Source organism: Pseudomonas sp. JL2, from assembly GCF_031570495.1.
Classification (GTDB): domain Bacteria; phylum Pseudomonadota; class Gammaproteobacteria; order Pseudomonadales; family Pseudomonadaceae; genus Aquipseudomonas; species Aquipseudomonas rhizophila.
The window spans coordinates 1-56,413 of the sequence record NZ_JAKUDH010000026.1 but is presented as its reverse complement, the minus strand read 5'-3'; the positions used below and the strand labels follow the sequence as shown (position 1 = coordinate 56,413).

Genomic DNA, 56,413 nt, shown 5'->3' with positions numbered 1-56,413 from the left:
GAAAAAGGCGCGCAATACCTCGATGCCCCCGTGTCCGGTGGTGAAGTCGGCGCCAAGGCCGCCACACTGAGCATCATGGTCGGCGGCGACAGCGGCGCTTTCGAGCGCGCCCTGCCGCTGTTCCAGGCCATGGGCAAGAACATCACCCTGGTGGGTGGCAACGGCGACGGCCAGACCGCGAAAGTGGCGAACCAGATCATCGTCGCGTTGAACATCCAGGCCGTGGCCGAAGCCCTGCTGTTCGCCGCGAAAAACGGCGCCGATCCGGCCAAGGTTCGCGAAGCGTTGATGGGCGGTTTTGCCTCTTCGAAGATCCTGGAAGTACACGGCGAGCGCATGATCAAGGGCACCTTCGATCCGGGCTTCCGCATCAGCCTGCACCAGAAGGACCTGAACCTGGCCCTGCAAGGCGCCAAGGAGCTGAACATCAACCTGCCCAACACCGCCAACGCCCAGCAAGTGTTCAGCACCTGCGCGGCCATCGGCGGCAGCAACTGGGATCACTCGGCGTTGATCAAGGGATTGGAGCACATGGCGAATTTCTCGATTCGCGACAAGTAAACCTGCACTAACCCTTGTGGGAGCGAGCCTGCTCGCGATAGCGGTCTTACATTCAACACATAAAGTGACTGGATTAACGCCATCGCGAGCAGGCTCGCTCCCACAGGGAATCGAGTCGCTTCATCCAATAATAAAAATCGGGAGTCCGCCATGTCGGTCGATCCGCAACAATTGCTGCGTGAGCTGTTTGCCACAGCCATCGATGCGGCCCATCCGCAGCATGTCCTTGAACAGTATCTGCCCAGCGATCGCAGCGGCCGGGTGATCGTCATCGGCGCCGGCAAGGCCGCCGCGGCGATGGCGCAGGTGGTCGAGCGCTGCTGGCAGGGCGACGTCACCGGTTTGGTGGTGACCCGCTACGGCCATGGCGCGCCTTGCCAGAAGATCGAAGTAGTGGAAGCCGCTCACCCGGTGCCTGATGCGGCGGGCCTGGCGGTGGCCCAACGGGTGCTGGAGCTGGTCAGCAACCTCAACGAAGACGACCGGGTGATTTTCCTGCTGTCCGGCGGCGGCTCGGCGTTGCTGGCGCTGCCGGCAGCTGGCATCACCCTGGCCGACAAGCAATCGATCAACAAGGCTTTGCTCAAGTCCGGTGCCACCATCGGCGAGATGAATTGCGTGCGCAAACATCTCTCGGCTATCAAGGGCGGGCGCCTGGGCAAGGCCTGCTGGCCGGCGACGGTCTACACCTACGCGATTTCCGATGTGCCCGGCGACCTCGCCACGGTCATCGCCTCCGGCCCCACCGTGGCCGACCCCAGTACGTCGGCCGAAGCCTTGGCGATCCTCAAGCGCTACAACATTGAAGTACCGGCCTCGGTGCGCAACTGGTTGCAAAGCCCGGAATCGGAAACCGTCAAACCCGGCGACCCGCGCCTGGCCCGCAGTCACTTCCAATTGATCGCCCGCCCCCAGCAATCACTGGAAGCGGCGGCGGTGAAAGCCCGCCAGGCCGGTTTCAGCCCGTTGATCCTCGGCGACCTGGAAGGCGAATCCCGGGAAGTGGCCAAAGTCCACGCCGGTATCGCCCGGCAAATCGCCCTGCACGGCCAGCCTCTGGCGGCGCCATGCGTGATCCTCTCCGGCGGCGAAACCACGGTCACCGTGCACGGCAATGGCCGGGGCGGACGCAACGCAGAATTCCTGCTCAGCCTGACCGACAGCCTCAAGGGCCATCCCGGCATCTACGCACTGGCCGGTGACACGGACGGCATCGACGGTTCCGAAGACAACGCCGGCGCCATCATGACCCCAGACAGCTATCGCCGAGCCGCCGAACTGGGCCTGAGCGCCAGCGACGAGCTGGACAATAACAATGGCTACGGCTACTTCGCCGCGCTGGAGGCGTTGATCGTTACCGAGCCGACGCGCACCAACGTCAACGACTTTCGCGCCATCCTGATTCTTGAGAACCCCAAACATGACGCCTGATAAAAAGGTCAAGATTCTCGCGACCCTTGGCCCCGCAACCCGTGGGATCGATGACATCCGTGAACTGGTGCAGGCCGGCGTGAATATTTTCCGCCTGAACTTCAGCCACGGCGAGCATGCCGACCACGCCCAGCGCTACCAGTGGATTCGTGACGTCGAGCAGCAGCTCAACTACCCACTGGGCATTCTGATGGACTTGCAGGGCCCGAAACTTCGCGTGGGCACATTCGCCGACGGCAAAGTGCTGCTGCAACGCGGCCAGGCCCTGCGCCTGGATCTGGACGCCACGCCCGGCGATGAACAGCGGGTCAACCTGCCCCACCCACAGATCATCGCGGCCCTGGAGCCGGGCATGGACCTGCTGCTGGACGACGGCAAGCTGCGCCTGCGTGTGACCACCAAACACGCCGATGCCATCGACACCCAAGTGCTCAACGGCGGCGAACTGTCGGACCGCAAAGGCGTGAATGTGCCCCAGGCCGTGCTCGACATGAGCCCGCTGACCGCCAAGGACCGTCGCGACTTGAGCTTTGGCCTGGAGCTGGGCGTGGACTGGGTGGCGCTGTCGTTCGTGCAGCGCCCCGAGGACATCCGCGAGGCGCGTGCGTTGATTGGCGACAAGGCATTCCTGATGGCCAAGATCGAGAAACCGTCGGCGGTGACCCAGCTTCGGGAGATCGCCGAACTGAGCGACGCGATCATGGTTGCCCGGGGTGACTTGGGTGTCGAAGTACCGGCCGAAAGCGTGCCGCAGATCCAGAAGAACATCATCGGCACCTGCCGCGCCCTTGGTAAACCGGTGGTGGTGGCCACGCAGATGCTTGAATCCATGCGTTTTTCTCCCGCACCCACCCGAGCCGAAGTCACCGACGTGGCCAACGCCGTGGCTGAAGGGGCCGATGCAGTGATGCTGTCGGCGGAAACCGCGTCGGGCGATTACCCCCTCGAAGCCGTGCAGATGATGAGCAAGATCATCCGCCAGGTGGAGAACGGCCCGGATTACCAGGCGCAGTTGGATGTCAGCCGGCCGAAGGCCGAAGCCACGGCGTCGGACGCCATCAGTTGCGCAATCCGGCGTATCAGCAACGTACTGCCGGTAGCGGTGCTGGTGAACTACAGCGAATCGGGCAGCTCCAGCCTGCGGGCGGCGCGGGAGCGGCCGACGGTGCCGATCCTCAACCTCACGCCCAACCTGCAAGCAGCCCGCCGTCTGACGGTGGCCTGGGGTGTGCATTCGGTGGTCAATGACCGGTTGAAGCAAGTGGATGAAGTCTGTTCCACCGCCCTGGAAATTGCCCAGGCCCAGGGCATGGCCCAACGCGGCGACACCCTACTGATCACAGCCGGCGTGCCTTTCGGGCAGCCGGGGTCGACCAATTCGTTGCGCATTGAGACGTTGATCTAGCGTTTGTACTGGCCTCATCGCGAGCAAGCTCGCTCCCACAGGGGTTTGTGATCGCCGCAAATCCAGTGTGGGAGCGAGCTTGCTCGCGATAAGGGCAACTCCGTCCCATCAGACATACCCACCATGCCCTACACCCACTGCCCCGACTGGGCCACCGCCCTGCTCAACGGCTTTAGCCAGATTTTCCTCCAGCGTCATCCGCTGTGCGGTCTGCTGTGCCTGCTGGCGATTCTCTTCACCGCACCCGCCTTGTTTGGCGGTGCGTTACTCGGCGGCGTGGCCGGGTTGCTCACCGCCCAGCGACGCGGTTATGCGAAGGTTGATCGACAGGCCGGACTGTTCAGTTACAACGGCATCCTGCTGGGCCTGCTATTGAGCCTCGCGTTACCCTGGTCAGCCGTGTTGCCGCCATTGATTATTGCCAGCGGCGGCCTCAGCGCGATGTTGACCGAGCAATGGCTCAAGCGCAGCCGTGGCCCTCAGTGCCTGCCCGCCTACACCGCGCCGTTCGTGGCGCTGGGCTGGTTGCTGCTGAGTTTTGCCCCGGCACAGCCATCACCCGTTTCGGTTGAACTGACGATGGCCAATTTGCTGGCCGCTTGTTGGAGCGGACTCGGTCAGGTCATGTTTCTCGACCAGCCATTCGCCGGTGCGCTGATCGCTGTGGGATTGTTGATTGCCAATCCACGCGCCGCCGGGTGGGCGATGCTGGGTTCAGCCGCAGGCCTGGGGTTCTCCCTGCTGCATCACGACACGACCCAAGCCCTGTCGGGGCTCGGCGGTTATAACCCGGCCCTGGTGGCGCTGGCCCTCAGCCAACAACGCCGCCAGCGATGGTTGCCGCTGGCGGGTATTGTGCTGGCGCTCATACTCACACCGGGCTTTCTTGCCCTCGGTCTGGCGCCGCTGACCGCGCCCTTCATCCTGGCCTGCTGGCTGGTTCATGCCACCCACCGAGTGTGGCAACAGGCCAGTCGGGACACTGCGCCTTGCGCTTTGCGGGGCAATCACCCTAGGCTTCGCTGACTATTGGTTCAGGCGAAGGTTATGGATAGCAGCAACTGGCGTGAACGCCTCTATGTGATCATTTTCCAGACCGACACCGTGGCCGGCCGGCGCTTCGACAGCACACTGCTGTTGATCATCCTCGCCAGCCTGGTGATCGTGATGCTCGACAGCATCGACAGCGTGCACCAGAACTACGCCTCCCTGCTGGCCGCCATCGAATGGGGGTTCACCTTCATCTTCATCGTCGAATATGGCCTGCGCCTGTACTGCTCGCCCAAGCCCCTGCGCTATGCGTTCAGCTTCTACGGCCTGGTGGACTTGCTGGCGATCGTGCCTGGGATCCTGGCGCTGTACTACAGCGACGCCCAGTATCTGCTGATCGTGCGCATCATTCGCATGCTGCGGATATTCCGCGTGCTCAAGCTCAGCCCTTACCTCAAGCAAGCCAACTACCTACTGGCGGCGCTGCGGGGGAGCAAGCAGAAAATCATCGTGTTCCTGGTCAGCGTCTCGACCCTGGTGACCGTGTTCGGCACCTTGATGTACGTCATCGAAGGTCCCGAGAACGGTTTCACCAGCATTCCCAAGGGCATCTATTGGGCCATCGTCACGCTGACCACCGTGGGCTTTGGCGATATCGTGCCCAAGACACCATTGGGCCAGGTGGTTTCGTCCCTGGTGATGATCACCGGTTACTCGATCATCGCCGTGCCGACGGGCATTTTCACCGCTGAGCTGGCCACGGCCATGCGCGGTGACCAGCTCAAGCATGATTGTCCGGTCTGCAGCAAAAACAACCACGATCATGGAGCTGCGTTCTGCTCCCGTTGCGGCAATGCGCTGTTTAAGAAATTGGAATAAGCAAAGCACTTTTTAATGCTTGATGGCCTATTGGCTTGCCGCTAGTGTGCCGGCTAATTGCCCGGAACCCCTTTCAAATAAAAAGGAATTCGCAGTGAAGAACTTCTTTGGTGCCTCCCTTCTCGCCGCTGGCCTGACCTTTGGCAGCCTGGCCCACGCCGCCCCGCCCCTGCTCAACGTTTCCTACGACGTGATGCGCGATTTCTACAAGGACTACAACACGGCTTTCCAGAAACACTGGCAGGCCGAGCACAACGAAAACATCATCGTGCAGATGTCTTTCGGCGGTTCCAGCAAGCAGGCACGCTCGGTGATCGACGGGCTGCCAGCTGACGTCATCACCATGAATATGGCCACCGACATCAATGCCCTGGCGGATAACGGCAAACTGGTGCCCGAAAACTGGGTCACCCGCTTACCGAACAACAGTGCCCCGTTCACCTCGGCCACCGTGTTCATCGTGCGCAAGGGCAACCCGAAAGCGCTGAAGGATTGGCCCGACCTGCTCAAGGACGGCGTGCAGGTGATCGTGCCCAACCCAAAGACCTCCGGCAACGGTCGCTACACCTACCTGTCGGCCTGGGGGTATGTGCTCAAGAATGGCGGTGACGAGAACAAGGCCAAAGCCTTCGTCGGCAAACTGTTCAAGCAGGCGCCGGTACTGGATACCGGTGGCCGTGCCGCGACGACCACTTTCATGACCAACCAGATCGGCGACGTGCTGGTGACCTTTGAAAACGAAGCCGAGATGATCGCCCGCGAATTTGGCCGCGACCAGTTCGAGGTGATCTACCCGAGCGTTTCTGCCGAAGCCGAGCCACCGGTGACCGTGGTCGATAAAGTGGTCGAGAAGAAAGGTTCTCGCGAGGCCGCCGAGGCCTACCTCAAGTACCTGTGGTCGCCCGAAGGCCAGGAAATCGCCGCCGCCAACTACCTGCGTCCGCGGGACCCTGCGGTACTGGCCAAATACACCGACCGTTTCCCGAAAGTGGACTTCCTGTCCGTGGAAAAAACCTTCGGCGACTGGCGCACGGTGCAGAAGACTCACTTCAATGACGGTGGGGTTTTCGACCAGATCTACAGCGGGCAATAACGTCCTATCCACATTTGATCGTTCCCAGGCTCTGCGTGGGAACGATCGGGCCTGTTTCATCATCAATAGCAAGCATGTCCGATATCAGCCACAAAGCCTGTTCCAGAGCCCGCTAACTCTTTAGCCTCACGCCATCCTTTCAAGCTACTGATGAGATTGCCATGAGTGCCCATCCCTCCTCCGTGCCCGCCGGTACAAGCCTGACTCGCGGTATGGTCCTGCTCTTCGCCTTCTGCTGCGGCGCCATTGTCGCCAACATCTACTACGCCCAGCCCATCATCGAACTGATCGCACCCGACGTCGGCCTGAGCAGCACCATGGCCAGCCTGATCGTCTCGCTGACTCAGATCGGTTATGCCCTGGGCCTGTTTTTCCTGGTACCACTGGGGGACCTGCTGGAAAACCGTCGCCTGATGATCCTCACCACTGTTGTGGCGATTGCCAGTCTGTTGGCGGCAGCGTTCACCGACCAACCGAACGTGTTCCTGCTGGTCTCGCTGCTGGTGGGGTTCAGTTCGGTGTCGGTGCAAGTCCTGATCCCGCTGGCCGCGCACTTGGCCCCGGAAGAGTCCAGAGGGCGGGTCGTGGGCGGGATCATGGGCGGCCTGCTGCTGGGGATCCTGCTGGCGCGGCCGATCTCAAGCGTGGTGGCCGATCACTTCGGCTGGCGGGCGATGTTCATGATCGCCGCCGCCTTGATGGCGGCGATCAGCATCCTCCTCGCATTGACCGTGCCCAAGCGCCAACCCGACCACAGCGCCTCTTATGGCCAACTGCTGGGCTCGCTCGGCACCCTGTTGCGCCAGCAGCCATTGTTGCGCCAACGAGCCTTTTACCAGGCCTGCATGTTCGCCACCTTCAGCCTGTTCTGGACCGCCGTGCCGCTGGAGCTGTCGCGCAATCATGGTCTGTCGCAAACTGAAATCGCCCTGTTCGCCCTGGTCGGTGCCATTGGCGCCATCGCCGCGCCCATTGCCGGTCGCCTGGCGGATGCCGGTCATACCCGCATCGCTTCGTTGCTGGCAATGCTGTTGGCCAGCCTGAGTTTTCTGCCAGCGTTCATCCATCCGCTCTACAGCGTTATTGGCCTAGCGGTTACGGGCGTGGTGCTGGATTTCTGTGTGCAGATGAACATGGTCCTGGGCCAGCGCACCATCTATGCCCTCGATGCCAAAAGCCGCAGTCGTCTCAATGCGCTGTACATGACCAGCATCTTCGTCGGCGGCGCGTTTGGTTCATCGATTGCCAGCGCGGTGTACGAGCACGGCGGCTGGTTATGGGTGGTGATCATCGGCAGCGGCTTCCCGCTGCTTGCCTTGCTGAGTTTCCTGAAGACCTCGAAAAAACACGCACTGGCGACGGCCTGATACCGTCGCGACAGGGTCGTAATGCCCGGCGGCCGAGGCCTGCCGGGCAACATCAAAAAGCGGTCAGATCCGCACGTTGCCCCGTGGCCCGGCAATCGCCCAGATGATCAGGCCCAGCACTGGCAGCAGAAGGATCAACAGCACCCACAGGACTTTTGCCCCCGTTCCCGCGCCACTCTTGAGCACATTGATGATCGCCCAGATATCGAGCGCCAGGATGATCAGGCCAATCAGGCCGTTGAAGGTGGAACCCATGGTGTCGCTCCCAGATGGTGATATGCCCACTTAGGATAGCGGGGGCCCGGCGAGGGTTCCGTTTTATTGCGTCAGACGTGGATCGCAACCTTCAACGCTTCCAGGGCCGGCGCGGCGGCGATGCCGACTTCGGCGCACAGCTCCAGCACGCGCGGCACGTCGTTGCCATACACCAGAACCATTTGCAGTTCATCGTCGAGCAACTGGCTGAAATTCATCAGCACATAACCGCCGTTTTCCTTGTTCAGACTGCTCATCTGGATCTGGATGCGATTGAGCGCCGTCAGGGCTTCGGTTTTCGCCAGTTGCTTGGGCTTGAGGTTGAAGGCCACACCGGGCCCGAACGAGGCAACGATCTGTTCGAACAGCTCTACATAAGAGTCGGCCTGAAACAACACGGTGTCCGGCAGACTCCCCACCACCACCCACTCCCCCAGTGGAATCGGAAAGCTGTCGTCGTAGTTGATGTCCGGGTTGGCCGCCAGAAAAGCCGCCGGGTCGGCGTAGGCCTGGGCCGCTTCGTCAGCGATTTTCGCAACGTCCGCATCGCCCAGGCAGCCGGAGCTTATTTTGCTGATGAGTTCGACGAGTGCGGCTTTCATGGGGAAAATCCTGTGGCGATTGGGGTTTGAGGGCGCGCAGGATAGCGCATCACATTGATTGAGTCAGAAAGCTGTGGCCTGGGAGCTTNTTGCTGATGAGTTCGACGAGTGCGGCTTTCATGGGGAAAATCCTGTGGCGATTGGGGTTTGAGGGCGCGCAGGATAGCGCATCACATTGATTGAGTCAGAAAGCTGTGGCCTGGGAGCTTTTGTGGCGAGGGGATTTATCCCCGCTGGGCTGCAAAGCAGCCCTAAAAGATAGGGATCAACCCAACAACTTCTCCAACTGCGCCGTGGTATCCACCGCGCCCATGGTCCTGGCTGCATCCAGCGCCGAGACGCCGTTTGCATCCTTGGCCTTGGGGTCGGCGCCTTTGCTGATCAGGTAATCGACGATCTCCACACGATTGAACATCGCCGCCATCATCAACGCGGTGCGACCATCGAAGGACGAGCCTTCCACCTGCGCCCCGCCGTCTACCAGCGCGGTGACCACGGCCAGGTCGCCCTTGAACGCCGCACCGGCAATCGGGCTCTGGCCATTGTCATTGCGGATTTCCGGATCAGCCTTGTTTTCCAGCAATACCTTCACCGTCTCCACATGCCCGTGGTAAGCGGCCAGCATCAGCAAGGTGTCACCCTTGTGATTGCGCAGGTTGGGGGGCAAACCTTTGCTCAGCAAGGCGGCCATCATGGCGGCGTCACCCTGGCGTGCGACATTGAACACCTGTTCGGCAAACTCCGCAGCCTCTTCCGGGGTCATCTGGCGGCTTGTATCGGACATGGGAAACTCCACTTAAGTCTTCGCAAAGCGGCTAGTTTCCCGAGGGACTCCAGGCCTGTCATCCCTTTTTTCTCTGCACCGTGCATAGTCAGAATCAATAACGGTACTGTCCCTGCTGAATCTGCGCCGCCAGTTGCCGGTCGACCCGCACGTAGGTCGCGGTGCCGGGCAGCCAGGCGTAGACCGGCTCATCGTCCGTGGCGCACGGGTCGAAGGCTTCGCTCTTGAGGCGGTTTTTCTGGTATTTGAAGGTGCCGGTGGTGTCCATTTTTACCTTGATGCGCAAGAACAACGGCACCGCATAGGCCGGCAACTTGCACTGCAAAAATTGCAACAGCTCAGCAAAATCCAGGGTAGCCAGGGATTCGGAGGGAGTAATCGCCGCCATGCCGGCGCGGCCATTGGTGCCATTGATTTCGACGCCATAAGCCACCGCCTCGGCGATTTGCGCGTGCTGTAGCAATACGTTTTCAACTTCCGTGGTGGAGACGTTCTCGCCCTTCCAGCGATAGGTATCACCGAGGCGATCAACGAACTGCCCATGGCCGAAGCCGATGTTGCGCAGCAGGTCACCGGTATTGAAGTAACGGTCACCAGGAACGAAGACATCCTTGAAGATGGTTTTTTCGGTCTTGGCCGGATCGGTGTAACCGTCCAGCGGCGCCTTGTCGTCAATGCGCGCCATCAGCAGGCCCGGTTCTCCCTTGGGTACTTTCTGCATCCGGCCTTGCAGGTTGCGCAACGGCGCCCCGCTGTCATGGTCGTACTGCACCAGTTCCCAGCCCATCAGGGAAAATCCGACGGTGTTGTCGAAATTCAGCACATTGGTGAAGCCGATATTGCCGTCGCTGGCCGCGTACAGCTCGCAGATATGGTCGACACCAAAACGCGTCTTGAAGGCCGACCATGCCCCGGGGCGCAAGCCGTTGCCGATCATCTTCCGGACCTCGTGCCGCCGGTCCTCGGCACTGGCGGGCTGGTCGACCAGGTAGCGACACAATTCACCGACATAGCCCAGGGTGGTGGCCCGGTAACGGCGAACGTCACTCCAGAACTGGCTGGCGCTGAACTTGCGCCGGATCGCAAACCCCGAGGCGCCGCAGATCGCCGCTCCCCAGCACACGCACAGGCCCGTGGCGTGGTACAGCGGCAGCGTGCAATACAAGACATCCGCGGGCTGCATGTCCAGGGCGATCAGGCCGAAACTGGTGGAAGTGCGCATCCAGCGCCCGTGGCGAAACACCCCGGCCTTGGGCAGCCCGGTAGTGCCCGAGGTGTAGAGATAAAAACATGGGTCGTTGAAAAAAACCTGCTGACTGCTGGCCGGGTTGTCACCTGGATGGCTGGCGCTGCTACTTATCAGATCGACAAAACCGGAAGGAACGACGGCGCTGTCCTGGTCGGCGACCCACCAGGTTCGGTGGCCGGACAGTGAGGTGCGGGCTCGCACGTCGTTGAAGGCCGCGACCCGTTCTGCCCCGACCACCACCGCGACAGGCGTGACCAACGCCAGGCTGTGCACCAGCGCGTCCCCGGTCTGCGAGGTGTTGACCATGGCGCTGACCGCACCGACCTTCGCCACCGCCAGCACCGTCACCAGCATCTCTGGCCGATTCTCGATGAAAATCGCCACGCAGTCGCCCTTGCCGATGCCCTGTGCCAACAGGTAATGAGCGATGCGATTGGCCTGTTCGTTGGCCTGCGCGTAACTCAATACCGTGTCGCCACACAACAACGCCGGCCCTTGGGGATTGCGCTGGGTGGCCTGTTCGAAACACCAGCCCAGGCCGCAAGGCTGGGTCGGGTCCTGGACGTTGGCGAGCTTCATGCCTTTGACGATACGGGGAATGGCTCTGGCAATAGTGGGTAGCTTGCGCAGCATCTTGCCCCAGGTAATGGCGTCGCTGGATGTACGACTCATGGTCACTCCCGTTCGACCTCGTGGGTCTGGGTTCTTGTTGTCGGGCTGGAGCTCAATTGCGCTCGAAATTACGCCAGCGATTCCGGCGCTGTACATGCGGTTTTTGCAATGTTTTGTATCCACCGTTCCGGACAGGCGGAGCATGAGCGCCAGAAATCCATTTGGTTCAACAAAAGATCAGCCGACCACGCAAAATGCAGGATGCACGATGGCCATTCATGCAAGTTGCACGAAAGCAAAAATAGGGGGAATTGTTAACTGATTGTTTTATAACGCTTTTTAATCAAGCCCAACGCTGGCACAGACACTGCAACTACCTCTCCACGGTTTGCCACCACCATGGAGCAGTCAAATATGAACATGATTCAAGAAAAGTTTGCGTCCCTCTTCTCCAACTACGAAGTGACCACTCAGGCCCGCCCGGATGGCGGTATCCTGCTGACCTTGCGCAACAGCGAAGGCAAACTGTTTAAACGCACAATTTCCTACGCCCAGTTGCACGCCGGGGACCAACTGTCCTGGGCAATCAGCGCAATCCGTCGCGACCTGGCGGAACAGGCCAGCGAGTTGCCGCAGATCGCCATGCTGCAAAGCCAGCATCGTTTTGCGCTGCCGACCTATCACAGCGCCTGATCGTGTTGTGGGAGCGAGCTTGCTCGCTCCCACAGTCCTCTATCAAAAACGCGCAGGATCGATCCGGGCAAAACTGTCCACCGTGACATGCCCTTGCAGCTCACCGCCCTCGCGCGCCACTCCGCACGTAGCCATGCCGGCATCACGGGCCGCATCCAGTTCCTGGACGATGTCCGACAGAAACAGAATCTCCTCCGGGGCTACGCCCACCGCCGCGCTGATGCGCTGGTAGGACTGGACTTCCCGCTTGGGTCCCGATGTGGTGTCGAAATAACCATTGAACAACGGCGACAGATCGCCAGCCTCGGAACAGCCGAAAATCAGCTTCTGTGCCTGGATCGAGCCCGAGGAATAAACGAACAGCCGTAAACCTTGCTGATGCCAGCGCTGCAGTGCCTGCACCGCGTCCGGGTAAACGTGCCCTTTCAACTGCCCCGCCTGATACCCCTGCTCCCAGACCATGCCCTGCAACGCCTTGAGCGGCGTGGCCTTGCGGTCTTCGGCGATCCACTCCAGCAGGATCGCGATGACGCGCTCGGTGTCGGCCCCCGGCTCACCATTGTCCTGACGCACCGCTGCCAATTGCTCGGCGACGTCGGCGCGGTTGGCATGCTGACGAACGAAATCCGGAAGATGCCTGGCGGCATAGGGAAACAACACATCGAACACGAAACTCACCGCACTGGTGGTGCCCTCGATGTCCGTGAGAATGGCTTTGATCGACACAGGCTCAGTCCTCCAGGCGCGGGAAACGGCTGGCGATGTCGTCGCCAGTGAACTTCGCGACCCAACCTTCCGGGTTGTTGAACAGGCGAATGGCAACGAAATGTGGATGCTCGCCCATGTCGAACCAGTGCGGCGTGCCCGCAGGCACCGAGATCAGGTCATTCTTTTCGCACAGTACGGCGTAGACGTAATCGTCGATGTGCAGGGTAAACAGGCCACGACCGGCGACGAAAAATCGTACTTCGTCTTCAGCATGGCGATGTTCATCGAGGAATTTGGCCCGCAGTTCGGCTTTTTGCGGGTGATCGCTGTTGAGGCTGATGACGTCGACCGTGACGTAGCCTCGCTCGGTCATCAACCGGTCGATCTGGGTCTTGTAGGCGGCAATCACTTCGTCCTGGCCGGCGCCTGGCTGGATTTTCGTCGCCGCTTCCCAGCGGTCGAAGCGAACACCTTTATCGGCCAGGGTCGCGGCGATGTCTTCGAAATGGGTCAGCACCTTGTTCGGAATGTCGGGGCTTGAGACGTGATAGACGGACAGGCTGCTCATGGTTAGGGCTCCAGCAAATTAACGGTTCAGGAGTGCGCGGGTCTTGAGCTCACACTCAAACAGGAACTCGAACGCTTCGATCTGGCGCAGGGCATCGTTCATGCTCGGCCCCCAGGTATACAGGCCATGCCCGCGAATCAGGTAGCCGACGCAATCGGGGTGAGCCTCGAGCCACGGCTGCACCTGGCCGGCCAGGCGCGCGATGTCCTGGTCGTTGTCGAAAATCGGCACGCGGACACAGGATTCGTGGGTCGACACACCGCTGAAGGCTTTTTGCAGTTCGTAGTCTTCAAAGTCGATGAAAGCCTGGTGGGTCAGGCGCGACAACACCGTGGCATTCACCGAATGGGTGTGCAGCACCGCGCCGATCTCCGGGCGCCAGCGATACAGCTGGGTGTGCAGCAGGGTTTCGGCGGAGGGTGTCTTGCCGCGCTCCAGGCTGTTGCCGTCCAGGTCGGTGGCGAGCACATCATCCAGGCCCAGTTGCCCCTTGTGCTTGCCGGACACGGTGAGCAAGGCCTGATCAGGGGCAAGCCGGGTCGAATAGTTGCTGCTGGTGGCCGGGGACCAGCCGCGGCCATACAAAAAACGCCCGGCATCGATGATTTCCCGGGCGAGCTGTTCACGGGTAAGGCTCATGGCCTGTCCTCTTGCATACGTGTGGCAATGATAACGGCTGCAGCGAAGGCTGCGAGGCTGGCGATGCTGAAAGTCCAACTGGCACCCAGGGCGTTCCAGCTGTAGCCGGAATACAACGCGCCCAACGCCCCGCCCATGCCGGCCAGGGCGGCGTACAACGCCTGGCCCTGGCCTTGCTGGCGTGGGCCGAAGCTACGTTGCACGAAATGGATGGCAGCGGCGTGAAAACTGCCGAAGGTCGCCGCGTGCAGCACCTGGGCAAACAACAGGACCCAGAGAAATTCGGCCAGTGAGCCCAGCAGCAGCCAACGCAACGCCGCCAGCAGGAAACTCACCAGCAGCACCCGACGCACGGAAAACCGCGCCAGGATCCGGCTCATCAGCAGGAAGATCAAGACTTCCGCGACCACGCCAATGGCCCAGAGCATACCGATCAACCCGCGGCTGTAACCCAGGCCTTCCAGGTGCAGCGTCAGAAAGGTGTAATACGGCCCGTGGCTGACCTGCATCAGCCCCACGCACCCATAGAACGCCAGCACCCCAGGGTTGCGCAATTGCCGCAGAAAACCTTCCCCCGCGACTCGCGGCCCCTGTGTCGGCTGGGCATTGGGGACCCAGAAGCTGGCGAGCACGATGCCGCCCATGATCAACACCAGCGCCACCGGGTAAATGTCCAGGCTCAACCATTCGAACAGCCGGCCAAGCGCAACCACGGTAATGATGAAGCCGATGGAGCCCCACAGGCGGATCTGGCTGTAGCGCGAAGTTTGCCCGCTCAAGTGGGCCAGGGTAATGACTTCGAACTGCGGCAACACCGCGTGCCAGAAGAACGCGTGCAGCGCCATGACCAGCGCCAGCCAGGCGTAGCTCTGGTCGATGAAGATCAGCGAGAACGTCAGCAGCGTGCAAATGGCGCCAAAACGCACGATCGCCAGGCGCTGACCGGTGTAATCCCCCAGCCAGCCCCAGATGTTCGGTGCCACACAGCGCATCAGCATGGGGATCGCCACCAGCTCGCCGATGCGCGCCGCGTTGAACCCCAGGTGATCGAAATACAACGCCAAAAACGGCGCCGTCGAACCGAGCAGCGCGAAATAGAACAGATAGAAACTGGAGAGCCGCCAGTACGGCAGAGCCGCCATGGTCGTCAGGCCACGGCGGTCGGCAGGTCAGCCATCAAAGCTGGCCCAGCACCGGGGTGCTGACTCGAACATCGGCGTTCTGGCCGCGATGACGCAGCAGGTGGTCCATCAGCACGATCGCCATCATCGCCTCGGCGATTGGCGTGGCGCGGATGCCGACGCACGGGTCATGACGGCCCTTGGTGATGACGTCCACCGGGTTGCCATGGATGTCGATGGAGCGCCCCGGCGTGGTGATGCTGGAGGTTGGCTTCAATGCCAGGTGCGCCACGATCGGCTGGCCCGAGGAAATGCCACCGAGGATGCCGCCAGCATTGTTGCTGAGGAAACCTTGCGGGGTCAGCTCGTCACGGTGCTCGGTGCCACGCTGGGCGACACAAGCGAAACCGGCGCCGATTTCCACACCCTTCACCGCGTTGATGCTCATCAGCGCGTGGGCCAGTTCGGCGTCGAGCCGGTCGAAGATCGGCTCGCCCAGGCCCGGCATTACACCTTCGGCCACCACGGTGATCTTCGCGCCGACCGAATCCTGGTCGCGACGCAATTGGTCCATGTAGGCCTCAAGGGTCGGCACCTTGTCCGGGTCGGGGCAGAAGAAGGCATTCTGTTCCACCGAATCCCAGGTCTTGAACGGGATTTCGATGGGACCCAACTGGCTCATATAGCCACGAATCACGATGCCCTGGCTGGCCAGGTACTTCTTGGCAATCGCGCCGGCCGCCACGCGCATGGCGGTTTCCCGGGCCGAACTGCGGCCGCCGCCACGGTAGTCGCGCTCGCCGTATTTATGGTGGTAGGTGTAGTCGGCGTGGGCCGGGCGGAACAGATCCTTGATGGCCGAGTAGTCCTTGGACTTCTGGTCGGTGTTGCGGATCAGCAGGCCAATGGCGCAGCCGGTGGTGCGTCCTTCGAACACGCCGGAGAGGATTTCGACTTCATCGGCTTCCTGGCGCTGGGTGGTGTGGCGGCTGGTGCCCGGCTTGCGCCGGTCCAGGTCACGCTGCAGATCGTCCAGGGAAATCTCCAGGCCCGGCGGACAGCCGTCGACAATGGCGACCAACGCCGGGCCATGGCTTTCGCCCGCGGTGGTAACGGTGAACAGCTTGCCGTAGGTATTGCCGGACATGCAGGGTGCTCCGTGAAAAACGCTGAGAGACTCAACCTTGGATTCGTAGTGGGCGCCAGTATACGCAGGCTCCCCGACGAGTTCATCCTCGAACCTTATCGATGCCTGTCAGTCCAACCGGCACCTTCGTAACTACTGGCGTGATGATGTTAAAACTGCTTGCCTTGAGCCTTGCCCTGTTGACCGGCCTGCTTTCCAGCCTGGCCCAGGCCACCGTCCTGCAACGACCGATCAGCCTCGACACCGGCAACGGCGAGCTTTTCGGCTCGCTGCTGTTACCCAAATCCGACGCACCGGTGCCGGTTGTCCTGATCATTTCCGGGTCGGGTCCTACCGACCGTGACGGAAACAACCCCGACGGCGGGCGCAACGATAGCCTCAAGCGCCTGGCCTGGGTGCTGGCCAAGCACAACATTGCCAGCGTGCGCTATGACAAACGCGGGGTGGCCGCCAGCCTTGCGGCGACCCCGGACGAACGCAACCTGAGCGTCGAAGCCTACGTGGCCGACGCCGTGGCCTGGAGCCGCAAACTGGCTGCCGATCCGCGAATGGGTCCGTTGATCCTGTTGGGTCATAGCGAAGGCGCGTTGATCGCCAGTCTCGCCGCCCCCCAGGCCAATGCAGCTGCGGTCATCTCGCTGTCCGGCAGTGCCCGGCCGATCGACCAGGTGCTGCGTCAACAACTGAGCAGCCGCCTCCCTCCCCCCCTGATGGTGCGCGCCAATGAGCTGCTGGACAGCCTCAAGGCCGGTCGGCTCGACCCGAACGTGCCGCCGCAACTGCAGGTCATCTTTCGCCCTAGCGTGCAGCCCTACCTGATCTCGCTGTTCCGCCAGGCGCCGGCCCAGGCTTTCGCGGCGCTGAAGATGCCAGCGTTGATTATCCAGGGCAGCCATGACATTCAAGTCAGCGTCGATGACGCCAGGCAGTTGCAAGCCGCCAAACCCGACGCCGAGCTGGCGCTGATCAAGGGCATGAACCATGTCATGCGCATCGTCCCCAACGACATGGAGCGGCAATTGGCCTCCTACAAAAATCCAAACCTGCCCCTGGCGGCCGAACTGGGTACGCACATTCTGGGTTTTATTAGCTCATTACCCGCTCGATAAGCGGTTTTTCCCCTCCAGTCCTGGCAAAAACGGCCGATAGACCGGTGTCGGACAGCGCCATGGCTGCCGACGGGCCGGCCTGGACAGGATTTTGCCGTTATGACTGACACTCAAACTTCACCCGACACCCCCGCCGAAACGCCCGCCGCTCCAGTGGCGGAGCTGCCTTGGGCGGATGTGCAGGCCGAGCACCATAAAATGCTCCGGCTGGCACCGCTCAAGACCGACCGTGCCACGGGTGCGCGGCCGCTGCGGTTTGTCGAATTCAGCTATGCCGAGCGCCACAGCAAGGAGCGCAGTTTGCTGCGCATGAGCATCCAGTTGCCGGGCCAGCGGGTGCGCAAGGAACAGAATCACCTGGACGTCTGGGCCGATCACGTCGAAAAACGCCTGTATTTTTCCCCGGACAGCTTGCAGGTCGAGCCGCTGAACCGTGGCATTGGCCGCTTCCTCGCCGCACAGGGCATTACCTGGGCCAAGAAGCGCTGGTCGAGCTACCGGGTCGATGGCAGCGACCTGAATAACAAGGACGCGCTGAACGAAGACACCCGCCTGCGCCGCGACCACTTCCTGAAAGCCCATGGTTTCGAAGTGGTCTACGCCGACGCCCAGCACCTCAAAGGCAGCGTCAAGCCAGCCCAGGTTGGCAATCTGCTGGGGGACTGGAACACCGAAAAACTGCAGTTCGTGGAAATTCTCGAAGCCGCGCAGATGCTCCAGCAAGCCGAGCAGAACCTGGCGGAGCAGGAAGTCAAACTCAAGCAGCAGGAAGAAAAGGTCGCCAAGTTCAAACGCGAAGACAACGGCCTGCGTTTCACCATCACCTGCCTGGTGGCATTTGCCATGTTCCAGGCCGGGTTGTTGATCTGGATTGCGACGCGTAGCTAAGACTGAACACCGCCTAACCCCTGTGGGAGCGAGCCTGCTCGCGATGGCGTCGTGTCAGCAGTCTTCAAACTGACTGACACCCCCTCATCGCGAGCAGGCTCGCTCCCACAGGTTTGCATCCTCGTTGACAGACCCGGGCGCGCCCGTCAGATCAATTGTCGTCAAATCCGCGAAGCAAACAACGCCTGATGCTGACGGCACTGTTCGGCACTGAGCATGAACACACCATGCCCGCCGCGTTCGAAGTCCAGCCAGGCAAAATCGACTTCCGGATACAACGCCTCGACGTGGACCTGGCTGTTGCCCACCTCGACAATCAACAAACCCTTCTCGGTCAGATGGTCGGCGGCCTCGGCCAGCATCCGGCGTACCAGGTTCAAGCCATCATCGCCACAGGCCAGGCCCAGCTCCGGCTCGTGCTGATACTCCTGGGGCATGTCGGCGAAATCTTCGGCATCGACATAGGGCGGGTTGGACACGATCAGGTCGAAACGCTGGCCCGGCAAGCCCTCGAAACCATCCCCCTGGACAGTAAACACGCGCTCGTCGACGCCGTGACGCTCGATGTTCTGGTTGGCCACTTCCAACGCTTCGAACGACAGGTCAGCCAGCACCACCTCCGCCTCCGGGAATTCGAAAGCGCACGCGATGCCGATGCAGCCGGAACCGGTGCAGAGGTCGAGAATCCGTGCCGGCTCCTGACCCAGCCAGGGCGCAAAACGGTTTTCGATCAGTTCACCAATGGGCGAGCGTGGAATGAGCACGCGCTCGTCGACGATGAAAGACATTCCGCAGAACCAGGCTTCACCCAGCAGGTAGGCCGCCGGGATGCGTTCGGCGATGCGTCGGCGCAGCAGGCGTTGCACATGGACCAGCTCTTCATCTTCGAGACGGCAGTCCAGGTAGCTATCGGCAATCTCCCACGGCAGATGCAACGCGCCCAACACCAGTTGCCGGGCTTCATCCCACGCATTGTCGGTGCCATGGCCGAAAAACAGATCCTCTCCATGGAAACGACTGACGGCCCAACGTATATGGTCGCGCAGGGTACGGAGACGGGAAGTGATCACGGCGGCAAACTCCAGAAAAAACGACTGGCGAGTCTACCAGCCAAACACTCCCCTCACCAAAGCACGCCTCAAACACACCTAAAACACGCACGAAAAAGGACGGGGCAGATGTAGGATTTATCCGTTTTTCGCGCTGACTATTGAACAAGACAGACATCTTGACAAGGCTGTAGGCCAGCAACGACGGCCCTTGCGATGGAAGCGATTCACAGAACCGCTCAGCCAGAGGAGAATGTCGCAAAAGCCCCACTCGAAGGAGCCCCAGAATGTCCGTTCCAAAAACGATGTTTCAACTCAGCGGTCGCGGTTACGCGGCGGCCAATCTGAGTCAAGCGACGCTGATCATCATCGATGCCCAGAAAGAATACCTCGCCGGCCCCCTGGCGTTGAGTAGCATGGATGCGGCGGTCGCGAACATCAAGCAATTGCTCGGCGCGGCCCGTGCTGCCGGCCGGCCGATCGTGCATGTGCGTCACCTGGGCACCCATGGCGGGCTGTTCGACCCACAGGGCGAACGCGGGGAGTTCATTAACGGCCTGGAACCCCAGGGCGACGAAACCGTGGTGGAAAAACTGCTGCCCAGCGCGTTTCACGGCACCGAACTGAAAAAGCGCCTGGAGGACCTCGGCCCCCTGGACCTGATCGTTTGTGGTTTCATGAGCCATTCCAGCGTCAGCACCACCGTGCGTGCCGCCAAGAACCTGGGCTTTCGTTGCACCTTGGTCGAAGACGCCTGCGCCACTCGCGATCTGCCGTACAAGGGCGGTGTCCTGAGCGCCGAACACGTGCACCAGACCGAAATGGCGATCATGGCGGACAACTTCGCCACCCTGGCCCTGACCCGCGATTTCATCTGACACCCCTTCGATAAGCGGCCCGTTGCGCCGCTTATCCGCAAAAGCCTCTCATTTGCCGCAATTGCCGTAGTGTCAGGAACAACCCGAACATCTTCCGGTCGAAGGGCCGATACCCATTGAGGAAGGTCGGAATGAAGTTATCCGATGGTTTTGACGCACGTCGCTTGCGGCCCAAAGGCCCGAGCAACTGGCGCTTGCGTTTCGGTGCCGCGCTCGCGGCGCTCCTGGCAACGCTCGGTGTACTGCTGTCGATGGCGGGCGCCGCCAGCCTGCTGGGTCGCCCGCCCGCCCTGGGCGAGTTGAACGCAACCCCGCTCGGCTCAACGATCATTCTGGTGATCGGCTTGCTGGTACTGCTGTTGGGCGTGTGGCTGTGGCGTCTTTGCCGCCGTCGGGCCCGCCAATCCCTGGAGCTGGCCATGGCTCCTCACTTGATGAAAAAGCACGACTGACCCGCCGCCCGACGTTTTGTCGCGCCGGATCCCGCAGGAGTTGGGTAAACTGGCCGGCCTTCGCGGAGGCTGACATGCAAGACGACGACTTTTCCCTGTTCAAAAGTGCAATCCAGGGTGTTAAACCGATCAAGCACGACCGTGCCGAAACCGGCAAACCCAAGGCGGATCGCGCACAAATCGCCAAGCTGCGCCAGGCCGCCACGGTGCGCACCGACGCCACCACCGTGGATGGCTTGTCCGACCAGTTCGTGATCGACGTAGGTCCTGAAGACGAGCTGATGTGGGCTCGCGACGGCGTTCAGGAAAGCCAGATGCGCAAGCTGAAGGTCGGCCAGATCCCCTTCGAAGGCAGCCTCGACCTGCACGGCATGACCGTGGAAAAGGCCCGGGAAACCCTCTGGGCCTTCTTGGCCGAAGCCACCAAATTCGAAATCCGCTGCGTGCGCGTCACCCACGGCAAGGCCGTGCGGCTGGACGGCAAGCGGCCGATGATCAAGAGCCACGTCAACACCTGGCTGCGCCAGCACCCGCAAGTGCTGGGCTTCACCTCCTGCCAGGCGAAACACGGTGGCGCCGGGGCGGTGTACGTGATGCTCAAGCGCACCATGATGGAAGGCCGCGACGAGTAGCACCCGATTGCCGAGCTTGCAGCGCCGTGTCCGCCACCGTACCCTTGCCCTTTGCGTAAAATCCCACAGGTAGTTTCATGTCTCTGGAACAGAATTACACCGCGATTCTCGGCCAACTGGGCGAGGACGTTTCCCGCGAGGGCCTGCTCGACACGCCCAAGCGCGCTGCCAAGGCCATGCAGTACCTCTGCCGCGGTTACGAACAGACCCTCGAAGAAGTCACCAACGGTGCCTTGTTCAGCTCCGACAACAGCGAAATGGTGCTGGTCAAGGACATCGAGTTGTACTCGCTGTGCGAGCACCATTTGCTGCCCTTCATCGGCAAGGCCCATGTGGCCTACATTCCGAGTGGCAAGGTGCTGGGGCTTTCGAAAGTCGCACGCATCGTCGACATGTACGCACGTCGCCTGCAGATCCAGGAAAACCTCAGCCGCCAGATCGCCGACGCGGTCCAGCAGGTGACCGGTGCCCTGGGCGTGGCGGTGGTGATCGAAGCCAAGCACATGTGCATGATGATGCGCGGTGTGGAAAAGCAGAACTCTTCGATGATCACCTCGGTGATGCTCGGCGAGTTCCGCGAAAACGCCGCGACCCGCAGCGAGTTCCTCAGCCTGATCAAGTAACCCCCCGCATGAAAAAAACCGGCATTGATCGCCGGTTTTTTTTCGCCCGTGAAAAATCAGGTAAGCTGCGCGCCCTCTTCTTCCCTGTCGTGAGGCTTAATACCGTGATCGTCAAAGCGCTGCGAGTTGGCCTGGGCCAGCTGATTATTTTCATCGACTTCATCACCCGCCCCGGCAAGAAGCAACGTCCGGCCGAAGCCCAGGCGCAAGTCAATCAGGCCGCCCGCAGCCTGACGCTCTATCAGTTCCACGCCTGCCCGTTCTGCGTGAAGACCCGCCGCACCCTGCACCGCCTCAACGTGCCGGTGGCCTTGCGGGATGCAAAAAACAACGAGCAGGATCGCCAGACGCTGCTGGAGCAAGGCGGCAAGATCAAAGTACCGTGCCTGCGCATCGAAGAGAACGGCGAAACCACCTGGATGTATGAGTCCAAGGTGATCATTGATTATCTGGATAAGCGGTTTGCGGCAGTCTGATAGTTTTACGGTGTATTTGCGGGCCCTATCGCGAGCAGGCTCGCTCCCACAATGGAACTGTGGATAACTGGGTTTTGTGATCGACTCTGAACCCTGTGGGAGCGAGCCTGCTCGCGATGGGGCCAGTCCAGTCACCACATAAGTCAGGCTGCTTTTACCGCCAAAGCCTCCCGCACCACCCCCGCCAACCGCTTAAGCCCCTCATCCAGCCGCGCCGGGTCGATGTGGCTGAAGTTCAACCGCAGGTGCCCCGGATGCTTGTCCGGCTCGGGAAAGAACGGCTCTCCCGGCATGAACGCGACGTCGGCAGCCAGCGCGGCGTCGAGCAAGGTGCGGGTGTCCAGCGGTTGCTTGAGGGTCAGCCAGAAAAACAGCCCGCCCTGAGGCACGTTCCAATGCGCGATATCGGAAAAATGTGTTTGCAGCGCCGCCTGGAACCGGTCGCGACGATCCCGGTAAAAATCCCTCAACTCGCTCAAATGGCTTTGGTACTGCTCGGTGTCGATCCATTGCAATGCCTGCCACTGACCGATGCGATTGGTGTGCAGGTCCGCCGACTGCTTGAGCCGCAGCAGGTGTGGGAACAGATCCTGGCTGGCGATCAGGTAACCCACACGTAGCCCGGGCAATAGGGTTTTCGACACAGTGCCGGTGTAGATCCAGCTGGCTTTCTTCAAGCGACTGACAATCGGCGTGGCGCTGCCGCCGTCGAAGGTCAGCTCGCGGTAGGGCTCGTCTTCCACCAGGGTCACGCCAAACTCATCCAGCAGCGCCGCCACGGCATCGCGCTTGGTCTCGCTGTAGCGCACCGCCGAAGGGTTCTGGAAGGTGGGAATCAGGTAGATGAACGCGGGGCGATGCTGTTCCAACCGGGCTCGCAACTGTTTCAGATCAGGCCCATCGGCCTCCAGGGGCACCGTGATGCAGTCGGCGCCAAACAGCTGGAAAATCTGCAACGCGGCCAGGTAGGTCGGCGCTTCCAGCATGACTTGAGTGCCGACATCGATGTGCAGCTTGGCCGCCAGGTCGAGGGTTTGCTGGGAGCCGCTGACCACCAGCACCTGACTGGCTTCACACGCCAGGCCCAATGACCGCGCCTGTGCCGCCAGGGCTTCGCGCAAGGCCGGTTCACCTTCGCTCATGCCGTATTGGCCCATGGACACCGGCATGGCCGCCCATTCGACTTTCGGCAGCATGGCTTCGGCCGGCAGGCCACCGGCGAACGACATCACTTCAGGACGCTGCGCGGCGGCGAGGATTTCTCGAATCAAAGAACTTTTGAGGCGCGAAACACGTTCGGAAAAAGCCATAGGGGGTCACCTGTAGCGGGTCACTGAAAAAATGAGTCAAACTAGTTGACCGAAATTACTCCGACCTCTCTGGATACGTCAATATGCTTGACCTTAAAAACCCGGCCTCCCAGCAATTGGCTATGGAAGCGTTCTTCTTCGGTTACCAGGCGTTTACCGCCAAGGCCGATGAAATGCTTGAGCGTCGCGGGCTGAGCCGGGTGCATCAGCGCATCGTTTTTTTTATCGCCCGCTACCCATCCCTGAGCGTGAAGGAATTGCTGACGCTGCTTGGCGTGAGCAAACAGGCGTTGAACATGCCGTTGCGGCAGTTGATGGAAATGCACCTGGTGAACAGCGTCGCGTCCGAGACGGACAAGCGTAAGCGGCTGCTGGAACTGACGGCCGAGGGCGAGCGCTTCGAACAGGCGTTGCGTCGCGAGCAGGTGAAATTGCTGGAGCGGGTGTTTGCCGAGGCTGGGGAGGAGGCGGTGGATGGGTGGTTGGCGATGAATCTGGCACTGGGCAAGGCCTAGGCTCAGATTGGCTTTGCCTGGACTGGCGCTATCGCGAGCAAGCTCGCTCCCACAGTGGGAGTGTGGTGAGCACATAATTTGTGTTTGACGGCGTTCCCCTGTGGGAGCGAGCTTGCTCGCGATAGCGCCCGCATGGGCGATATATCCCTATCGCCAGACATTTCGTCGACAACACAGAAAACATTATTTGCTTTATTTGTATACAAAAGCATAATTCGCTTCGTGCGAGTTCTTGACCATAAGGTCAAAAAACCTCGCCTGCCTTACCTGCCTCAAAGCAACGCCGCCACCCTCAGGGGGCGGGCGTGCTGGAAATAACAATAAAACTCTTGAGGAGTACTCGCTGTGGAAAGCCGCAAACCCGAAGCCCGGACGCTGGACCTCTCGCCGCCACTACGCACTGGCTGGCTGGAGCGCATCTTCAAACTCAGCTTGCATGGCACCACGGTGAAGACCGAGCTGATTGCCGGTCTGACGACCTTCATCACCATGGCCTACATCATTTTCGTCAACCCCAACATCATGGCCGACGCCGGCATTGATCACGGCGCCGCATTCGTCGCGACCTGCATCGCCGCCGCCCTGGGTTGCCTGTTGATGGGCCTGTACGCCAACTGGCCAGTGGGCCTGGCACCGGGCATGGGCCTGAACGCGTTTTTCACCTACACCGTGGTCGGCACCATGGGCTACAACTGGGAAACCGCATTGGGCGCGGTGTTTGTTTCCGGGGTGCTATTCATGTTCCTGACCCTGTCGCGGGTGCGTGAGTGGCTGCTCAACAGCATTCCGGTGAGCCTGCGTTATGCCATGGGTGCGGGAGTCGGGTTGTTCCTCGGACTAATCGGCCTGAAGACCGCCGGCATCGTCGTGGACAGCCCCGCTACCCTGATCAAGCTCGGCTCCCTGCACGAGCCCGGCCCGTTACTGGCTGCGGTGTGTTTCCTGATGATCGCCGTGCTCAGCTATCACCGCGTGTTCGGCGCGATCCTGATCAGCATCATCGCCGTGACCCTGGCCGGTTGGGGCCTGGGACTGGTGCAATACAACGGGGTCATGTCGACGCCTCCGAGCCTGGCGCCCACCTGGATGGCGATGGATGTGGTCGGCGTATTCAACGTCAGCATGATCAGCGTAGTGCTGGCCTTCCTGTTCGTGCACATGTTCGACACCGCCGGCACCCTGATGGGCGTTGCCCAGCGTGCCGGGCTGGTCAAACCTGATGGCAAGATCGAGAACCTGTCCAAGGCCTTGAAAGCCGACAGCGCCTCTAGCGTGTTCGGCGCCATGGTCGGCGTGCCGCCGGTAACCAGCTACGTGGAAAGCGCCGCCGGTGTCGCGGCGGGTGGCCGCACAGGGCTTACCGCCGTGACGGTCGGTGTGCTATTTATTGCCGCGATGTTCTTCGCACCCCTGGCCGGGATGATCCCCGCCTACGCTACCGCGGGTGCCTTGATCTATGTCGCCATGCTGATGATGGGGGGCATGGCCCACATCGAATGGGACGAAGCGACCGACAGCATCCCGGCCATCGTCACGGCCATCATGATGCCCCTGACCTTTTCGGTCGCCGACGGTATTGCGCTGGGCTTCATCACCTATGTGGTGCTTAAGGCCGGCACGGGTAAACACAAGGAAATTTCTGTCAGTCTGTGGGTGCTCTGCGCGATCTTCATCGCCAAGTTCATCTTCTTGTAGGCACGGGATTATTCATCAGCCTCACCCCGTCGGGTGAGGCGTTCTTGCATCAGGAGCAAAGCAATGAATCTGGAAACCTGGCTGTTGTTCAGCGGCGCCGCTCTGGTGGTGATCCTCATCCCCGGCCCACTGTCGCTGCTGATGATCGGCAACAGCCTGAACTATGGCCTGCGCCGTTCGTATCCGGCGTTCCTGGGTGGCGTGATCGCCTCGATTTGCCTGCTGAGCGCATCGGCGCTGGGGCTCGGTGCATTGTTGTTGGCGTCAGAGCAACTGTTCAGCGCCCTAAAGATGGTCGGCGCGTTGTATCTGTTTTACCTGGCCTGGCAGAGCTGGCAGCAATCGCGCCAGCCGTCCCAGGGTGCCGAAGTGCCCCAGGCCGCCGCCATCCCGCGCTTTCGCGCCCTGTTCGGCCGGGCATTCGTGCTGGGTGCCAGCAACCCCAAGGACATTCTGTTCTTCGCCGCTTTCCTGCCGCAGTTCTTGAGCGCCGAACAACCGTTCCTGCCGCAACTGCTGATCATGATCGCCACCTGGACCGTTCTTGACCTGCTCTGCAAGCTGGCTTACGGCCTCGGCGCCCACGGCGCGGCGCGGTATCTGCGAACGGGTAAAGGCCAGAGCTGGTTCAACCGCATCAGTGCAGGACTCTTTGGCGGTGCGGGCGCGGCCTCGTTGATGTCCACTCACTGAGTCCCTGATTTTGCGAAACAGCCTCATCTTTTACTCGAGGCTTTCGCAAAACGTAGAAACAACCCATCGATATACACCCCGCCAGGAAGCATCTTACATATAGGGCCGCTCAATCATCGTTGAACAAGGACGTTCACAATGGCCCAGATTTTCCAGCACGGCCCGGTGCCCGACGACTATGCCGTAGTCATTACCGACTTAGGCGTGCCTACAAATAAGCACACCATCGAAACACTCGATTTCAAGACTGCCGATGGGACGCAGCTGAGTTCGGAGCACAAACATAGACAAGCCCAACTCGAAATCGTCGATAAACTTTACGGCCCGCTGCACATCGGTTCCGTGACTGTCACCCGTTCAGCCCTGGATGCGTTAGGCGCAACCACCGATGGACAGCCGCTGAACGGCGACAATACTTTTTTCCGCAGCCTCAATCGTTTTTTCGTGAACTCGTTACAGTTCAACGCAAACAATATTGAAACACGGCTCAAACTGACCGCCGACGCCAACGACTATCGGCTGCCCACGTTGCTGTTTGAAATGGCGAGCCAGCGCTCACCCGCCGCGCCCCCATTATTGAGGCAAACGCCTGAAACACAGGCCGAACCTGCCAGCCATCGGAGAACACTGGAAAAACTCCTGAAATCGGCCCAAAGACTCGATATACAAGGGCTTAGTCATAGAGCATTCAGTTGGGCAAATACAACCAAGAGCAATATCCTCATCCCTACAGGGCTTGGACTTCAGGCCTTCGGAATCTATAGCGGTCTGCGCGGCCTGCAAGACGCCATCCGTAACAAGGACTCCTACCAGACCATTTTCAATGGGACCAGCGTGGCCGCCGAAGTCGCTTCAATCGGTGTCGAAGCTGCGGTGACCAGACAAGCCTCTCAGATGATCAGGGCCGGCCAACGTTCCCTTGAGGACTTTGCCAAAACGACCTTTGCCACGCGCCTCGCCCGTGGAAGTGGGCTGATTGCCAGCGTCCTGACACTTCCTTTCGATATCATCGCCGCGGTTGATTCTTTCAAGGCGGCTGCCCACGCCACTGGCAAAGAAGCCACCGATCACTATGTCAGCGCAGCCTTGAGCGTCACCAGCGCCGCGATGACCTTAACCATTGGCATAGCGGCGCTGGCGGGATTTGGTTCAGCCGGTCCTGCGGGCCTTGCCGCCGGACTTATCCTGGTGGTTGGCTCACAAATCTGGGGCGCGGTTCGTCAAGTCGATGACATCGACGACTACATAGAACTCACCGTACACGAGCGTCTGCGCACTGGTTGGTTGGCCTTCTGGGCAATGGGCCCTGATAAAGATATCCAGGATCGCTACACCATCGCCAAGGCTACCGCCGAACATACAAAGCTGCTGCAGGCCAATGCCTCGCACTTGCTCAAAGGCCCACTGAAAGACAGCACTGAGGCAATCGTAAACGGTACATTCACCGTGGAGCTTGAACCGGTGCCCTACAACACTTGGAACTGGTGGACCGGTGCCAGGTACCGGGCGACGACAGTCCGTCCGAAGATCAAAGACAACGACGACCGGATCGATGCGCGTAAAGGCGTTACGGCTCAGACGCCCGGCGCAGTCATTGAAACGTCGGCCGAACATAAAGCTATCCATTGGTACATCGGCGGCGGCAACGACATCGTTGAAGGCGTCGAAAACAAGCCAAACGTCTTTCACTACGGGGCGGGCGTTAAAAAACTGACCGGGGGCACAAAAGACGACGTGTTTATCTTTGAAGGCTCCACGGAAACCCTCAGTGAAACGTCAGCAAATAACCTGGTGGGTGGCTTGGGCAACGACACCGTGGTGTTGTCGGGCCGTAGCAGCAGTCATCAGGAGCCGCGTCTGGGTTACCAGGTCGACCTGGACGCCGGGCAAGTGTCCATCATCACTCAAAAAAGTCATGACACGCAGAGCAAGCCTCATCGCCATGCGGACCTTGAAAGCATTGAAAACGTAGAAATTCCCGAGGGCGGTGCCAACATCATCAAGGGGACAGCCGGCCCAAACATCATCAGGTCCCGCGGCAACGATTCAATCGACGCCGGCGCGGGAGATGACCGAATTTTCATTCTCAATGGAAATAACCGCAACGCAGACGGCGGACCGGGTGAAGATATCTATGCCATCGCTCATAAACCCGGCCACGTTTCCATCACCGAAAATGGTGTGGACAATAGCGTCATCGCGCTGGACTGGAGAGCTGACCTGATTGAAAGCTGGCGAATTGAAGACGGTCATCTGGTCATTACTTCATGCTTTGATGCAAGCGACCGGGAGTTGCGCAAAGTCACCATCAGGGAAGTCTATGAAGACTCTGCTTTTCCAAGAGCCTTACAAAACAACAGACTGACGTTCATCACCCAGGATGGCTACCATTTGGTGCCCGACCTGCCCGATACGATCGAATCCAGCAGCCCGCTCGACATTGAAACAGTTGTGGTGCAGCCAGGCACACCCCGCAACCCGGCTATCCTGCCTGATCGAAGCGAGCAGCCGATCAGCCATGACAAAGACACCAGCTACTATGTTTCACATCTCAATGAACTGACCACACTCAAGGTCAAACACAAAAGCGAATTTTCCACCACCCTTCATCTGGACTACGCCAACGCCGAGCTGACCCGTATCGAGGCCTACTACAAGGCTCATGTCACTCAGAAAGATGAAGGGGACAGCATCAAATATGGCGAATGCGGCCTGACCTTGCACTTTGGTGTTCGCCAAGTCGTACTGAAAAATCTGGCAAGTTCCGATGAGCGCTATAGCGCGCAAAACGCAAAAACCGGTCGGCGTGCATTTTCCGCCCTCGGTTCGCATCATACTTTTATCCTCACCCTGAACGACGGCTCGTCGTACCGCGTGGTCCAACCCTCGCCCGACTATGGCCTGTTGCTGGACGAAACATTCATAGGTAAAGATCCGGTGGAATGGAAAACAGACGTTCCATTGCCATTGACGCCTACCAAAAAGAAATACGCCTATCTACAACCCTTGGACAAAAAACCTTATTACATGCGCAGCTGGGCAACCTGCGCCCTGCTGACATCGCCCACGGAACAAACGGGTATCGAAGTCCTGATTGGCGAAGGCGCCACCTACCTTGTTCACCTGAGCCCGAACATGACGCTACGCCTGTCCACGCCAGGTGCATTGGCCGGCGCCAATCCTCGGTTACCCCGTGCTTCCCTATGGGAGTTGGATGCCACGCGCCTGGGCCAAGTCGAGATAAAACTGTCCTCCAACCTGCTGCAAATAGGTGGAACGACCATCCATCTTCCCGTCTATGAAGCTGAAGACCTTGTCGACCCGATACGAGTCATCACTGCACAAGGCGTTGTTCATGCTGTCGACAGCCTGTTTGAGCGGGTTTATGTAGAAGCGCTTGATGGCCGGTATTTTGCCCCGCTCACCGACCCCAACATCCCATTGCCCAGCGAACTGTCGAGCCTGACATCCGAAGAACTGAAGGTTCTTCACGTTGCTGTCAAAGATGGGTCTCCCGGCACACTGAGCTACAACCTCAGAACCCGTAAATGGATCCTTGACACCGATAAGTCCCGAGTCATTGAGGCGGCGAACCTGAAAAAAACAGACCTGTGTGACCACGCCCTCAAGATCTATCAGGATCTGGCCCGCGAGGGGCTCAATCAGACGCCGCCCCTGGGTGATGACACACTTCGCCTGTTGCGGGAAAAGTGCGTGGAGCTGATAGAAAGCTTCACTTTGGACAACTCAGTGATGTTTGCGCGGGCGTTAGCGCTGAGCGCGGTCTTCGGCATAAGGCTCTCGCAATTGAGCTGGTTCCTCTCATTGGCTGAGGCGTCTCCCGAACCTACCTGACCTTGAAGAACGTCTTCGACGGTTTCTTTCACACGCCATACATATGTAGTGCACCTGTCTGCTGGTTTTCCACGAACATCCTGGAACCCAGGGCCTGTCAGCCTCCGGCTCTACGACAGGCCATTAGCTTGATACCTACTTGAATCATCAATATTCAAACTCAAGAGCAGACATTTTCAATGAGTCCAAGACGAAACACCCGACCCACGCTTACAAAGTCGTCCCCTGATACGCCTCACTCCAGTCGCGATACGTCACTGGACACAATGCTCGGCAATCCCCTGAGAGGCGCAGAAACCGATCAGGCGTCCGGCTCGCCAACCGGACGCCAAACTGAAGCGACTGAATCACAGCGCCCGACCGTTCAGGTATCCGAAATCGCATCCGCGACAGCCATCAGTGATGGCTCCCTGTCGGTATCGCTGGACAATTATTACCTTTCACCCGAGCTGGTGCCCCTGTTATCGGAGCCGGACGCAACCTCTGGGATCCGAACGTTCAAGACACGCACCTACGTTGAGCTTGCAGAGGGAGGGACGGTGCTGCTTGGACGCGATTCCGAACAGAACTACAGAGCCCGATCAGGCACTGAACTTGTTGCCTCCGGACCACGCCTGGAACAAGTGGAGGGCAGCCTTCTATGGCGTCCAACTGCGCACCGCGACGTGACGCACCACAGTGATTCCAATCTCCCGCCTACACGGGCATTCAGGAAAAACTGGGGGGTTGACCCAAGATTCACGCTGTCCGAATTGATCACCATAAACAATGTTCACTATAAGGTGGTGACACGTACCGACGCGCGAGAATCCCCGATCACCTACATTCAGTCACCCGCTCATCCCATCTATGATTTTGACTTGCTGGAAGCCACCCTCAGGCATATGCCTGACGAGCAACCCCGAGGCGCAATACAAGTTCCGCCGGACAACCATTGGGAAATTGACGCCAGGCTACCCTTTGAAAAAACACTGACGGCCTACGTCAGGGATTTTTTTCCAGAAGTCACGACCGTCACCCTGGAAAATATCGCAAGAAGGCAATTTGAACTCAGCAATGATTCGCCGTTCGCCGACTCTGCGGGTTTGACCGCACTCCGGCAGATTTACAGCAGTTGGGAAAACGCGACCCACTCGCCACATCCGCAATGGTCCGATCCACTGTTGATGCTTCCGATTCTTCCAACCTCTTCGGCGTCCCGAGGCGCTGCCCGCTCGATAGCCTTGCCTAACCCCTTCTCAACAGGAATATTGAATCGGTTGGATTTTGATCCCCTGCGGTTCCAGCGACAGTGGCTTCTTTATCTGACGTCGTACTCGCCAGTGGAATTCAAACGCTTTATGGCCGCCCTTCTGACGCGTAATGGCTATACAGTCATTGAGCCCAACTCTTTCAACAGTTTTCCCGCTTTGGTATTTCGCCGCACAGGGCATGACTATGTATTTTTCATGAGCCTGCACCGCACCAGAATTCCGAAGATTTCCCTCCCCATGTATATGGATCCCAAGACAGCCGAGCTGCGCCTGGAAACCCAGGTTGGCGGAGTCGCTGCGAAAGCCGTCAACGATGCCCACAGTGCCAATAAAATCATCTGGCTCAAGGGCGGTACTGAAATCCGTCCCGGCGTTGCAGACACGATTTTTATCATCCGGGATGACAATTCCAGGCTGTAAATACACGGCTCAAAAAAAAGCCCGCAGTGTGAGCGGGCGAAAAACCAAAGAAGCTACATGCGCAGTCGCTTCCAGGACAAGGCAACTGCTTGGGGGATCAGCTGCCTCGATACGTTGAGTAAGCGTAGGGCGAAATCAGCAGGGGCACGTGGTAATGCTCCTGCTCGGCCGAAATGCCGAAGCGCAGCACCACCACATCCAGGAACGCCGGCTCGGACAGCTGGATGCCACGGGCACGGTAGTAATCGCCGGCATGGAATTGAATCTGATAGACGCCGCTACGGTAGTCATCCCCTTGCAACAACGGTGCATCGCAACGGCCGTCGCTGTTGGTCAGCGCGCTGGCGAGCAATTGCAGTTGCGTACCTTCGACGCGGTACAGCTCGACTTTGATCGAGCTGCCCGGGCAGCCGTGCGCGGCATCCAAAACGTGAGTAGTCAAACGTCCCATTGATTGTGCGCGCCTCGCTGCAAGCAGTCCGGCCCGACGCCTCCTGAATCAGTTGAAAGACAGGCCGCACCGTTTCGGAGCACGAAACGCTGCGGCGATGAGCGAATTAAGACACTTTAAATAAAAATTGTACACAATAAAAAACAGAAATTTATCGCCTGCCATATTCGAGAAGGGTTCAGACCCGATCAGTAATAAAACCAACAGACACACAGGATTGTCATACCTTAGCTGACCAAATGGGCAGGTTTCTTGCAGTGTAGACACGCCAGAGGCAGCTGTGAAAAATGCAAAAAATCAGGCTTACAAAGTGCGCATAAAGTTGTATACAATCAACCCATCGCTGTGACGCCAGCCTGTGATTCATCGCCCAGGCGCCACCTACATGGTTCGAACAAGAAGGAAAACTGCAGTGAGCGCTGACTACCCACGCGACCTGATCGGTTACGGCAGTAACCCTCCCCATCCTCAGTGGCCGGGCAACGCCCGCATCGCCCTGTCCTTCGTGCTCAACTACGAGGAAGGCGGCGAGCGTAACGTGCTGCATGGCGACAAGGAGTCCGAAGCGTTTCTCTCGGAAATGGTTTCGGCGCAACCGCTGCAGGGCGAGCGCAACATGAGCATGGAATCGCTCTACGAATATGGCAGCCGCGCCGGTGTCTGGCGGATCCTCAAGCTGTTCAAGGAATTCGATATTCCGCTGACGATCTTCGCGGTGGCCATGGCTGCCCAGCGCCACCCGGATGTGATCCGTGCCATGGTCGCCGCCGGTCACGAGATCTGCAGCCATGGCTATCGCTGGATCGACTATCAATACATGGATGAAGCCCAGGAACGCGAGCACATGCTCGAAGCGATCCGTATCCTCACCGAAATCACCGGCGAACGTCCGTTGGGCTGGTACACCGGCCGCACAGGCCCCAACACCCGCCGGCTGGTCATGGAAGAAGGCGGTTTTCTCTATGACAGCGACACCTACGACGACGACCTGCCCTACTGGGAACCGAACACCCCCACCGGCAAGCCGCACCTGGTGATTCCGTACACCCTGGACACCAACGACATGCGCTTCACCCAGGTCCAGGGTTTCAACAAGGGCGACGATTTTTTCCAATACCTCAAGGATGCCTTCGACGTGCTGTATGCCGAAGGCAGCGAGGCGCCGAAGATGCTTTCCATCGGCCTGCACTGCCGCCTGATCGGCCGTCCTGCCCGTCTCGCGGCCCTCAAGCGGTTTCTTGAATACGCCAAGGGTCATGAGCAGGTCTGGTTCAGCCGTCGCGTCGACATCGCCCGCCACTGGCAGCAGACCCACCCACATCCGGGCGCTTTGAAATCAGGGGCTTCGAAATGACCGCATTCCAGACCCTCAAGCCTTCGACCTTGAGCCGCGAAGCGTTCGTCAAAGCCTTCGCCGACATCTACGAACATTCGCCATGGGTGGCCGAAAAGGCTTTCGACCTGGGCCAGGACCCATCGATCGACCAGATCGAAACCCTGCACCAGCGCATGAGCGACATCCTGCTGTGCGCCGATCACGCCAGCCAACTGGCGCTGATCAACGCACACCCGGACCTGGCCGGTAAAGCCGCCGTCCAGGGCCAACTGACCGAGGCCAGTACCAACGAACAGGCTGGCGCCGGTATTCACCAATGCTCGAGCGATGAGTTCCAACGCTTCACCGAGCTGAACGAGGCCTACAAAGCCAAGTTCAAGTTTCCCTTCATCATGGCGGTAAAAGGCAGCAACCGGCATCAGATCCTCGCGGCGTTCGAAACGCGCATTCACCACTCGGCAGATACCGAGTTCAAATGCGCGCTGGCAGAGATCAACAAGATCGCGTTGTTCCGATTACTGACTCTTTAGCAAGCAGCCCTGAGGCCCAGGCCCCTGCAAGCATCCCCAGCCAACTTATTAAAGGCAGACAAGAAGAATGAAAGCTTACGCCGTACCCTTCGAGAAGTTCGTCAACCTGGCCGACGCCCGCCTGGGCACCAAGATCATTTCGGTCACCGATGACTGGTTCGCCGACGCCAACCGTCTGTTCCAGCCGACTCCGGCCGTATGGAAGGAGGGCGTGTTCGATGACAACGGCAAGTGGATGGACGGCTGGGAGTCGCGCCGCAAGCGCTTCGAAGGCTACGACAGCGCGGTGATCCGCCTGGGCGTGCCGGGTTCGATCAAAGGCGTGGACATCGACACTTCATTCTTCACCGGTAACTACCCGCCGTCGGCGTCCCTGGAAGCCTGCTTCCTGACCTCCGGCGAGCCAGACGAACATACCCAATGGACTGAAGTGCTGTCGGCCGTGGAACTGCAAGGCAACAGCCACCACTACCATGAAATCAGCAATGACCAGGCCTTCAGCCACCTGCGCTTCAACATCTACCCCGATGGTGGCGTGGCCCGCCTGCGGGTCTACGGCATTCCGTACCGCGACTGGTCGGCCGTGGGCGACAACGAACAGATCGACCTCGCCGCGGCCCTCAATGGCGGTCGCGCCCTGGCCTGTTCCGACGAACACTTCGGTCGCATGAGCAACATCCTCAACCCCGGTCGCGGGGTGAACATGGGCGACGGCTGGGAAACCGCCCGACGTCGCACCCCGGGCAATGACTGGGTGATCGTCGCCCTGGGCCATGCCGGCGAGGTCGAGAAAGTCATCGTCGACACCCTGCACTTCAAGGGCAACTACCCGGACAGCTGCTCGATCCAGGGCGCATTCGTCAAGGGCGGCACCGACAGCCAGATCGAAACCCAGTCGCTGTTCTGGCGCGAATTACTGCCCAGCCAGAAGCTGGAAATGCACGCCGAACACACCTTCGCCGAGCAGATCAAGGCGTTGGGGCCGATCACCCACATCCGTCTGAATGTGTTCCCGGACGGTGGCGTGAGTCGCCTGCGGGTGCTTGGCAAGGTGTCGAAATAAGAGTGAACCCGAATCGCGAGCAAGCTCGCTCCCACATTTGAAATGCATTCCCCTGTGGGAGCGAGCTTGCTCGCGATGGCGGCACAACAAACAACACAGAATTCAAGGTAAGAAGACCAGCATGCGCACACTCAAGATCGAACCGTTGACCAAAGAAGCCTTCGCCCCGTTCGGTGACGTGATCGAAACCGACGGCAGCGATCACTTCATGATCAACAATGGTTCGACCATGCGCTTCCATCGCCTGGCGACGGTTGAAACCGCCGAACCGGACGACAAGGCGATCATCAGCATCTTCCGCGCCGAGGCGCTGGAGATGCCGTTGACCGTACGCATGCTGGAGCGCCATCCGCTGGGCAGCCAGGCTTTCATCGGGCTGCTCGGCAACCCCTTTCTGATCGTGGTCGCGCCACTTGGCGATGTACCTGTATCAGGCTTGGTCCGCGCCTTCGTCACCAACGGCAGGCAGGGCATTAATTACCATCGCGGCGTCTGGCACCACCCGGTGCTGACGATCGAAAAGCGGGATGACTTCCTGGTGGTTGATCGCAGTGGCACAGGCAATAACTGCGATGAGCATTTTTTCAAAGAGGATGAGTTGTTGATCCTCGCCCCCCACCAATAAGAGAAGCGTCCGATCACGCGAAAACAAGCGTGACGGGCGAGAGGTAAAGACTGTGGAAGCACATATGCTGGAATGGCTGAACCTGAGCGTGCGCTGGGTTCATATGATCACTGGCGTGGCCTGGATCGGCGCGTCGTTCTACTTCGTCTGGCTGGAAAACAACCTCAATCGCGTCAACCCCAAAAGCGGTCTGGCCGGTGATTTGTGGGCCATCCACGGTGGCGGCATCTACCACCTGGAAAAATACAAACTCGCGCCGCCGTCCATGCCGGACAACCTGCACTGGTTCAAATGGGAAGCCTACTTCACCTGGATGTCGGGCGTCGCCCTGCTGTGCCTGGTGTTCTATTGGAACCCGACCCTGTACCTGCTGGCACCGGGCAGCAGCCTGAGCGGGCCCGAAGGTGTCGCCCTGGGCATCGGCTCGTTGTTCGTCGGCTGGTTCGTGTATTCCTTTCTCTGCGACTCGGCCCTGGGCAAACGTCCTGCCCTGCTCGGCCTGATCCTGTTCGTGCTGCTGATCGCCGCGGCCTACGGGTTCAGCAAGGTGTTTAGCGGTCGCGGTGCCTACCTGCATGTCGGGGCGGTCATCGGGACGATCATGGTCGGCAACGTGTTCCGCATCATCATGCCGGCCCAACGCGCGCTGGTGGCGGCCATTGCCGAGAACCGCACGCCGGATCCGGCGCTGCCGGCCAAGGGCCTGTTGCGCTCGCGCCACAACAACTACTTCACCCTGCCGGTGCTGTTCATCATGATCAGCAACCATTTCCCGAGCACTTATGGCAGCCAGTACAACTGGTTAATCCTGGCTGGGATCGCCGTGGCGGCGGTGTTGGTGCGGCACTATTTCAATACCCGCCACGACAGCAACAAGTATGCCTGGACGCTGCCGGTCGGCGCTCTGGCGATGATCTGCCTGGCTTATGTCACGGGTCCCAAGCCCATGGCCACAGCGCCGGAAGTGGCCAAAACCCCTGGTGTGATCGAGTACCAACCGTTGCCGGAAACGGCGGTGGGCGGCGGCGCAAAACCGGCGACGGCAGCGGCAGCGGCCGCACCGGCATCGACGCCGGCCCAGACCGCCAATGCCCAAGGCCCTTCGTTCGAGAAGGTCCACAGCGTGATTCAGGAGCGCTGCTCGGTCTGTCATTCGGCCAAACCCACCAGCCCGTTGTTCAGCGCCGCGCCGGGCGGGGTGATGTTCGATACCCCGCAGCAGATCCAGCAACAAGCCGCGCGCATCCAGGCCCAGGCCGTGGCCACGCAGATCATGCCCCTGGGCAATATCACCCAGATGACCCAACAGGAACGCGACCTGATCGGCGCGTGGATCAGCCAGGGGGCGCGGACCAACTGAGTCCCGCCGACATCAAACCTGACATCACCCGCTACACGTAATACCGCTGACAGGCAGACCGGCACACGACCGGTCGCCCGTCAGCGCCTGCCTGCGCCTCAACAATAAAAACAAGAGGAAAGCACCAGATGAACCAGCCCCGCCATCACGCCCCAAATTCGCCACGAATGCGCCGTTGCAGGGCACTTGAGCCCATGAATGCAGGGCCGTATCCTGCGCGGCCGTTTGAGTCCGGTGCCGCGTAAAACCAACGGATCCTGACCGATACGCCAACTATTGCAGTGTTGGCAGATATCGGTTCCCGCTGAAGACACTTTTTCGATCGCTTCAAACCACTGAACAAGCCATTTTTCCGATTTATCCCGGTCTTGGCTCAGCTCTTGCTGTCAGCGCTTGTCACAAACAAAAAGCTGACCGAACGGATGTTTTTTCCGTAGAAAAAAAGCGCCACACCAGAGCGCTGATCTTAAAAAAATGCAGTACCACTTACCTTTGGGAGCAAACTGAATGAAACGTACGTCTACCCAGCTGATACTTGCAGGCTCTTTGCTGGCCGGGGGCCAGGCGATGGCCGATGACCTGCTGCAGTGGCAGAACAACAGTCTGAGCTACCTGTACGGCAAGGATTTCCAGATCAACCCGCGCATCCAGCAAACCGTGACCTTCGAGCACGCCGATGCCTGGAAATACGGCGACAACTTCTTCTTCCTCGACCGGATCTTCTACAACGGCCAGGACGACAGCAATTCCGGCCCGAACACCTACTACGGTGAGTTCAGCCCACGCCTGTCGTTCGGCAAAATCTTCGACCAGAAGCTGGAACTGGGTCCGATCAAAGATGTATTGCTGGCCATGACCTACGAGTTCGGGGAGGGCGACAACGAGTCGTACCTGATCGGTCCGGGCTTCGACCTGGCGATTCCCGGTTTCGATTACTTCCAGTTGAATTTCTACAACCGCCAGACCGAAGGTCCGCGCGCTGGCGACAATGTCTGGCAGATCACCCCGGTCTGGGCCTACACCATCCCGGTGGGCTCATCCGATATCCTGTTCGACGGTTTCATCGACTGGGTCGTGGATAACGACAGCAACGCCAAGGGCACCTACCACGCCAACCTGCACATCGTCCCGCAGATCAAATATGACCTGGGCAAGGCATTGAAGCTGGGCGCCAAGCAATTGTACGTGGGCGTGGAATACGACTACTGGAAGAACAAGTACGCGATCAAAGACAGCGAAGGCTTCAAGACCAATCAGAGCAATACCAGCTTCTTGCTGAAGTATCATTTCTGATCCACATCGATCCTCGATGCTCAGGAAATCTTGTGGGAGCGAGCCTGCTCGCGATGGCGGTGGATGCTACTGCATCACCCCGCCGTCACCCGCAAGAACCGGCTTAACTCCTCGCGCTGAGCCAACGCATCCTGGCGTCCCAGCTCGATCAGTTCACTGCAATAGCCCGCTTCGAACAGCAGATAACTCAGCACCCCGGCGCCGCTGGTCTTGGTCGCGCCCGGCCCGCGCAGGAACATGCGCAGCGCGCGGGGCAATTCCAGGCGATGGCGGGCGGCGATTTCGTCGATCGGCTGGCTCGGCGAAATCACCAACACCTCCACCGGCGCCGCGCCCAGCGCATGAGCCGGCACGTCATCGGGCAGCAGATGACTGAAGCCATTCAGACGCTCCAACAACTCGATGTCGCTTTCCAGGCTGTCAATGAACGTGCTGTTGAGCATGTGGCCACCGATCTGCGCCAGGGTTGGTTGCTGGCCGGTGTAACTGCGCTGCAACGGCTCTGGCGAACCAAGGCCACGCGGATTGCCGCTGACGCCGATGACCAGCACGCGATTGGCCCCCAGGTGCAGGGCCGGGCTGATGGGAGCCGATTGACGCACCGCGCCGTCGCCGAAATATTCCGGGCCGATCCTGACCGGCGCGAACAGCAGGGGGATCGCCGAACTGGCGAGCAGGTGTTCCACCGACAACTGGGCCGGCACGCCGATGCGCCGGTGCCGCAGCCAGGATTCGATGGTGCCGCGGCCCTGATAGAAGGTCACGGCCTGGCCGGACTCATAACCGAACGCAGTCACCGCCACGGCCCGCAGTTGCTGCTGCGCGATCGCCTGTTCGATGCCCGAGGCGTGGAATTGAGACTGGAGAAGTTCACGCAACGGGGAACTGTCGATCAGCGCCACTGGTAACCGGGCGCCCAGGCCCAGCAGGCTGTGGCTGATAAAACGTGTCGCCTGGGCAATCACGCCCCACCAGTCGCTGCGCATCACCTGATGGCTGCGCACCGCTTGCCAGAAGGCAGTCAGGCGCTCGATGGCCGTTTTGAAGTCCATCGCCCCGCTGGCCAGGCTGACCGCGTTGATTGCCCCGGCCGAGGTGCCGACAATCACCGGGAACGGGTTATCCGCCCCGTCCGGCAACAGTTCGGCAATCGCGGCCAATACCCCCACTTGATACGCTGCCCGAGCCCCGCCGCCGGAAAGAATCAAACCTGTCACCGGTTCAAGTGGGGTCATCGCAACGCTCCGTGTTCATTAAGTGGACTACAGGCTTAACCGCGTTTGTCATACAGCTTCGGCTCGCCCGGCGGACGACTCTTGAAGCGCCGGTGAGCCCAGAGGTATTGCTCGGGGCATCTGCTGACCGACTGCTCCACCCATCGATTGATACGGATGCAATCGGCCTCTTCGCTCTCCCCTGGAAAATCTTCCAGTGGCGTCTGGATCACCAACCGGTAACCCCTGCCATCAGCCAGGCGTTCCTGGATGAATGGCACCACCCGTGCCTTGCCCAGGCGAGCGAACTTGCTGGTGGCTGTGACCGTCGCGGCCTGGATGCCGAACAGTGGCACGAAGACGCTTTGCTTGGCGCCGTAGTCCTGGTCCGGCGCATACCAGATCGCCCGTCCCGCCCGTAGCAGCTTGAGCATGCCACGCACGTCGTCGCGTTCCACCGCCAGGGAATCAAGATTGTGCCGCTCGCGCCCGCGACGCTGGATGTAGTCAAACAGCGGGTTCTTGTGCTCGCGGTACATGCCGTCGATGGTGTGCTGCTGGCCGAGCAATGCCGCGCCGATTTCCAGCGTGGTGAAGTGCAGCGCCATCAGGATCACCCCTTTGCCCTCGCGCTGGGCCTGCTTGAGATGCTCCAGCCCTTCGACATGGGCCAGCTTCGCCAGGCGCGAGCGCGACCACCACCAACTCATGGCCATTTCGAAGAAGGCGATACCGGTGGAGGCAAAATTTTCCTTGAGCAGGCGCTTGCGCTCGGCCGCGGACTTTTCAGGAAAACACAGTTCCAGATTGCGCTGGGCGATGCGCCGTCTGTCGCCGGCCACACGATACATCAGCGCACCCAATACACGACCGGCGCGCAGCAGCAGCGGATAGGGCAGCTGAACGATCAGCCACAACAGCCCCAGACCGCACCACAGCAGCCAGAAACGCGGATGAAAAAATGCAGCTCGAAAACGCGGGCGATCCATTACAGCTTCCATAAAGACATGGGCCGCGCATTCTACATCGTTCGACCCGGCTTGCGGCCCGGGGACGATCTCGTTATAAGTCTCGGCACTTTTAGTGACAAGCCGTTGTACGCCGACCATGAGCCAAACCGAACCGCTAGACCAAGATCCCGTGTTCCAGCTGAAGGGCAGCATGCTCGCCATTACGGTGCTGGAGCTGGCCCGCAACGACCTGGAGAGCCTTGACCGGCAGTTGGCGGCAAAAGTCGCCCAGGCCCCGAATTTTTTCAGCAATGCCCCGTTGGTGCTGGCGCTGGACAAACTGCCGGCCGGCGAAGGTGCCGTGGATCTGCCGGGCCTGATGCGGGTTTGTCGCCAGCACGGCCTGCGCACCCTGGCGATCCGGGCCAGCCGTATCGAAGACATCGCCGCCGCCATCGCCGTGGACATTCCGGTGCTGCCGCCCTCGGGCGCCCGGGAACGGGTGCTGGAACTGAGCCCGGTCGAGACCAGGAAAAAGCCGGAAAAACCACCAGAACCGACCATCAAGCCGACCCGAGTCATCACGTCTCCGGTACGTGGCGGGCAGCAGATCTATGCCCAGGGTGGCGATCTGGTCGTGGTGTCCTCGGTCAGCCCGGGTGCGGAACTTCTGGCCGATGGCAACATCCATGTATACGGCCCGATGCGTGGCCGTGCCCTGGCCGGTGTCAAGGGCGATACGAAAGCCAGGATTTTCTGTCAGCAGTTGAGCGCTGAACTGGTCTCTATCGCCGGGCAGTACAAGGTTTCCGAGGATCTGCGTCGCGACCCGCTGTGGGGGGCCGGTGTCCAGGTCAGCCTGTCGGGCGACGTGTTGAACATCATTCGGCTTTAACGGATACTGCCGCATTTTCCAAGCATCTCTAAAACGTAGCGAAAACGGCTTAAACGACGTAGGAAAAAGGATAAGGCAGTGTTTACCGGAGGTAGACCCCGTCCCGCATCCGATTCCAGCCAAGCCTGTCCAATTGCAGCAGTTTCAAGAGATGTTTTTCAGGGGCTGAAAAAGTCCTTTTTCCTTAGGGGTGAAACACCTTGGCCAAGATTCTCGTGGTTACATCCGGCAAGGGTGGTGTGGGTAAGACCACCACCAGCGCCGCTATCGGTACCGGCCTCGCTCTGCGCGGCCACAAAACAGTCATCGTCGACTTCGACGTCGGCCTGCGTAACCTGGACCTGATCATGGGTTGCGAGCGTCGTGTGGTCTATGACTTCGTCAACGTGGTCAACGGTGAAGCGAACCTGCAGCAAGCCCTGATCAAGGACAAGCGCCTTGAAAATCTGTACGTGCTGGCCGCCAGCCAGACCCGCGACAAAGACGCGCTGACCCAGGAAGGCGTGGAAAAAGTGCTGATGCAGCTCAAGGAAGACTTTGAGTTCGTGGTGTGCGACTCCCCGGCCGGTATCGAGAAAGGTGCCCACCTGGCGATGTACTTCGCTGACGAAGCGATCGTCGTGACCAACCCGGAAGTCTCGTCGGTACGCGACTCCGATCGCATGCTCGGCCTGCTGGCGAGCAAATCCCGTCGCGCCGAGAACGGCGAAGAGCCGATCAAGGAACACCTGCTGCTGACCCGCTACAACCCGCAACGTGTCAGCGATGGCGAAATGCTGGGCGTCGAAGACGTCAAGGAAATCCTCGCTGTTACCCTGCTGGGTGTGATTCCTGAATCCCAAGCGGTACTCAAGGCCTCCAACTCGGGTGTGCCGGTGATTCTCGACGATCAGAGCGACGCCGGTCAGGCGTACAGCGATGCGGTCGATCGCCTGCTGGGCAAAACCGTAGAGCATCGATTCCTCGATGTAACGAAGAAAGGTTTCTTCGAGCGCCTGTTTGGAGGTAGGTAATGAATCTTTTTGACTTCTTTCGTGCCAACAAAAAGCCAAGTACCGCCTCGGTCGCGAAAGAGCGTCTACAGATCATCGTGGCGCACGAGCGCGGCCAGCGCAGTACCCCTGATTATCTGCCAGCCTTGCAGAAAGAACTGGTGGAAGTGATCCGCAAGTACGTCAACATCGGGTCCGATGATGTGCATGTGGCGCTGGAAAGCCAGGGCAGTTGCTCGATTCTGGAACTCAATATCACCCTGCCGGATCGCTGATCGATCCTGCAGGTGCCCACGGCGGCTCCGGGTCCCAAAGTCCTTCCCACAGGGTTAGGAAAAAGGGCCCGAGCCGCCGTTGGCGTTTGTTACGAGACTGTTTGAATGCCCCTGTCCAACATCCGCATCATCCATCAGGACGCCGCCGTCCTGGTGGTCGACAAGCCGACCCTGCTGCTGTCCGTGCCCGGCCGGGCCGACGACAACAAAGACTGCCTGATCACCCGCCTGCAGGAAAACGGCTATCCGGAAGCGCGAATCGTGCACCGGCTGGACTGGGAAACCTCTGGCATCATCCTGCTGGCCCGGGATCCGGACACCCATCGCGAACTGTCTCGGCAGTTTCATGACCGGGAAACCGAAAAGGCCTACACAGCATTGTGCTGGGGCCAACCGGAGCTGGACAGCGGCAGCATCGACCTGCCCCTGCGCTACGACCCGCCGACCAAACCGCGCCACGTGGTGGATCATGAGCAGGGCAAGCACGCCCTGACCTTCTGGCGCGTGCTGGAGCGTTGCGGCGACTGGTGCCGGGTCGAACTGACGCCGATTACCGGACGCTCGCACCAGTTGCGCGTGCACATGCTGTCCATTGGTCATCCGCTCCTGGGCGACGGCCTCTACGCCCATCCCCAGGCCCTCGCTGCGTGGCCACGGCTGTGCCTGCACGCCAGCATGCTCAGCTTCACGCACCCGCAAAGCGGCGAACGCCTGCGCTTCGAGTGCCCGGCGCCGTTCTGAGGCATCGCGTCGCCCCCATCGCGAGCAGGCTCGCTCCCACATTGGATTGCAGGCTTACACAAGTTTTGTGTTCACCCTGAGTCCCCTGTGGGAGCGAGCCTGCTCGCGAAGGGGACGGCACATTCAACGCGTATATCAATCACTGGCCACCCTCCTCATCGCCCCCCAATACGGTAAACTCCCGCGCATTGCTGTCTGGAGTTATTTATGCGCCAAGAGTTGAACCAAGGCCTGATCGACTTTCTCAAGGCCTCCCCCACCCCGTTCCACGCCACCGCCAGCCTTGCCCAACGTCTGGAGGCAGAGGGTTATCAGCGTCTTGACGAACGCGAGACCTGGGCCACCGAGGCCAACGGTCGTTACTACGTCACGCGCAACGACTCTTCAATCATCGCTTTCAAACTGGGGCGCAACTCACCGCTGCACGACGGCATCCGCCTGGTTGGCGCCCACACCGACAGCCCCTGCCTGCGGATCAAGCCCCAGCCGGAACTACAACGCCACGGGTTCTGGCAACTGGGCGTGGAAGTTTATGGCGGCGCGCTGCTGGCGCCGTGGTTTGACCGCGACTTGTCCCTGGCCGGGCGCGTGACCTTCCGCCGCGATGGCAAGGTCGAAAGCCAGCTGATCGATTTCAAGGCGCCGATCGCCACGATTCCGAACCTGGCCATCCACCTCAATCGCGAAGCCAACCAGGGCTGGGCGATCAACCCACAGAATGAGCTGCCACCGATTCTCGCCCAGTTCGCCGGTGATGAGCGCGTCGACTTCCGCGCCGTGCTCACCGATCAACTGGCCCGCGAACACGGCCTGAATGCGGACGTGGTGCTCGATTACGAGCTGAGTTTCTACGACACCCAAAGCGCCGCGCTCATCGGCCTGCATGGTGATTTCATTGCCGGCGCGCGCCTGGACAATCTGCTGTCGTGCTACGCCGGCCTGCAAGCCTTGTTGAACGCCGACACCGAAGAGACCTGCGTGCTGGTGTGCAACGACCACGAGGAAGTCGGCTCTTGCTCGGCCTGTGGCGCCGATGGTCCGATGCTGGAACAAACCCTGCGTCGTTTGCTGCCTGAAGGTGAAGAGTTCGTACGGACCATCCAGAAATCCCTGCTGGTTTCCGCAGACAACGCCCACGGCGTGCACCCCAACTACGCCGACAAACACGACGCCAACCACGGCCCGAAACTCAATGCCGGGCCCGTGATCAAGGTCAACACCAACCAGCGCTACGCCACCAACAGCGAAACCGCCGGGTTCTTCCGTCACCTGTGCATGGCCGAGGAAGTACCGGTGCAGAGCTTCGTGGTGCGCAGCGACATGGGCTGCGGCTCGACCATCGGCCCGATCACCGCCAGTCAGTTGGGTGTACGCACGGTGGACATCGGTTTGCCGACCTTCGCCATGCACTCGATCCGCGAGCTGTGCGGCAGTCATGACCTGGCGCACCTGGTGAAGGTGTTGAGCGCGTTTTATGCCTGTCGTGAGTTGCCATAGCTGCCGTTGCAGCTAACCCCTGTGGCGAGGGAGCTTGCTCCCGCTGGGCTGCGCAGCAGCCCCCTGCATGCAGGTTTGCCAGTGCTGCGCACTGGAGCGGGAGCAAGCACCCTCGCCACAATGATGTCCGCCTCAAGATTCGAGGTGGCCATGACATACATCATCACACCCCGGCAAAACCCCAACTAGACTGACCTTATCCCCTCCGACAAGGCCGTCGCCATGATTCCGATGTCTGCGTTCAATGCCATGCTGGTGCCCATCATCGCCGGCATGATTCTGCTGGCCATCGGCTTCAACTTCCGAGACAAGAACGTCGGGGTGTTTGCCATGTGGATCGGCATGTTGTTGATCCTCGCCACGGTGGTGTTCAGGATCCTGGCCAAACTCAACGAGTCGATCTGACCTCACCTCAGGCAGCCGACGGTTGTTCCGGCACGTCCACCCCCACGTGAATCGCATCGTGACGCCAGAACTCCAGGTCACAATCGATCAACCGCTGATACTGGTCATAATTGACCCGGGCAATCCGCAAGCCAGGGCTGCCAACCGAGACTTTCAACGCCGCCGCCGCTTCAGGCTGTAGCGAGGTCGGCACAATCTCGAACTTCACCCGGCCGTAGTGCAAGTCGTAATGACGGGCGTACAACTCGGTGATGGACTGATTGAGGTCGAATTCGAGGATGTCCGGGAAGTACTGCGGGTTCAGGTAGTGCTCGACATACAGCACCAGCCGCTCATCGATACGCCGCACGCGGCAGATCTGGATCACACTGGACAGTGCCGGCAATTGCAACCAGGCACACACTGCTGCCGAAGCCGGCTGCAGACGGGCCGAGATCACCTGAGTGGAAGGCACTCGCCCCTGGGCAGTCACCATGGCGTGGAAATGGCTGCGCTGCATCAGGTTATAGGCCAAGCGTGGCGGCGAGACAAACCAACCACGGCGCTCCTCGCGATAGATCTGCCCCTGGGCTTCGAGCTGTAACAGCGCTTCGCGCACAGTGATGCGTGTAGTGCCGAACAACTCACTGAGCTTGCGCTCGGCCGGCAACTTGCTACCGGGCGCCAGCAAGCCATGGTCGAGCTGCTCCTGCAGGACTTGCCCGATGGTTGTCACCGCTTTGGTTGTCTCGATGCGCATCAACGTTACCTATCTGGACTAGACCAGCACTCTTTCGGGGCGAAATCGATGGAACATCCATCCGTTTCTCATGCTTGCAAGCCTAGGCACTGCACATGACTGGTAGATGACAGAACCGCCGAACGGTTCATTGCCATCCCTGCAAGTTAGCGGCCAACTCCTTGCAGATCAGCCGCTTAACCATGGTCTACGCTTAGTTGGCAGCCACTTTGCCCCCGCCTGGCACATGCCGGCATCTCCTGCACCGACATCAAAATGTCACAGGGCTCGCCTACATTGGCTCAGGTATTGCTGACCTAGACCAACACAACCGCAATCGCAGCGTTGAAAACGCCCATAGGAGCTTCGGATGAAACAGTTTTTCCTGGCATCACTGTTAGGCTCGACCATTGCCATGTGCACTGTTGCCATGGCCGCTGACACCGATTTGAAAACACTGGAAGCCGCTGCGAAAGCGGAAGGCACCGTGAACAGCGTCGGCATGCCCGATGACTGGGCGAACTGGAAAGCCACCTGGGATGACCTGGCCAAAATCTATGGCTTGAAACACATCGACACCGACATGAGCTCGGCCCAGGAAATCGCCAAGTTCGCCGCCGAGAAAGACAACGCCAGCGCCGATATCGGTGACGTCGGCGCAGCTTTCGGCCCGATCGCGGTCAAGCAAGGCGTGGTTCAACCCTACAAACCGAGCACCTGGGAACAGGTTCCAGACTGGGCCAAGGACAAGGACGGCAACTGGGCCCTGGCCTACACCGGCACCATTGCTTTCATCGTCAACAAGAAGCTGTTGCACGGCTCCGAAGTGCCAACCAAATGGGCCGACCTGAAAACCGGCAAATACAAGGTTTCCATTGGTGACGTGAGCACCGCCGCCCAAGCCGCCAACGGTGTGCTGGCAGCGGCCCTGGCCAATGGCGGCAACGAGAAAAACGTTCAACCGGCCTTGTTGATGTTCGCCGAGATCGCCAAGCAAGGGCGTCTGTCCATGGCCAACCCGACCATCGCCACCATGGAAAAAGGTGAAGTCGAAGTCGGCGTGGTCTGGGACTTCAACGGCCTGAGCTACAAGGCCAAGATGGCCAACCCGGATGATTACGTCGTACTGATTCCATCCGACGGCTCGGTCATCTCCGGCTACACCACCATCATCAACAAATACGCCAAGCACCCGAACGCCGCCAAACTGGCTCGCGAGTACATCTTCAGCGATGCCGGCCAGATCAACCTGGCCAAGGGCAACGCCCGTCCGATCCGCGCCGAGCACCTGACCTTGCCTGAAGAGGTCAAGGCCAAGTTGCTGCCCAACGAACAGTACAAAGGCGTGACCCCGATCAAGGATGCGGATGCGTGGGAAAAAACCTCCAAGACACTGCCGCAGAAGTGGCAGGAAGAAGTGATCATCAATATGGAGTGAGGCAATAGCTCCCGCTCGGAAATCCACTGGAGATCCAATTGTGGGAGCGAGCACTGTGGGAGCAAAGCTTGCTCGCGATGAACGATGAAACGGTCTTGCAGTTGAACCGTGTCGCCTTCATCGCGAGCAAGCTCGGCTCCCACAGAAGCTGGCTTCCACATCAGGTCCCTGGTGAATCCGAGTTTCCTGGTATCTGTCCGGAGTCCCGCTACCCATGAAGCACAACGTCATCCTGGTGGTGCTCGACGGCCTCAACTACGAGGTCGCCCGGCATGCCATGGGGCATTTGCAGGCCTATGTCGGCGCAGGACGCGCGGCGCTCTACACACTGGAATGTGAACTGCCCGCCCTGTCCCGTCCGCTCTATGAATGCATTCTGACCGGCGTCGTGCCCCTCGACAGCGGGATCGTGCACAACAATGTCTCGCGCCTGTCGAACCAGCGCAGCATCTTCCACTACGCTACCGCAGGCGGTTTGAGTACGGCAGCCGCGGCCTATCACTGGGTCAGCGAGCTCTACAACGCTTCGCCGTTCGTGGCCGGTCGCGATCGTCATACCGACAACCCCGAGCTGCCGATTCAATACGGGCATTTCTACTGGAATGACCACTACCCCGACTCTCATCTGTTTGCCGACGCCGAACACCTGCGTCAGCGCTACCTGCCGAATTTTTTGCTGGTGCATCCCATGAACATCGACGATGCCGGCCACAAGCACGGCCTCGACACCCCGCAATACCGCAACAGCGCCCGCTCGGCCGACATCAACCTGGCGGTTTACCTGCAAGCCTGGCTCGACGCCGGATACCAGGTGCTGGTGACATCCGACCACGGCATGAACAACGACCGCTCCCACAACGGCCTGCTGGCTGAAGAACGGGAAGTGCCACTGTTTGTGCTGGGCAACGGCTTCAGCCTCAACCCCAACGCCGCACCCCGGCAGACTGAACTGTGCGGCACCATTTGCCAGTTGCTCGGCGTTGCCCACGACAAACCCTATTGCCAGGAGTTGCTCAAGTGAATGCCATGACGCGCGGCAAATGGCTGGCAGCGTTGTGCCTGGTGCCCTTCGCGATTTTCTTCATCGTGTTCCAGATCGCGCCGCTGCTTTGGGTGCTGGTCAACAGCCTGGAATCGGAAGAGTTCGGCTGGGGCCTGGCCAATTTCAGCAAGATTTTCAGTTCGAAGTTCTACCGCCAAGCGATCCAGCACAGCCTGGAAATCAGTTTCTGGTCCAGCGTGTTCGGCATCATCATCGCCGTGCTGGGCAGCTATTCCCTGCGTCGGGTCGATTCGCGCCTGCGCAACTTCGTCAACGCCTTCGCCAACATGACCAGCAACTTCGCCGGCGTGCCCCTGGCCTTCGCCTTCATCATTTTGCTGGGGTTCAACGGCAGCATCACGATCATGCTCAAACAGGCGGGGATCATTGAAGATTTCAACCTGTACTCGAAAACCGGGCTGATCATCCTCTACACCTACTTCCAGATTCCCCTGGGCGTACTGCTGCTCTACCCGGCCTTCGACGCGCTGCGCGAGGACTGGCGCGAATCCGCTGCGCTGCTGGGCGCCAACGGCTGGCAGTTCTGGCGGCACATCGGCTTGCCGGTGCTGACCCCGGCGCTGCTGGGCACGTTCGTGATCCTGCTGGCCAATGCGCTCGGTGCCTACGCCACGGTGTATGCGCTAACCACCGGTAACTTCAACGTCCTGCCGATTCGCATCGCCGCCATGGTCTCCGGGGACATTTCCCTCGACCCGAACATGGCCAGCGCCCTGGCCGTGGTGCTGGTGGCGCTGATGACCCTGGTGACCGTCGTCCATCAGTTGCTGCTCAAGAGGAGCTACCATGTCTCGCGCTGAATCGAGCTCTACCGGGCTCTATCATCGGCTGGTGGTGTATTTGCTGTTCGCCATCCTGCTGTTGCCCCTGGCCGGCACGCTGATCTACTCCATCGCCAGCAGTTGGTCGGCCACCGTGCTGCCCAGCGGTTTCACCTTCAAGTGGTACGTGCAGTTGTGGAGCGATCCGCGTTTTCTCAACGCCTTCGGTCAATCGCTGATCGTCTGCGTCGGGGCGCTGGTGCTGTCCGTGGTACTGATCCTGCCCCTGCTGTTTGTGGTGCATTACCACTTTCCAAAGCTCGACGCACTGATGAACATCCTCATCCTGCTGCCCTTCGCGGTGCCGCCGGTAGTGTCTTCAGTGGGGCTGTTGCAACTCTACGGTTCCGGGCCGCTGGCGATGGTGGGCACGCCGTGGATCCTGATCGGTTGCTACTTCACCGTTGCCCTGCCATTCATGTATCGGGCGATCACCAACAACCTGCAAGCCATCAACCTGCGCGACCTCATGGACGCCGCCCAACTGCTAGGCGCCAGCACGTTCCAGGCGGCTTTGCTGGTGGTACTGCCGAACTTGCGCAAGGGCTTGATGGTGGCGTTGCTGCTGTCTTTCTCGTTTCTGTTCGGTGAGTTCGTGTTTGCCAACATTCTCGTCGGCACTCGCTATGAAACCCTGCAGGTGTACCTGAACAACATGCGCAACAGCAGCGGCCACTTCACCAGTGCGCTGGTGATTTCCTACTTCTTCTTCGTACTGGTCCTGACCTGGGCGGCCAACATCTTGAACAAGGACAAAAGCCAATGAGCTACGTCAGCGTCCAACACCTGCAAAAAAGCTATGCCGGCACACCGGTGTTCAGCGACATCAATTGCGAAATCCACAAGGGCGAGTTCGTCACCCTCCTCGGCCCTTCCGGCTGCGGCAAGTCCACACTGCTGCGCTGCATTGCCGGCCTGACCGCGGTGGATGCCGGACAGATCCTTCTGGACGGACAGGACATCGTCCCGCTGAGCCCGCAGAAACGCGGGATCGGCATGGTGTTCCAGAGCTACGCCTTGTTTCCCAACATGACCGTGGAACAGAACGTCGCCTTCGGCCTGCGCATGCAAAAGGTTGCGACCGAGGACAGCCGCCAACGGGTACTGGAGATTTTGCGGCTGGTGGAGCTGCACGACTTCGCCGCTCGCTACCCCCATCAACTTTCCGGCGGCCAATGCCAGCGCGTGGCCCTGGCCCGCTCCCTGGTGACCCGCCCGCGCCTGTTGCTGCTGGACGAGCCGCTGTCGGCCCTGGATGCACGGATTCGCAAACATTTGCGCGAGCAGATCCGACAGATACAACGCGAACTGGGCCTGACCACGATCTTCGTCACACACGATCAGGAAGAAGCGCTGACCATGTCCGACCGGATTTTCCTGATGAACCAGGGAAAGATCGTACAAAGCGGCGATGCCGAAACCCTTTACACTGCGCCGGTCGATGTCTTTGCCGCCGGCTTCATCGGCAACTACAACCTGCTGGACGCCGACAGCGCCAGCAAACTGCTGCAACGGCCAGTGACCGGTCGCATCGCCATTCGCCCGGAGGCCATTGAACTGAGCCGCAGCGGCGAGCCCGATGCACTGATCCGCAGCCACAGCCTGCTGGGCAACGTGATCCGCTACCGGGTCGAGGCTCGCGGCGTAGAGCTGGTGGTCGACGTGCTCAATCGTTCCGCCGCCGATTTGCACCCCGATGGCACACGACTGTCACTTTCCATCGATTCGACGGCGCTGTGTGAGGTAGCCTGATGGCTTTATTGATTTTGAAGTTGATTCTGAAAAGGGAAACGCGCTGATGGCCCTGGCAATTTTTGATCTGGACGAAACCCTGATCCACGGCGATTGCGCCACCCTCTGGAGCGAGCAGATGGGGCGCCTGGGCTGGGTCGATCCAGAGTCGTTCATGCGTCGCAACAATGAGCTGATGGACGCCTACAGCCACGGCAAGCTGCGCATGGAAGAATACATGGACTTCAGCCTGGAACCGATGATCGGCCGCACCCCGGAAGAAATCGAACACCTGGTGACGCCGTGGGTGGAAGACTTCATCGAACCGATCATCTTCAGCGACGCCACCAAAACCATCGCCGAACACCGCAAGGCCGGTGACCGGATCCTGGTGATCTCCGCCTCCGGCACGCACCTGGTCAAGCCGATTGCCGAACGCCTGGGCATCGATGAGATCCTGGCGATTGAGCTTGAGGTGAGTCATGGGGTGTACAGCGGCAAGACCGTCGGCACCCTGACCTATCGCGAAGGCAAGATCGCACGGCTTCTGGACTGGCTGGATGCCGAGGAGGAAAACCTTGAGGGCGCGAGTTTCTATTCCGACTCGCGCAACGACCTGCCGCTGCTACAGCGGGTGGATTACCCCCATGTGGTAAACCCGGATGCGGTGTTGAAGGCCCATGCCGAATCGGCCGGGTGGCCAATCCATACTTGGAAATGAACACTGAGCAGTCCCAGGAAGAACACCCAGGCTTTTGTGGCGAGGGAGCTTGCTCCCGCTCGGCTGCGCAGCAGTCGTAACGCCGGTTGACGCGATCTGCCTGGGCAATTGCGTCGTCTCGATTGGGGCGGCTACGCCACCCAGCGGGAGCGAGCTCCCTCGCCACGGGGAAGTAGGTGTGTCGGTAACCCCTGGCAGTCAGCCTAGCCCAGCAACAGCCACAGGCTCCAGCCGAGCAACAACACACCGCAGATACGACTGAGCCAGAGTCCCTGCGGCAGGTTCTTCTCCAGCAGGATGAAGGCACCGATCACTGCCACCCAGAGCAGGTTCATCACGCCGACCACGAACAGCAGGCCCATCAGGGCCCAGCAGCAGCCCAGGCAGTAAGCGCCATGGGCCAGTCCCATGCGCCAGCCGCCGAGCACGCCGGGGCGCCAGTAGCCGAGAAGAAAATGCAGTGGCCCGCGACAATGCTCAAGGCAGACCGCCTTGCTTGGCGACCACTGATAGATGCCTGCGACCAGCAGCAGGCCAGCGCCCAGCGCGGTACTGCTGCTGCGCATCCCCGGACTGAGCAAGGCCAGCCGCTCGAGCGCCCATTGCAGCGCCGTGGCGCCCAGGGCGAAACCAACCCAGACCAGGCCATAGGCGCTGCAGAACAGCAGCAGGGCCAGGTGTCGCTGCGGTGCCGGCATGCGCTTGCGCAGCATCTGCTGGTAGATCAGCAGCATGGGCAAGGCGCTGGGCAACATCATGCCGATCATCATCACTGCCCACATGGCGAACATCAGCAGCGCATCGCCCAGGCTCCAGGGCATAAGCATACCGGCCATTGCCGCATCGGCCATGCCGCCCGGCGCACTCATGTCACGGGCCATCTGCAGCAGTATCAGCCAGGCCAAGGCGGTCAGCGCGAGCAGACAGAGCAGGAACAACAACTGCTCGCCTGTCAGTCGCTTGCTCTGCGCCGCCGCCTGGGGTTCTGCCATCTTTACGGCTCTATGCCATGACCGGTGAAATGCACGTGGGCGAGGTGGCTATGGCTGTCCTGGGATTGAAGCTTGAGCGCTGAATGCGTCTGGTAGCTGCCGCTGGCCACTTCAGCCTCAAGGAACTCGAAGCCGTTGGGCAGGGACAGGCGGACTCGATGAGGTGAACCGTCGATCGGGCTGCGGATCGGCTCGCCGCTGGCCTGCAATACGCCGGGAATGTCCAGGTGCGCCAAACGCTGATCGACATCGATGGACAGGGTGATGGGCACGAACTGCGGTTCGAACATTTCACTCATGGTGCTGCTGAACACCTGAAACACGTTGGCCCCGGGGTCGCTCTCCAGACCAGAGAGGATGGTCAGCAGGGCTTGGCGTTGCGCCTCGTCGGCGCGTTCATCGATGAACACCTGACAACTGCCGTTGCCCTCATGGATGGCGCCCGGCCAAGCGAAGGTGGCGGCCCAACACAAGCCTCCCAGTGCCACTTGATTGAAATACCCGCGTTCCACTCGCATCGACGCCACCGCGTGGCAGTGGCCATGGGTCGGTGGCGCATCGAATTGACAGGGACAGCCCCAATTGCAGTTGCAGGCAATGAATTCGACGCCCTGCATGCGCCATTCGGCGATGGTCATGATCAACCTCTTCACCTGGCGGGTGAAATGAAAGCTGCGGTTACCCCCATCCCTCCATTAGTTAACGCTAGCAGGGTGCGCGCATCGGCTATGGGCTGCCGACCAAAGGTCGGTTTGCCTGGGTTCGCCGCCAGGTGAATCTTGCTGGTATTGCCGACTCGACCTTTCCCTACCCCTCATCCCTGCCATTGGCCGCACCTGCTCTGTGCTGGTGAGGCTGCGAAACGGCAGTAGGCTAGAGCTAGAGGCCGCAAAACACCTGCATCGCATTCAGGGCCGTATCATCCCCACTGCCCTGATCGGGCTCCACCTTGGTCTGGAATCCCCTCACCTTCTTGGCACCGAGGCCATCGAGGCAACTGTAGAATCCGGTCCATTCTCCCCACGCCGCTGGCGGATCACCTACCAGGGTTTGCGACCCACAACTCATCTTGATATTGCCGGCGGCAGTATCGTCCTTCGACCCCTTTTCCTTGTCCCGCCCCTGAAGCCGCTCCACCTGAATGGCAAACGCGATGACGGGATGCTCACGACAAATATAGTCATCGCCCCAACTGCCCCACTTCCCCTCAAGGCTTCGGATGTAAGTTTTCGTTCCGTTGACCCCACTTTTGCATATAAGCTGAACCGCATTCAGTGCGCTGTCGTCGCCGCTGCCTTGATAGGGTTCACTTTTGAGTCGAAACCCCCAGACATATTGCCCTTGGGGGCAGTATGCCGCCGTCCCCCAATCTCCCCATGGTCCTTGTTCTGATGTGTCTGAAGGCACTTGCCCTCGGGCGGCCTCAACGACGATCAACGAAAGTGCACAAACCAGCACGTGTAGGGCGATTTGATCTGACATGGCAGCGCCCTACTTAAACCTGAAAAAGGTATTTGCCAGATCCAGAATTACTTTTTCGTCTTGCCTGTCCATATCGCCGTCGCCATCAATGTCGGTTTTGACATTAACGTCAACATCCTCCAGGGTCAGGCGGAGTTCTTTCGTAGCCATCACAACACCTCTTCTGGTAGTGGACACTTATCTATTACTCTCGAAATTCACTCTAGGGCGCCTTTAGATGCGGTGTCTACTGTCAGACTTTACAGGTCGCTCAAGCTAACCGACAGATGGCGCTATTTCTTCCTTTGACCTGTTATTTCTAACAGTAGACGCATGGCTGTATCCGCAGGTTAATAACTCCACGTTCTGTTTTGACTCGACAGTCACCCCACGACGGGAGCCCTCATGAGCAAGTACTTTGAACAGTGGAACTTTACCCACGCCAGCATAAAGGCACTCACGGCCCTCGCGCTCGCCGTATTATTTGGTTGCGCCACTCAACTGCCGTCGCCACCGCCCGACATTCAGTCTTCCAGTAGTTATGAGCGTTCCGGTGAGGAAACAGCTCAAAAACTGACCACGGCTTATCACAATACCGCCGCCAACTGCGGCACGCCCACCACGCCAGCCTTTCTCTGCTCAGGGGTAACGCTACGCATCACTAAAACCAGCAATAATTACGATCCATGGGATCATAGCGACTTCTCAAGAAAAACCGACGCAGTCTCATTTTCTTATTTGAGAGCCGATACAAAGTTTGTTCGCACTCCATGGTATGGGCTCAATGGTTTGATTTTTTATCCTTATTTAAATGCCCCTTCCGGAAAAATAAAACCCGAAGTGATCTGCTTCTTCCCTCTCGACGGTGATACGTTTTATCGCGATGCCGCTGGGCAGTATGGATGCAGAGACAGTATCGTGCCTCCGCGAGTATTTGCTGATAGCACGCCTTGTCGAGAGCAAAACATTACCACCGCGGAACAATGGGTGGCTCATTATCGAAAGGTCTCTCAATATAGAACCGCGCACTCCTGCGCCTTTATGGTAACGAGCAGCCTGGATGCAGAGGCGGTCCAAGGCTTCAACCAAGCCATTCGGGTTCGTTCATTGATCCCCACTGAGGCTTTTGCCGATCACAACGAGCTGCGCATCAAAGCCTGGCCTGAAAATCAGCCCGGCGTATTGCCGATTCAGGCCTTCTTCTACATCGATACAGGGCTGGCGAATGCCCGAATCGACCAACAGAAATATTACGACCGCACCGGGGGCATGGTGGTCCCCATCATTCGTTTGACCTTACCCAGCACCGCGTCTGCAGATGCCACGTTTGTCTATAACGCCGCGGACCAGGCTGTCCTTCCCATCACCCCGGGGAAACTCAAACCCAAGGTTCCCAAAGCTTATAACGCAGCGGGCGACCACCTGAAAATGAGCGATATCTATACCGACGCTCATGTGGATGTTGAAATACCTCACTACACCGGTATGCATGGAACCGATACCATCCGGGCGCGCTGGCAGGGTCGGGTCAACTACAACAGTCCAATTATCCCCGTCGGTGATCCCCCCGGAAAAAGACTGATCTCAATTCCTCGTCTGGAAGTTGTCGACAATATCGGTCGCTCTGTCGAGGTCGGCTATTCCGTCAAGGAAAAAGGGGTTGGTGAGACGATAGAGTCAGACAGGCTGACACTGCATATCGATCCGCAAGCAGTTCATCCATTACCCGCCCCCAGTTACTCGGCTTCCAAAGTGACCGTGAACTATGGCGGCCAGACTGGTTATACCGTCAGGGCCCGATGGGTGGGTGTGACAACGCGCGACACTGAAACACAGGATGTGACCACCGGCCAGGCCAATGTATTTAATATCCCCAGTGCCTGGATAAG

The 56,413-nt window shown here is 59.8% G+C and carries 58 protein-coding genes (1 of these 58 cut by a window edge); 39 read left to right on the top strand and 19 right to left on the bottom strand.

Annotated elements, in window-relative coordinates; genetic code table 11:
- The 7 genes from MKS85_RS25015 to MKS85_RS24985 form a co-directional block, all read left to right on the top strand.
- Positions 1-561 carry the 3' portion of a 2-hydroxy-3-oxopropionate reductase gene (locus tag MKS85_RS25015; RefSeq protein WP_047229608.1) on the top strand. 330 nt of this gene lie to the left of the window's left edge, so the window shows 561 of its 891 coding nt (coding positions 331-891); its start codon lies beyond the left edge, outside the window; the stop codon is at positions 559-561.
- Positions 562-711: 150 nt separating this feature from the next.
- Positions 712-1,992: a glycerate kinase gene (locus MKS85_RS25010; protein ID WP_047229609.1), complete on the top strand. Its 1,281-nt coding sequence runs from the start codon at positions 712-714 to the stop codon at positions 1,990-1,992.
- Positions 1,982-3,397 (top strand): pyruvate kinase, encoded by a 1,416-nt coding sequence (gene pyk / locus MKS85_RS25005; RefSeq protein ID WP_188252409.1) that lies wholly within the window; start codon positions 1,982-1,984, stop codon positions 3,395-3,397. The genes MKS85_RS25010 and pyk overlap by 11 nt, the downstream gene beginning before the upstream one ends.
- A 123-nt stretch (positions 3,398-3,520) precedes the next feature.
- A complete protein-coding gene (locus MKS85_RS25000; RefSeq protein WP_076383803.1) occupies positions 3,521-4,423 on the top strand; it encodes an urea transporter in 903 nt (300 codons plus the stop codon).
- A gap of 21 nt (positions 4,424-4,444) precedes the next feature.
- Positions 4,445-5,266: an ion transporter gene (locus MKS85_RS24995; protein ID WP_139049424.1), complete on the top strand. Its 822-nt coding sequence runs from the start codon at positions 4,445-4,447 to the stop codon at positions 5,264-5,266.
- Positions 5,267-5,360: 94 nt separating this feature from the next.
- Entirely contained in the window at positions 5,361-6,359 is a 999-nt protein-coding gene (locus MKS85_RS24990; protein WP_188252408.1) for a sulfate ABC transporter substrate-binding protein, read from the top strand.
- A gap of 161 nt (positions 6,360-6,520) precedes the next feature.
- Complete coding sequence (locus MKS85_RS24985) at positions 6,521-7,726, top strand: MFS transporter (protein WP_188252407.1); 1,206 nt, start codon at positions 6,521-6,523, stop codon at positions 7,724-7,726.
- A gap of 63 nt (positions 7,727-7,789) precedes the next feature.
- Here MKS85_RS24985 and MKS85_RS24980 read toward each other — a convergent pair whose 3' ends face one another.
- From MKS85_RS24980 to MKS85_RS24965, 4 genes are all read right to left on the bottom strand, one after another.
- A complete protein-coding gene (locus MKS85_RS24980) occupies positions 7,790-7,981 on the bottom strand; it encodes a PLDc N-terminal domain-containing protein (protein ID WP_047229615.1) in 192 nt (63 codons plus the stop codon).
- A 71-nt stretch (positions 7,982-8,052) separates the two neighbouring features.
- A complete protein-coding gene (locus MKS85_RS24975; RefSeq protein ID WP_139049422.1) occupies positions 8,053-8,583 on the bottom strand; it encodes a hypothetical protein in 531 nt (176 codons plus the stop codon).
- A 265-nt stretch (positions 8,584-8,848) separates the two neighbouring features.
- Complete coding sequence (locus tag MKS85_RS24970; RefSeq protein WP_047229617.1) at positions 8,849-9,367, bottom strand: ankyrin repeat domain-containing protein; 519 nt, start codon at positions 9,365-9,367, stop codon at positions 8,849-8,851.
- 94 nt (positions 9,368-9,461) lie between these two features.
- The gene (locus tag MKS85_RS24965) at positions 9,462-11,288 is read right to left on the bottom strand and encodes a long-chain-acyl-CoA synthetase (protein WP_107321770.1); all 1,827 of its coding nucleotides are present in this window, start codon (positions 11,286-11,288) and stop codon (positions 9,462-9,464) included.
- A gap of 354 nt (positions 11,289-11,642) precedes the next feature.
- Here MKS85_RS24965 and MKS85_RS24960 point away from each other — a divergent pair, with 354 nt between their 5' ends.
- Positions 11,643-11,921: a DUF3509 domain-containing protein gene (locus MKS85_RS24960; RefSeq protein WP_042732342.1), complete on the top strand. Its 279-nt coding sequence runs from the start codon at positions 11,643-11,645 to the stop codon at positions 11,919-11,921.
- 42 nt (positions 11,922-11,963) lie between these two features.
- Here the strand turns inward: MKS85_RS24960 and mtnC are convergent, their stop codons facing one another.
- Genes mtnC through aroC form a run of 5 tightly spaced genes read right to left on the bottom strand, consistent with a single transcriptional unit; the run spans position 11,964 to position 16,104 of the window.
- A complete protein-coding gene (gene mtnC, locus MKS85_RS24955; RefSeq protein ID WP_107321769.1) occupies positions 11,964-12,647 on the bottom strand; it encodes an acireductone synthase in 684 nt (227 codons plus the stop codon).
- A gap of 4 nt (positions 12,648-12,651) precedes the next feature.
- A complete protein-coding gene (locus tag MKS85_RS24950; RefSeq protein WP_047229620.1) occupies positions 12,652-13,197 on the bottom strand; it encodes an acireductone dioxygenase in 546 nt (181 codons plus the stop codon).
- Positions 13,198-13,215: 18 nt separating this feature from the next.
- On the bottom strand, positions 13,216-13,836 hold the full coding sequence (locus tag MKS85_RS24945; protein ID WP_107321768.1) for a methylthioribulose 1-phosphate dehydratase: 621 nt from the start codon (positions 13,834-13,836) through the stop codon (positions 13,216-13,218).
- Positions 13,833-14,978: an MFS transporter gene (locus MKS85_RS24940; RefSeq protein WP_047229622.1), complete on the bottom strand. Its 1,146-nt coding sequence runs from the start codon at positions 14,976-14,978 to the stop codon at positions 13,833-13,835. The genes MKS85_RS24945 and MKS85_RS24940 overlap by 4 nt, the downstream gene beginning before the upstream one ends.
- A 34-nt stretch (positions 14,979-15,012) precedes the next feature.
- A complete protein-coding gene (gene aroC, locus MKS85_RS24935; RefSeq protein ID WP_188252406.1) occupies positions 15,013-16,104 on the bottom strand; it encodes a chorismate synthase in 1,092 nt (363 codons plus the stop codon).
- A 143-nt stretch (positions 16,105-16,247) separates the two neighbouring features.
- Here aroC and MKS85_RS24930 point away from each other — a divergent pair, with 143 nt between their 5' ends.
- Entirely contained in the window at positions 16,248-17,213 is a 966-nt protein-coding gene (locus MKS85_RS24930) for an alpha/beta hydrolase (protein WP_139049511.1), read from the top strand.
- 99 nt (positions 17,214-17,312) lie between these two features.
- Positions 17,313-18,101, top strand: coding sequence for a hypothetical protein (locus tag MKS85_RS24925; protein ID WP_188252405.1), 789 nt, complete (start codon positions 17,313-17,315; stop codon positions 18,099-18,101).
- A 161-nt stretch (positions 18,102-18,262) separates the two neighbouring features.
- On the opposite strand, the gene prmB is transcribed toward MKS85_RS24925, so the two are convergent.
- Positions 18,263-19,171, bottom strand: a complete 909-nt coding sequence (gene prmB / locus MKS85_RS24920) for a 50S ribosomal protein L3 N(5)-glutamine methyltransferase (RefSeq protein WP_310663156.1) — start codon at positions 19,169-19,171, stop codon at positions 18,263-18,265.
- Positions 19,172-19,437: 266 nt separating this feature from the next.
- On the opposite strand from prmB, the gene MKS85_RS24915 reads away from it, so the two are divergent.
- The 5 genes from MKS85_RS24915 (at position 19,438) to MKS85_RS24895 (ending at position 22,211) form a co-directional block, all read left to right on the top strand.
- A complete protein-coding gene (locus MKS85_RS24915) occupies positions 19,438-20,028 on the top strand; it encodes a cysteine hydrolase family protein (protein WP_188252403.1) in 591 nt (196 codons plus the stop codon).
- A 131-nt stretch (positions 20,029-20,159) separates the two neighbouring features.
- A complete protein-coding gene (locus MKS85_RS24910) occupies positions 20,160-20,480 on the top strand; it encodes a hypothetical protein (RefSeq protein WP_047229627.1) in 321 nt (106 codons plus the stop codon).
- A 74-nt stretch (positions 20,481-20,554) separates the two neighbouring features.
- Positions 20,555-21,112: a Smr/MutS family protein gene (locus tag MKS85_RS24905; RefSeq protein WP_025214971.1), complete on the top strand. Its 558-nt coding sequence runs from the start codon at positions 20,555-20,557 to the stop codon at positions 21,110-21,112.
- Positions 21,113-21,189: 77 nt separating this feature from the next.
- Complete coding sequence (gene folE, locus MKS85_RS24900) at positions 21,190-21,735, top strand: GTP cyclohydrolase I FolE (protein WP_003204506.1); 546 nt, start codon at positions 21,190-21,192, stop codon at positions 21,733-21,735.
- Positions 21,736-21,839: 104 nt separating this feature from the next.
- On the top strand, positions 21,840-22,211 hold the full coding sequence (locus MKS85_RS24895) for a glutathione S-transferase N-terminal domain-containing protein (RefSeq protein ID WP_047229660.1): 372 nt from the start codon (positions 21,840-21,842) through the stop codon (positions 22,209-22,211).
- 143 nt (positions 22,212-22,354) lie between these two features.
- Here the strand turns inward: MKS85_RS24895 and MKS85_RS24890 are convergent, their stop codons facing one another.
- Positions 22,355-23,521: a PLP-dependent aminotransferase family protein gene (locus tag MKS85_RS24890; RefSeq protein WP_188252402.1), complete on the bottom strand. Its 1,167-nt coding sequence runs from the start codon at positions 23,519-23,521 to the stop codon at positions 22,355-22,357.
- Positions 23,522-23,604: 83 nt separating this feature from the next.
- Here MKS85_RS24890 and MKS85_RS24885 point away from each other — a divergent pair, with 83 nt between their 5' ends.
- The 5 genes from MKS85_RS24885 to MKS85_RS24865 all read left to right on the top strand — a co-directional run bounded on the left by MKS85_RS24885 (position 23,605) and on the right by MKS85_RS24865 (position 31,952).
- Complete coding sequence (locus tag MKS85_RS24885) at positions 23,605-24,036, top strand: MarR family transcriptional regulator (RefSeq protein ID WP_310663155.1); 432 nt, start codon at positions 23,605-23,607, stop codon at positions 24,034-24,036.
- Between the two features lie 345 nt (positions 24,037-24,381).
- On the top strand, positions 24,382-25,731 hold the full coding sequence (locus MKS85_RS24880) for an NCS2 family permease (protein ID WP_076383799.1): 1,350 nt from the start codon (positions 24,382-24,384) through the stop codon (positions 25,729-25,731).
- A 63-nt stretch (positions 25,732-25,794) separates the two neighbouring features.
- Complete coding sequence (locus MKS85_RS24875) at positions 25,795-26,424, top strand: LysE family translocator (protein WP_047229631.1); 630 nt, start codon at positions 25,795-25,797, stop codon at positions 26,422-26,424.
- A gap of 138 nt (positions 26,425-26,562) precedes the next feature.
- The gene (locus MKS85_RS24870; protein WP_188252400.1) at positions 26,563-30,279 is read left to right on the top strand and encodes a calcium-binding protein; all 3,717 of its coding nucleotides are present in this window, start codon (positions 26,563-26,565) and stop codon (positions 30,277-30,279) included.
- A gap of 266 nt (positions 30,280-30,545) precedes the next feature.
- Complete coding sequence (locus MKS85_RS24865) at positions 30,546-31,952, top strand: hypothetical protein (RefSeq protein WP_188252399.1); 1,407 nt, start codon at positions 30,546-30,548, stop codon at positions 31,950-31,952.
- Between the two features lie 97 nt (positions 31,953-32,049).
- Here MKS85_RS24865 and uraH read toward each other — a convergent pair whose 3' ends face one another.
- Positions 32,050-32,403 carry a hydroxyisourate hydrolase gene (gene uraH, locus MKS85_RS24860; RefSeq protein WP_188252398.1) on the bottom strand — a complete coding sequence of 118 codons (354 nt, stop codon included), beginning with the start codon at positions 32,401-32,403 and terminating at the stop codon, positions 32,050-32,052.
- A 412-nt stretch (positions 32,404-32,815) separates the two neighbouring features.
- On the opposite strand from uraH, the gene puuE reads away from it, so the two are divergent.
- From puuE to MKS85_RS24830, 6 genes are all read left to right on the top strand, one after another.
- Entirely contained in the window at positions 32,816-33,757 is a 942-nt protein-coding gene (gene puuE / locus MKS85_RS24855; protein ID WP_076383794.1) for an allantoinase PuuE, read from the top strand.
- Entirely contained in the window at positions 33,754-34,269 is a 516-nt protein-coding gene (uraD, locus tag MKS85_RS24850) for a 2-oxo-4-hydroxy-4-carboxy-5-ureidoimidazoline decarboxylase (RefSeq protein WP_047229635.1), read from the top strand. The genes puuE and uraD overlap by 4 nt, the downstream gene beginning before the upstream one ends.
- A gap of 67 nt (positions 34,270-34,336) precedes the next feature.
- Positions 34,337-35,332, top strand: coding sequence for an allantoicase (alc, locus tag MKS85_RS24845; protein WP_188252397.1), 996 nt, complete (start codon positions 34,337-34,339; stop codon positions 35,330-35,332).
- A 121-nt stretch (positions 35,333-35,453) separates the two neighbouring features.
- Complete coding sequence (locus MKS85_RS24840) at positions 35,454-35,957, top strand: ureidoglycolate lyase (protein ID WP_047229637.1); 504 nt, start codon at positions 35,454-35,456, stop codon at positions 35,955-35,957.
- 52 nt (positions 35,958-36,009) lie between these two features.
- Positions 36,010-37,317, top strand: a complete 1,308-nt coding sequence (locus MKS85_RS24835) for a urate hydroxylase PuuD (protein WP_188252396.1) — start codon at positions 36,010-36,012, stop codon at positions 37,315-37,317.
- 507 nt (positions 37,318-37,824) lie between these two features.
- A complete protein-coding gene (locus MKS85_RS24830; RefSeq protein ID WP_139049410.1) occupies positions 37,825-38,610 on the top strand; it encodes an outer membrane protein OmpK in 786 nt (261 codons plus the stop codon).
- Positions 38,611-38,684: 74 nt separating this feature from the next.
- On the opposite strand, the gene MKS85_RS24825 is transcribed toward MKS85_RS24830, so the two are convergent.
- Positions 38,685-39,845 carry a patatin-like phospholipase family protein gene (locus MKS85_RS24825; protein WP_139049409.1) on the bottom strand — a complete coding sequence of 387 codons (1,161 nt, stop codon included), beginning with the start codon at positions 39,843-39,845 and terminating at the stop codon, positions 38,685-38,687.
- Positions 39,846-39,880: 35 nt separating this feature from the next.
- Positions 39,881-40,813, bottom strand: a complete 933-nt coding sequence (locus tag MKS85_RS24820) for a lipid A biosynthesis lauroyl acyltransferase (RefSeq protein WP_139049408.1) — start codon at positions 40,811-40,813, stop codon at positions 39,881-39,883.
- A 118-nt stretch (positions 40,814-40,931) separates the two neighbouring features.
- Here MKS85_RS24820 and minC point away from each other — a divergent pair, with 118 nt between their 5' ends.
- The 6 genes from minC to MKS85_RS24790 all read left to right on the top strand — a co-directional run bounded on the left by minC (position 40,932) and on the right by MKS85_RS24790 (position 45,579).
- Positions 40,932-41,669, top strand: a complete 738-nt coding sequence (minC, locus tag MKS85_RS24815; RefSeq protein ID WP_139049407.1) for a septum site-determining protein MinC — start codon at positions 40,932-40,934, stop codon at positions 41,667-41,669.
- Between the two features lie 200 nt (positions 41,670-41,869).
- The gene (minD, locus tag MKS85_RS24810; RefSeq protein WP_042728954.1) at positions 41,870-42,682 is read left to right on the top strand and encodes a septum site-determining protein MinD; all 813 of its coding nucleotides are present in this window, start codon (positions 41,870-41,872) and stop codon (positions 42,680-42,682) included.
- Positions 42,682-42,936, top strand: a complete 255-nt coding sequence (minE, locus tag MKS85_RS24805) for a cell division topological specificity factor MinE (protein WP_003179111.1) — start codon at positions 42,682-42,684, stop codon at positions 42,934-42,936. Before minD ends, minE begins: the two co-directional genes overlap by 1 nt.
- A gap of 105 nt (positions 42,937-43,041) precedes the next feature.
- Positions 43,042-43,677 (top strand): RluA family pseudouridine synthase, encoded by a 636-nt coding sequence (locus MKS85_RS24800; protein ID WP_018612476.1) that lies wholly within the window; start codon positions 43,042-43,044, stop codon positions 43,675-43,677.
- A gap of 207 nt (positions 43,678-43,884) precedes the next feature.
- Complete coding sequence (locus MKS85_RS24795; protein ID WP_310663154.1) at positions 43,885-45,174, top strand: M18 family aminopeptidase; 1,290 nt, start codon at positions 43,885-43,887, stop codon at positions 45,172-45,174.
- A gap of 222 nt (positions 45,175-45,396) precedes the next feature.
- On the top strand, positions 45,397-45,579 hold the full coding sequence (locus MKS85_RS24790) for a hypothetical protein (RefSeq protein WP_047229644.1): 183 nt from the start codon (positions 45,397-45,399) through the stop codon (positions 45,577-45,579).
- Positions 45,580-45,586: 7 nt separating this feature from the next.
- On the opposite strand, the gene MKS85_RS24785 is transcribed toward MKS85_RS24790, so the two are convergent.
- The gene (locus MKS85_RS24785) at positions 45,587-46,318 is read right to left on the bottom strand and encodes a UTRA domain-containing protein (protein ID WP_139049406.1); all 732 of its coding nucleotides are present in this window, start codon (positions 46,316-46,318) and stop codon (positions 45,587-45,589) included.
- A gap of 349 nt (positions 46,319-46,667) precedes the next feature.
- Between MKS85_RS24785 and MKS85_RS24780 the strand changes: the two genes are divergently transcribed.
- The 6 genes from MKS85_RS24780 (at position 46,668) to MKS85_RS24755 (ending at position 52,071) form a co-directional block, all read left to right on the top strand.
- Positions 46,668-47,735, top strand: coding sequence for an ABC transporter substrate-binding protein (locus MKS85_RS24780; RefSeq protein WP_047229646.1), 1,068 nt, complete (start codon positions 46,668-46,670; stop codon positions 47,733-47,735).
- A gap of 214 nt (positions 47,736-47,949) precedes the next feature.
- On the top strand, positions 47,950-48,756 hold the full coding sequence (locus MKS85_RS24775) for an alkaline phosphatase family protein (protein ID WP_107321756.1): 807 nt from the start codon (positions 47,950-47,952) through the stop codon (positions 48,754-48,756).
- Positions 48,757-48,761: 5 nt separating this feature from the next.
- Complete coding sequence (locus MKS85_RS24770; protein ID WP_160893164.1) at positions 48,762-49,598, top strand: ABC transporter permease subunit; 837 nt, start codon at positions 48,762-48,764, stop codon at positions 49,596-49,598.
- Positions 49,585-50,385: an ABC transporter permease gene (locus MKS85_RS24765; protein ID WP_139049405.1), complete on the top strand. Its 801-nt coding sequence runs from the start codon at positions 49,585-49,587 to the stop codon at positions 50,383-50,385. Before MKS85_RS24770 ends, MKS85_RS24765 begins: the two co-directional genes overlap by 14 nt.
- A complete protein-coding gene (locus MKS85_RS24760) occupies positions 50,382-51,371 on the top strand; it encodes an ABC transporter ATP-binding protein (protein ID WP_047229650.1) in 990 nt (329 codons plus the stop codon). The genes MKS85_RS24765 and MKS85_RS24760 overlap by 4 nt, the downstream gene beginning before the upstream one ends.
- A gap of 46 nt (positions 51,372-51,417) precedes the next feature.
- Positions 51,418-52,071: an HAD family phosphatase gene (locus MKS85_RS24755; protein WP_107321754.1), complete on the top strand. Its 654-nt coding sequence runs from the start codon at positions 51,418-51,420 to the stop codon at positions 52,069-52,071.
- A gap of 203 nt (positions 52,072-52,274) precedes the next feature.
- Here MKS85_RS24755 and MKS85_RS24750 read toward each other — a convergent pair whose 3' ends face one another.
- The 4 genes from MKS85_RS24750 to MKS85_RS24735 form a co-directional block, all read right to left on the bottom strand.
- Positions 52,275-53,063 (bottom strand): DUF2182 domain-containing protein, encoded by a 789-nt coding sequence (locus MKS85_RS24750; RefSeq protein WP_139049404.1) that lies wholly within the window; start codon positions 53,061-53,063, stop codon positions 52,275-52,277.
- 2 nt (positions 53,064-53,065) lie between these two features.
- On the bottom strand, positions 53,066-53,701 hold the full coding sequence (locus tag MKS85_RS24745; protein ID WP_047229653.1) for a DUF1326 domain-containing protein: 636 nt from the start codon (positions 53,699-53,701) through the stop codon (positions 53,066-53,068).
- Positions 53,702-53,942: 241 nt separating this feature from the next.
- A complete protein-coding gene (locus tag MKS85_RS24740; RefSeq protein WP_139049402.1) occupies positions 53,943-54,545 on the bottom strand; it encodes a hypothetical protein in 603 nt (200 codons plus the stop codon).
- 9 nt (positions 54,546-54,554) lie between these two features.
- The gene (locus MKS85_RS24735) at positions 54,555-54,695 is read right to left on the bottom strand and encodes a hypothetical protein (protein ID WP_171061334.1); all 141 of its coding nucleotides are present in this window, start codon (positions 54,693-54,695) and stop codon (positions 54,555-54,557) included.
- 234 nt (positions 54,696-54,929) lie between these two features.
- Between MKS85_RS24735 and MKS85_RS24730 the strand changes: the two genes are divergently transcribed.
- Positions 54,930-56,413: hypothetical protein (locus MKS85_RS24730; protein WP_310663153.1), on the top strand; the 1,484-nt coding region annotated here is incomplete at its 3' end.

Excerpts from the sequence above, each read along its gene's own strand:
- MKS85_RS25010 (WP_047229609.1), top strand. The coding sequence starts at position 712 with ATGTCGGTCGATCCGCAACAATTGCTGCGTGAGCTGTTTGCCACAGCC.
- pyk (WP_188252409.1), top strand. The coding sequence starts at position 1,982 with ATGACGCCTGATAAAAAGGTCAAGATTCTCGCGACCCTTGGCCCCGCA.
- MKS85_RS25000 (WP_076383803.1), top strand. The coding sequence starts at position 3,521 with ATGCCCTACACCCACTGCCCCGACTGGGCCACCGCCCTGCTCAACGGC.
- MKS85_RS24995 (WP_139049424.1), top strand. The coding sequence starts at position 4,445 with ATGGATAGCAGCAACTGGCGTGAACGCCTCTATGTGATCATTTTCCAG.
- MKS85_RS24985 (WP_188252407.1), top strand. The coding sequence starts at position 6,521 with ATGAGTGCCCATCCCTCCTCCGTGCCCGCCGGTACAAGCCTGACTCGC.
- MKS85_RS24980 (WP_047229615.1), bottom strand. The coding sequence starts at position 7,981 with ATGGGTTCCACCTTCAACGGCCTGATTGGCCTGATCATCCTGGCGCTC.
- MKS85_RS24975 (WP_139049422.1), bottom strand. The coding sequence starts at position 8,583 with ATGAAAGCCGCACTCGTCGAACTCATCAGCAAAATAAGCTCCGGCTGC.
- MKS85_RS24970 (WP_047229617.1), bottom strand. The coding sequence starts at position 9,367 with ATGTCCGATACAAGCCGCCAGATGACCCCGGAAGAGGCTGCGGAGTTT.
- MKS85_RS24965 (WP_107321770.1), bottom strand. The coding sequence starts at position 11,288 with ATGAGTCGTACATCCAGCGACGCCATTACCTGGGGCAAGATGCTGCGC.
- MKS85_RS24960 (WP_042732342.1), top strand. The coding sequence starts at position 11,643 with ATGAACATGATTCAAGAAAAGTTTGCGTCCCTCTTCTCCAACTACGAA.
- MKS85_RS24950 (WP_047229620.1), bottom strand. The coding sequence starts at position 13,197 with ATGAGCAGCCTGTCCGTCTATCACGTCTCAAGCCCCGACATTCCGAAC.
- MKS85_RS24945 (WP_107321768.1), bottom strand. The coding sequence starts at position 13,836 with ATGAGCCTTACCCGTGAACAGCTCGCCCGGGAAATCATCGATGCCGGG.
- MKS85_RS24940 (WP_047229622.1), bottom strand. The coding sequence starts at position 14,978 with ATGGCGGCTCTGCCGTACTGGCGGCTCTCCAGTTTCTATCTGTTCTAT.
- aroC (WP_188252406.1), bottom strand. The coding sequence starts at position 16,104 with ATGTCCGGCAATACCTACGGCAAGCTGTTCACCGTTACCACCGCGGGC.
- MKS85_RS24930 (WP_139049511.1), top strand. The coding sequence starts at position 16,248 with ATGATGTTAAAACTGCTTGCCTTGAGCCTTGCCCTGTTGACCGGCCTG.
- MKS85_RS24925 (WP_188252405.1), top strand. The coding sequence starts at position 17,313 with ATGACTGACACTCAAACTTCACCCGACACCCCCGCCGAAACGCCCGCC.
- MKS85_RS24915 (WP_188252403.1), top strand. The coding sequence starts at position 19,438 with ATGTCCGTTCCAAAAACGATGTTTCAACTCAGCGGTCGCGGTTACGCG.
- MKS85_RS24910 (WP_047229627.1), top strand. The coding sequence starts at position 20,160 with ATGAAGTTATCCGATGGTTTTGACGCACGTCGCTTGCGGCCCAAAGGC.
- MKS85_RS24905 (WP_025214971.1), top strand. The coding sequence starts at position 20,555 with ATGCAAGACGACGACTTTTCCCTGTTCAAAAGTGCAATCCAGGGTGTT.
- folE (WP_003204506.1), top strand. The coding sequence starts at position 21,190 with ATGTCTCTGGAACAGAATTACACCGCGATTCTCGGCCAACTGGGCGAG.
- MKS85_RS24890 (WP_188252402.1), bottom strand. The coding sequence starts at position 23,521 with ATGGCTTTTTCCGAACGTGTTTCGCGCCTCAAAAGTTCTTTGATTCGA.
- MKS85_RS24885 (WP_310663155.1), top strand. The coding sequence starts at position 23,605 with ATGCTTGACCTTAAAAACCCGGCCTCCCAGCAATTGGCTATGGAAGCG.
- MKS85_RS24875 (WP_047229631.1), top strand. The coding sequence starts at position 25,795 with ATGAATCTGGAAACCTGGCTGTTGTTCAGCGGCGCCGCTCTGGTGGTG.
- MKS85_RS24870 (WP_188252400.1), top strand. The coding sequence starts at position 26,563 with ATGGCCCAGATTTTCCAGCACGGCCCGGTGCCCGACGACTATGCCGTA.
- MKS85_RS24865 (WP_188252399.1), top strand. The coding sequence starts at position 30,546 with ATGCTCGGCAATCCCCTGAGAGGCGCAGAAACCGATCAGGCGTCCGGC.
- uraH (WP_188252398.1), bottom strand. The coding sequence starts at position 32,403 with ATGGGACGTTTGACTACTCACGTTTTGGATGCCGCGCACGGCTGCCCG.
- uraD (WP_047229635.1), top strand. The coding sequence starts at position 33,754 with ATGACCGCATTCCAGACCCTCAAGCCTTCGACCTTGAGCCGCGAAGCG.
- alc (WP_188252397.1), top strand. The coding sequence starts at position 34,337 with ATGAAAGCTTACGCCGTACCCTTCGAGAAGTTCGTCAACCTGGCCGAC.
- MKS85_RS24840 (WP_047229637.1), top strand. The coding sequence starts at position 35,454 with ATGCGCACACTCAAGATCGAACCGTTGACCAAAGAAGCCTTCGCCCCG.
- MKS85_RS24830 (WP_139049410.1), top strand. The coding sequence starts at position 37,825 with ATGAAACGTACGTCTACCCAGCTGATACTTGCAGGCTCTTTGCTGGCC.
- MKS85_RS24825 (WP_139049409.1), bottom strand. The coding sequence starts at position 39,845 with ATGACCCCACTTGAACCGGTGACAGGTTTGATTCTTTCCGGCGGCGGG.
- MKS85_RS24820 (WP_139049408.1), bottom strand. The coding sequence starts at position 40,813 with ATGGATCGCCCGCGTTTTCGAGCTGCATTTTTTCATCCGCGTTTCTGG.
- minC (WP_139049407.1), top strand. The coding sequence starts at position 40,932 with ATGAGCCAAACCGAACCGCTAGACCAAGATCCCGTGTTCCAGCTGAAG.
- minE (WP_003179111.1), top strand. The coding sequence starts at position 42,682 with ATGAATCTTTTTGACTTCTTTCGTGCCAACAAAAAGCCAAGTACCGCC.
- MKS85_RS24800 (WP_018612476.1), top strand. The coding sequence starts at position 43,042 with ATGCCCCTGTCCAACATCCGCATCATCCATCAGGACGCCGCCGTCCTG.
- MKS85_RS24795 (WP_310663154.1), top strand. The coding sequence starts at position 43,885 with ATGCGCCAAGAGTTGAACCAAGGCCTGATCGACTTTCTCAAGGCCTCC.
- MKS85_RS24790 (WP_047229644.1), top strand. The coding sequence starts at position 45,397 with ATGATTCCGATGTCTGCGTTCAATGCCATGCTGGTGCCCATCATCGCC.
- MKS85_RS24785 (WP_139049406.1), bottom strand. The coding sequence starts at position 46,318 with ATGCGCATCGAGACAACCAAAGCGGTGACAACCATCGGGCAAGTCCTG.
- MKS85_RS24780 (WP_047229646.1), top strand. The coding sequence starts at position 46,668 with ATGAAACAGTTTTTCCTGGCATCACTGTTAGGCTCGACCATTGCCATG.
- MKS85_RS24775 (WP_107321756.1), top strand. The coding sequence starts at position 47,950 with ATGAAGCACAACGTCATCCTGGTGGTGCTCGACGGCCTCAACTACGAG.
- MKS85_RS24770 (WP_160893164.1), top strand. The coding sequence starts at position 48,762 with ATGACGCGCGGCAAATGGCTGGCAGCGTTGTGCCTGGTGCCCTTCGCG.
- MKS85_RS24765 (WP_139049405.1), top strand. The coding sequence starts at position 49,585 with ATGTCTCGCGCTGAATCGAGCTCTACCGGGCTCTATCATCGGCTGGTG.
- MKS85_RS24760 (WP_047229650.1), top strand. The coding sequence starts at position 50,382 with ATGAGCTACGTCAGCGTCCAACACCTGCAAAAAAGCTATGCCGGCACA.
- MKS85_RS24755 (WP_107321754.1), top strand. The coding sequence starts at position 51,418 with ATGGCCCTGGCAATTTTTGATCTGGACGAAACCCTGATCCACGGCGAT.
- MKS85_RS24750 (WP_139049404.1), bottom strand. The coding sequence starts at position 53,063 with ATGGCAGAACCCCAGGCGGCGGCGCAGAGCAAGCGACTGACAGGCGAG.
- MKS85_RS24745 (WP_047229653.1), bottom strand. The coding sequence starts at position 53,701 with ATGACCATCGCCGAATGGCGCATGCAGGGCGTCGAATTCATTGCCTGC.
- MKS85_RS24740 (WP_139049402.1), bottom strand. The coding sequence starts at position 54,545 with ATGTCAGATCAAATCGCCCTACACGTGCTGGTTTGTGCACTTTCGTTG.
- MKS85_RS24735 (WP_171061334.1), bottom strand. The coding sequence starts at position 54,695 with ATGGCTACGAAAGAACTCCGCCTGACCCTGGAGGATGTTGACGTTAAT.